This is a genomic window from Candidatus Zixiibacteriota bacterium (assembly GCA_034439475.1).
Taxonomy (GTDB): domain Bacteria; phylum Zixibacteria; class MSB-5A5; order GN15; family FEB-12; genus JAWXAN01.
The window spans coordinates 1-42,679 of record JAWXAN010000050.1 but is presented as its reverse complement, the minus strand read 5'-3'; the positions used below and the strand labels follow the sequence as shown (position 1 = coordinate 42,679).

Below are 42,679 nucleotides of genomic sequence, written 5' to 3'. Positions count from 1 at the left end.
CACTGCTTGCGGTGTGATCTTTATCTTGGCGAATATCGGACGTCAGTCCGCCGCGGCGGGACTGACCTACAAATATCGTTAGTGTGGTGTCGGGCGCCCATGCTGGGGATGCTATCCCTCGCCCGACACTATGGTTGAACAGTCAGGCGGGGGCGCCTGACTGCACTTCTATTTACCCTGGATTCCCGCGTTTGGGACTGTTGCAAAAGTTCTTGATTTTATTTGGTAAATGATTTGTTTATAGTCATGCAAACAAAACGAAAACAGATACAACAACGGATGATTATTCTTCCTCCTTTGGAAGCATTTGTCCCTGTAGATCATCGCCTGCGTCGCTTACATGGCGTATTGGATGTCAGCTTCGTTCATGAAACGGTACGCTCCTCCTACTGCCAGGATAACGGTCGGCCATCGGTTGATCCCGAGGTGATCATTCGCCTGTTCGTGATTCAAGCCGTAGAGGGGATCAGCCATGTTCGTGAGCTCATGCGTCAGGTTCAGGTGAACCTGGCCTACCGCTGGTTTATCGGCTATGAACTTGACGAGGAGCTGCCGGATCATTCGACAGTGTCCCGAGCCTTTGACCGCATGGGCGACGAGGTTTTCAATAATGTATTCTCTTGCAGTATTGCCCAATGTCAGACAAGCGGGTTGATCGAGGGGAAAGTCCTGCATGTAGATGCGACGACAGTGCGGGCCGATTTAGACAAGCAGAAAGTAAACAAAGTCGACAGTCCCGATGGGGATGCCCGTTTTGGTCGATTTGGAGATGGTACGAAGCAGCCGGGCTACAAGCAGCATACGGTGGTCGATGATACCTCGCGGGTGGTGGTGGCTGTCACGGTGACGGCAGCGAATCACAGTGAGGAAGAGAGTATGCTGGGCGTCGTTGACCAGGCACGGGATCGTCTGGCTCGGACACCAGAGGTTCTGTGCGCGGATTCGGCTTATGCCAGTGCGTCCAATCAAGCTGGCTGTGAAGCGCGCGGGATACGTCTGGTTCGTCCTCCGCGGAAGCCCAAGAGCGCTATGAGCGAACAGTATTTTGGCATTGAGCAGTTTAGCTATGATGAAGAGGTCAATGAATTTATCTGTCCGGCCGGTCAACGTTTACGCTGTGTCGGTTCCTTTAGCGGTCGTCGAGAGCGACGGAAGTATCGAGCGTCGAGACATGCCTGCCGTCCCTGTGACCTGAAAGCTCAGTGTACCGTGGCGCCTCAGCGCTGTCTCAATGCCGGTGTTCATCATGGGGCTTTGGTTCGTTTATGGGCCGATAGCCTGAGCGAGAGCTTTCGCAGTTTGTATCGACGTCGTGCTCCGGTAATAGAAGGAATCTTTGCTGAGGCTAAAGAGCGACATGGATTGCGGCGTGCCTGGCGGCGTGGTCTGTCCAAGATGCGTCTGCAGTGTCTGCTGATTGCTGCGGTTATGAACTTCAAACGGGTAATTGCCCATGGTCAGTGTCCCTATGCGGCTTTGTACGCAATTCAGAGGATAATAAATGCTCTGAGACAGAATCTGGGCTCAAGACAAACGTTCCCAGGAACGGTATCGATAGATCAACAGTCCAAACGAACGATACATCCCTCACTCGCCTAAACAGGGCTTTTGCAACAGTCCCGCACGCTGGGGTGACAGAGTCGAGTGCTGAGGTGACAATGCACATCCCCCCCTGTTCAAAATCTGCACAGCTCCCTATATATCCGTAAATCCTCCGCGTACACCCTTAAGTCTGCCGCAAAACAAACGATAATCACAGGAAAGGCCCGTAAACGACAACGTACATTGCGAAGGAACCTCTATGAGAAGATTGCCGTGCCTGCCCACCTGTGGAGGATCATTCAAATTGCTTATGGTTTTTGCCACTCTGCTTGCACTCCCGGCAACGACCAATGCCATTGACAAGTCATCGCCTCGTATTCGTAAAGTTGAAAATCCACTGATAACAGACATCCGTCTCAGCCCGTCGCTTGCCACAGCCGACACCTGTTCTGTGTCTCCCAACAGCGAGATCATATACCTCATCGAAGGCTGGCTTGCGGGGGCCGAACTCTACAAATCATATATGGACCCTTCAGCGACCTGTCCAAATCCATATCCCTTTACCGTTACCGAAATTAATCTCCCCATGTCATTTGATGCCGCAACTCAGCTTGTGGTATCCGTCGATGTGGAGCTTGTCGATGATACATCCTATCCCGGGTGTCCAATTCCTGGCGTGCCTATCGCTATTTCAAAAGACTGGAGTCTCAATATCCCCGCCGGAGGCGGAATATTCAACATCTGGATTCCTCTCGACAGCCCAGTGGTAGTCAATGGCCCATTCTTTGCCGGCTTTTTTATTTCCAACACCATCAGCGCCACTGTTAATGCCGCCCTCCTTGCCGACAGCACACCCGCCGAATGCACCTCGTTCAACATCTGGGACGAAAATATTGGCTGGATAGATTTGGTCAACAACGAGTACTACAACTTTCCCGGCAACCTTGCAATGGAAGCCGCAGGCGTGCCGGGCGGTAACGGCGGAGGCGGAACAGTCCAGCCCAATCCGCAGGCTATCCTCTTGTCCCCTTCAACCAGCGCCCTTGTTCTCGGCGAAACTGAACTCTGGGCCGCAGACAGCTCCGGCTCGACAATCATCGATTACATTTCATTTTCTTATTCGTTCAATGGCCTTCCCCATGTCGAGATCGGACGCGATTACGATGGCTCATCGCCGCTACGAAGTGGGACCGCGTCGGCTGTCTCCGGAAACGGATTCAGCGTAATTTGGAACACCTCAAGTCTCGCCGAAGGTTCGTATACCCTCCGCGCGACATCGAATGACACCCTCGGACGAAGTTCTTTCTCCACCGCCGTTATCACCCTCGATCCGACTCCGCCCACACCGAGGATAACATCGCCCGACAACGCCGAAGACTTTTGCTCCCCCTTAAATATTCTGATGAACTGCAACGATGAGAACATGTCATTCATCGAACTCTATCGCAAACCCGCCGCGAATACCTATCATGCCGGTCTGACCCTCATGAATCAGTTCAGCGCCGGGGACAACAACGGCAATCCCAACGATGGCAATTTCGTTTCCAATGGCGAATTCGGCGACTTTTACAGCGGCCCGGCATCAGCCGCTATGGCCCTCAAACTTTGGGCGGGGCGAGGCTACACCGCCGTTGCCACTCAAGGCGCAACACCAATGACAATGACCGCTCTGGCTGAAGCGTTGGCTGTATCCTTCGCCACACGCGCCAAACGCGGCACCTACGACGAAAAATTTTATGCCGGCTTGGGTTCATATCTCTTCTCCAAAGGGAACCAGCTCAAAGTCGACTACAAACGCGCGCCTGGCTATTTTGACATTCGAACCTGGGTCGAAGAAGAAGAGCGCGCTGTGATAATCGGTCTGAGCGGCAATAAAGGTTTCTGGCTGGCGGTCGATGGTTTTAACGGATGGAAACAGCCCGACGGAAGCTATAAAGTGTATATTGCATCGCCGCTCACTGGCGCAATCGAGGAATTGCCTGTCAGAAATTCCGGCTCATTCAGCGAAATATATTTCAACAGCAACTGGCATAGAATCGACATCATGATATCAGTCCATGCCCCGAACTGGAGCATCACTCGTACCTTCACCAAGGCCGACCTAACTGGAAGCGATGGTTGGTCGGTGAGTTATGAACCAACTGGTCTGACCGAAAACGGACTTTACTTTTTCAGAGCCTCAGGAAAAGATTTAAGTAATTATCGCGGAACACACACTCTTTTGCTTCGCTATACCTGCGTTGGCGCATTCGCCAAAGGAGACCTCGATAATGATGGCACGGCCGATATCGGCGATCTGCTATTACTGATGAGCTATCTGACTTCGGGCGGCGCCGCGCCAGTGGGCGGGGCTTTGAGAGCCGATTGCAATTGCGATGGAATAGTTAATCTGAGCGACGCTGTCTATTATATGAATTATCTCTTTGGCAGCGCCTCAGCCCCGTGCTATTGAGATTGATTTTTATAAAAAAGCCGTCCTACCCAAAAAAGCAGAACGGCTTTTTTAAAAGTCTATTTCTGCACAACTCCTTACCGCCTTGCAACCGATGCATTGATCGCCCGTTTAGCAACCTGCGGATCTATACCGCAAATCGACGCCAGAGTCGCGATTGCCTCATCGAGCTTGCTCAGCCATTCTTTCTCGGGATATTTTGCGCGAAGGTCAGCGATGACCTCATCGGCGATAACGGTAATAGACTCCGCGAATTTCTGCCGTCTTCCGATTTTGAGAAACGGTATGACATGCTTGTTGACAAGATACGTAGCCAAAGCAAGTCCGACTGATCCAAGCAGTCCAAAAAGTGAACTCCTGTCAAAAATCGATGCGTTCATAAAATCTCCTTACTTTACTTTGTTTATTATTTCAATTCTTGTTGTTTGCCCGTGCTGTGGTGTCGGTCCGCGGACGCCCGACACTCTTAGCATACAGGGTACCCCACCGCAAGCGGTGTGGTACAAGATGATGTGCACATAATTGGAGTGCAGGTAGTGGACAGCGAAGCATTCACTTTAGAGCTGACGCAGGTTGACAGATCAGTGGCAGTTCCGGGAATTTGGCCGAAGCAGTGGTCAACGTCTGCCAACTTGGGCGACACAATAGGCATGGAAGTAGCCGTCGTCGATAAAACCGGCCAAAACTCCTTGACGATAAATACTGCAACCCTCTCAGTCTTAGCAGACTCGCAGGGAGATACACTGCCTCCCACCTCTTTGACGCTGACTGTCGACAGCTCGGCGTCTGCCGGTGAGGCAGCAGTGATACGCATGGAAGGCATCTTGGGTGTGTCTTCGCACGTGGGCATCTACTTGGGCAATCTAATCATCTCTCTGCCCCAAGCAATTTTAACCTGTCCAATTTCTGTCAACGTGAAGAATCTAAGCTGTTGCATTGCAAGCGCTGGCAACGTCAACTGCGATCCCGGCGACGGGGTCGATATTGCCGATCTTACTGCGTTGATTGATAATCTTTTCATATCCTTCGCTCCACTTTGCTGCGAGCAGGAAGCCAACTGCGACAATATTGGCGGCGTCGACATCGGCGACCTGACAGCATTGATTGATCACCTGTTTATCAGCTTAGCTCGGACTGCGACGTGTCAGTAGACTCTCATTCTTTTCAACGACCGTGGGCCATTCCTCATCCGGAGCGGCCTTCCCTTTTATCTGAGCCTATACAAGAGATGAGTGATCAAGAAAAAGAGCCAATTCACATAGAAAGCGAATTGGCTCGATAAGGAGCGGAATTTAGTTTGGACTGGTCAGCAATCTACCTGCTCGTAATTCCAGATTAACCCGGACATCTACGTGGGCATATTGCCTGGCCTGTGCGGTAAAGCCCTGTAACATGCCCCATAACGTGGTCACGTTTTCACCCTCTTGAATGCCGGTCGTCCAGGCGTGACCTACACTCTTAACTAACTGTCCACGAAATCGTGGGAAGGTCAGCGAGAGTCTCTCCAATCGGTGTGCTCATGGCCCTTGCAACGGTGTCCGTGATTCGGTCATTATTGCCCCGACTTTCTACGAATCTGTTGAGCATTGGCATGGCCTGCTCGGAAAAGCGCTCAGGAGCCCATTTCCGATGGACAATCCGCAGCTCCTCAACTTGTTCTGCGCCCCACACGATATGGTTGCCGCGGATGGACATCCTCCGCGCGTACTGTTTCCGACGGATTGACGATTGTATTGATGCGTGAGATGAGTGCCTTAGGCATCTGTTCATTCGGCTCGGCAAGTTGGGCAATCAGCTTTCCAATACCTGTTTTCATTTTTTCCTCTCTTGCAGGTGAGTTATGTCGCATGGAAAGGATTTCCGTTTCTGAATCACTGGTGATTTACTAGTAAAATTGCGCAATGGGTTGCTGTCTGTTTCTACTTGTATGAGCGGTTGCAATTGTCGATTTTGACTCTGTAATCGGCTCATTGATAGAAGGATATCTGCGCGGGAAAAAATTTGGCATAACCTTTGCTTTACGATGTATCGAGCACAAAGTGCATTGATAATGACTGAAAGGAAGATCTAAATGGTCACGTACAAACGTCAGAATAGGATTCAAATTTATTGGCTGGTAGCCCTCGTTGTTTTTGTCCTGACTATGACTAGCACATGGGATGATGTATACGGTGTCGGCAACCCGAGTAATGTTGTGGACACGACGAAGACCTCAAACGGAAGTGAAAGCCTTCCTAAGGGCAGCACAAATCCGCCTTATGAAACGCCCGGAGAACCGGTTTCAGGGGTACCCGAGCCGGCTACCTTGATTTTATTGGGAAGTGGATTGAGCGCGATTTATCTGTATGGCCGCAATCGGAATAGATTGAAAAATTAGCGATTCCCAACCCCTTCTCTCTGGCGCTTCTTGAGTGATATTTGTCTCAGGGGAGCGTTTTTTTTGGCGGAGCGGGAGAACACTTAGTCTTTGCCGGAATTAAAGCGGATCAACTGATTCCAGTTTATAACTCCGCCGTCGCAAAAACGATTCACAAAGTCGGCGGTCAATGTATTGAGGTTTTCAATATAAAGTCGCTTCGCCTCTTCATTGCGTTCTAATGCTAAGTGACCCAAGGGCTCAATAATGTCCCGGTACAACTCCTCATTGCCTCCGAAGATCAACTCCCAAAATCTCTGACCACATAATCTCTCATGAGTGCCTTTTCTGGAGCGTTTGGGCAGCAATTCGTATTTACCATTGTTTTACCTCGGAAATTGTAAATCAGAGGGGGGGTAAAGTAAGCACACCATTGAATGTGGTGCAGACCGGGGATGGCCAGCACGTTTATTGACCCTGGATTCTCCGCCATTGGCGGACTGGAATGACATTATCGGGTATGCCATTATAAAAAAGACCCCTACACGACGTTCTTCCAAAAAGTGCTTAATAATGGCTGGTTTGCCGGTATTGATTTACCTTGAATTAGAATCAACATCCCCTTATATTCTTGGCTGATTATAGATTATGATGCCCCGACCGATAATACGAAGAATGACCAGCCGCCGAATCGCCCGACTTATATTTCCACTGATAATTGCCGCTCTCGCACTTACATCGTGCGCCGACAATTATGCAGTCCGTCTTCGCTATGCCGCAGAGAAGGAACTGTTTGATATTGAGAAAGATGTCAATAAGACAAGTATCAAACCAGAGCTCAATGATCCGGCATTTTTTAAGGAGATTCGCACGCGTTACGGCAGCCTCCTCGATTACTGCTATTCCGCGCTTGATTCGATAGACCCGCAGAAATATCCCGAAGAAACAAGCAATCTGTACCAACTGACCTACAGCGCGGCGACCCGACTGTCGCAGTTCTATTATGCCGCTGAGCAGTTTGATACATGCGCCGTCATTATAGACCGGCTCATGCGCGAGATTCGCATTAACGAATCGGGACAAATGAACAACTACTACAATCTTGGCCGAGCCCTCCAGGCCTCGGGCAAATGGGACAGCGCGCTGGTTGTCTATACGGCCGCTATCGAGAAGTTCAATCCGCCCATCGATGCTGACGGCGAGATCATGTTCAGGCTCTTTAATATTCCAATGAATATTTACGAGGTCGCCCAGACCAGCCGCGATGTCGAGCAGAACGCATCGGCCTTTACTCAGGCGGAATACTACTATCAGGATATTATCAGCCGCTATCCCGGGGAGAAGATCGCATTTGCATCCTATGCAAACCTTGCCAAATTATATAACGACTCAAAGATGTGGCGTGAGGCGGTCTATTCCCTGAGCCATCTTACTGACACAGCTGGATTTGTGTTCGTGAACGCGCAGATGCAAATCGCTGATATTTATGCCATGCAGTTGAAAGTCTTCGATACCGCGCTCATGAAGTATGACGAAATTGACGCCAAACTAACGGGAAATGACACCCTCTACCGTCCGACAATTTTTTACAAGAGGGCGGTGGTTGCTCTTAATCAGAAACGGTTTGCCGACGCCCGGGCCATGCTGGTTCAACTTGAGCATCGCTACCCGGGCTATTTTGCCGGAAATCCTTCGGCACAGCAGGCGAAGGCGCGAACTTTTGAATTAGAAGACAACTGGGAGCGGGCAGAAGGGGAGTATCGATTTCTTATCGAAAAATACCCCGACGCGCCTGAAGCAATGTCCACGTTGCTTTTTCTCGCGCAACACTATGCCGACAAAGGGCTCAATCTTGAGTCTGATAAATGGTACAATCGGGCCGAAAAGCATTTTGATGAAATTGCCGCCATTCATTCCGGAACAGCCAAAGAGGCAACCGCGCTTGTGTTTAAAGCCGAGTTATTCCGGCAGAAGCGTAACTGGCTTCAGGCCGCAGAAACCTTCAAGCGTATCTTCACGAGCTTTCCAAGGACTGAGCCCGGCAGACAGGCTATTGTAACGGCCGCGCAAATCTATCGCGACAAACTCAACGATCCTGTTACGGCTGAGGCACTTATGGAGGAGTTAAAACGGAGTTTAATGACTGTCGATGAAAACTCGGATATTTAGGATCTAAGTCGTTCGAATTAGGTAAAAGACGTAGCCGATGCACTCCACTATTAAAAAGAAGAGAGCCGGCAAAGAGGACATTTTTGGAGGTTACATGAATCGGTTTATTGTTACACTTTTCGGGATTGTTGCGTTTGTGGTTGCGCCAAGCATTATCAGCGCGCAAATTGATCCGTTTGGCAAAACGGACACGGTCTTTGCGGATCTTGCCAAAATCGATGACCGCAACTGGTCGATCACGATTTCATATACGAATGACGAGCCGATTGTCGGTATGTCCGTCCCATTCAAAATGACTGCTGGCCTTAATCGCATTACGGCCGACTCGGCGATTTGGACAGGTGGACGAGTGTCGCATTTTGAGATGAAAGCATTTAGAGCCGATACCGCGATCCAGTGTGTCACGCTTGGATTGATAGCGACTTTGGGTTCAACGAAAGCGAGACTTGCGGCGGGCTCAGGTCGGCTTGTGACTATATACGTATCGTCCATTGAGGACAAACCGATCACGAGTCTGAGTATTGATACCGTGACCACCAATCCAGATAATTCTCTGCTGGTAATAGCCGAGGCCGTGCAGGGAATCGCTCCGGATACGGTGAAGGTCGAGATGAAGGATCGGCAGATTGTCCCGGCCTGGGTGGTAAGAAAATCGCAGTAGGCTAATGTACTAAGATTTGTGTGTGACCGCCGTAGAGATACGGCGGTTTTTTTTGCTTGGGGGGGGAGTAGTTGCAAGACGAATAAGCTAGTGCACGAGGGACGCACACCAGCACATTGAATCAACTACATGGAGGGCAGGCACAGGGGCCTGCCCCTACGGAATAATATGCATTGTTTAGTTGGGATTGGTTCTGCTGTAGGGGCAACCCCCAGTGGTTGCCCATTTCATCCCTTCATTGCGGGCCGCCACGGCGAGGTACCCATCTCAGGAAATAAGGCGGACTACTTAAAACAAATAGCGGTGCAGGGACTCGAACCCCGGACACGCGGATTATGATTCCGCTGCTCTAACCAGCTGAGCTACACCGCCATATTTAAGACATTTGCAGAGTATCGAATCTAAGAAAATTAGGGGGCAAGTCAAGCAGTTGTTTGGAGCGGTTCAGTCAGGGCGCCCTCATTTGGCGGACGACCGCGAACTGGTAGGGCTGGGGGCCATCTTCTCTTAGTTCTTGTACCACACTCCCGACATTCGTCGGGACAATGTGATCTTGATCTTCGTGCAGGCCAGAGACGGCCTGCACGAAGATCAAGATGGTTTCCAGCTTTCCCGCCACATCGGGCAGGGGCAGGAAAGACAAGAAAAGGGCAACCGCGGTGGACCGACACCTAGCCGAAATCCAAGATTTCTGAATTAGTCGTGGTGCATAACGACTTCAAGCCCGCACGTGCTGGAATGGACATCCGCCACTTACTAGCTATTTCCGCTTTCTGTTTATTTTGTAGCCTATTAGTTTAGATCCATCAGCCATTCTCTCGAAAAGCTCTGTATTCCTGCCGGGATTGCCTATTCTATGCTTTGGAAGAAATACACTGTATGTATTTTCAGCATACCCGGGACAGGCGTCACGGACATCATTCGGCATGAACGGTTCTAACAATTTTTCTTCTTTTACAGCCCTGAAAATCTCATTGAAGAAAGCTCCTGTGGCCATCTGCTTACCCTCCTTTGCGATATTACATTACCACAGTGATTTGGTTTTTTATTTGCAGGCAAAAAAGTCTGTCCGCAAAATTGTCTTGTCACACTATACTTTTCAAACGGCTGAAATGTTCAACAGAATCTAAAAAAATAAAATTTATTTTGAAGAATAACAAGAAAAAGGAGTTCCCCCTCACAAGGAACTCCTTCATCTCCACCTCTTAAATACTCTGAACCGCCATTCAACGTATACTTAAGAGTAACTAACGCAGACCAATTACAATCAATATGCATGCCAACTCACAAAGCAAAGCCCGCAAATACCTGAAAGGCAAAACAGGCCAAAGACTTATAGGAAATACTGACAGCTCATGTATTTAGACCTTTAGATAATGACGCACAGTCTGCGTCGACACACACACAGTAAGGATGTCGTCAAAAACAGTTATATTATTGTTGCAAAATAACTTATACAGAATAAGGAGACTCGCAGAAAATGCGACTCGCTCTAAGTAGTTATTGTAAGTACGCGCTTTATGCGCCAAATTTGAATTATATCTTCTTTTTAGCCAAATGCACCGACATCCCATGCAGATCATGCGCCGCTTCCATTATCGCTTCGGATATAACCGGATGCCCGAATATCATATTTCCAAGCTGGGTCACGGTCAAACCTTGCCGCACTGCCAATGCCGCAACATGGATTACCTCGGCGGCATGAACGCCTATAATGTGGACGCCGAGAATCTTGTCGGTTTTTTTGTCCCCCACAATTTTGACCTCTCCGGCAATCTCGTTTTCGGCATGGGCCTTCCCAAGAGCGCGAAGCGGGAACTTGCCGACCGTAACATCGTGCTTTTCAGCCGCCTTGGCTTCGGTCAATCCGACCGAGGCGACTTCAGGATGGGTAAAAATGACCGACGGCCAGCCCAAATAATTGGCCGACGCCTTTTCACCTAAACAGTTGTCCACAGCAACCATGCCGTCATGGACAGCGGTGTAGGCCAGCAGGATCTCGCCCCGGACATCGCCAATGGCATAAATATTCTTCACATTTGTCTGCATATCGGCGCCAGTCTTAATTGAGCCATTTTTATTTCTCTCGACACCAATCTCATCGAGGCCGAGATCTTCGGTATTAAAAGCGCGGCCAACAGAGACCAGAGCCTGATTGGTTTCGATCGACTCACCGCTTGAGAGTTTGGCGATAATTCCCTGCGGCCCGGGTTTAATGGATTCTACTTTGGTTTTGGTGAAGATTTTGACATTCTGTTTTTTCATCTCACGTTCAAGAATCTGGGAGCTGTTGACCTCTTCGGTCGGGAGGCAGTTATCCAGCATTTCGACGACGGTAACTTCGACATCGAGAAGCGAGAGCATACAGGCCCATTCGCAGCCAATCACGCCGCCGCCGATAATCAAAATAGATTTGGGCAAATTCTGTAATTCAAGGAGATGGTCTGAGTTGAGGATGCGTTTACCATCGAAGGGAAAGGCCGGAAGGGTCATCGCGCGCGATCCGGTTCCGATGATAATATTGTCGGCTTTGATTTTGGTTTCGGTCCCGTTGTCGGCAAAAACGGTGACTTCAGATTTGCCGCTGATTTTCCCATAGCCGTTATAATGAGTGACACCGTGGGATTTAAATAATGAGCCGATACCGCCTACCATGGTGCTGACGACTTTGTCTTTCCGTTTTCTCATTTCGAGCCAGTCGTAAACCGGCGGCGCGGAAAGTCTGATGCCGAAGCTATCGGCATGTTTCATCTTATCATACTGAGCGGCTGAGGCAATAAGGGCTTTGGATGGGATGCAGCCGCGATTGAGACAGACTCCGCCCAACTCGCGTCCTTCGATGACTGCGACTTTGGCCCCTTTCATTGCGGCACGAATACCCGCCGTGTAACCGCCCGGCCCGGCGCCTATGATAACTATATTGAACTGATCGATGACAGACACTCCTTCGGAAAAAACATTCTCAATAATCAAGGACTAATGTAGTCGATTTCGGTGCGTGGTCAAGTTGCAATCGGGGATAAAAATAGCGTGGCACGTTGAAACGGAGTTTCGCTGTTGCGTCAGGGCATTCACCTATATCATTGCGTGCGCAAGGATATAGGTGAATGCCCTGACGCAACAGGCGAATCCATACAAGAAATATCACCCCGACGCTATCCGAACACCAGTTTCGTCAAGATCGAAGAGTTCGACTTTACGGCATAACAGAGCCAACTAAAAGCCAAATGAGGAAGGTATTACAACCATCGTTCGTGGATGTTCCACACAGCTCTTGTATAACATTGCCAGCTTACTCTCGGCTGTCGGATGCCTAAGTTCTTCGTCCATCAAGAGATACTTTAAGGTATGCATGTCGACGGTGCTTGAATCGAAAACTTGAACATCTAATATGACATTTTGATGGATAAAATTTGTGCCGAGTATGGAATCGACTTCTAAAAACTGCATGCGGTATACTTTTTTATTATCAGCGATCATGTCCAATGTTACACGTTTACTTTTATCAGGCAGTCTAATTGAGATGATTTCGGCGTCGTGTAAAATGCCCAAAGTATCATCGTCAACAGGTAAAAGTTTTGGCTCTGGCATATTTTGCTCCCCGTCTATCTCCCCTTCAACACTGCCCGCATCTTATCATGCAAATGGCCGTTTGAAGCAAGCAGGTCATCTTTATAAATGGAATACGTTTCTGAATTGATCCGGCTGAGTTTCCCTCCGGCTTCGGTGACAATTAGAGTTGCGGCCGCCGTGTCCCACGGGTGCAGTTTCAATTCCCAAAAACCATCGACCCGTCCAGCCGCAAGCCAACACAGGTCAAGCGCCGCCGACCCGGGACGGCGGACTCCCTGAGCCTTTTTTGCCATCCGCCCAAAATAGCCGAGGTTGTTTTTTTTAGACGTTGAAATATCGTAAGCGAAGCCCGTGGCAATGAGCGCCCGTTCGAGGTTTTTCTCTTTTGAAACGGCAAGTCTGCTCGAATTCACGAACGCGCCTTCGCCCAATGTCGCGCGAAACAGTTCTTTCCGCTCCGAATCATAGACTGCCCCGACAATAATTTCGTCGTCAAATTCGAGTCCTATCGAGACACAGTAAATAGGAAAGCCATGCGCGAAATTAACAGTTCCGTCGAGCGGGTCAATTATCCATCTGAAAACATCATTCATCGGTCGCGCGCTTCCTTCTTCAGTCAGCACCCCGTGATCGGGGAATTTTTTGGCAATGCGGGATACAATAAATTTCTCAGACATCAGGTCAAACTGGGTGACCGGGTCAATTCTGCTTTTGTACGATATGTTTTTGCGTTGGCTGAATCCCTGAGCGAGAATTTTCCCTGCGCCGATTGCCGTTTTATTGGCAAATGCGGCGAGTGATTTCAGCAGTTTTCCAGATACTTCAGACATAGAAAGTAAAATACAGCATAAGAGGAGTCATTAACAGAGTAATCATCCTCGGACTTCATCAAGCGGTGTTGATGGGACTCCCCTGGCGGCAATTGCGTTCTTTTTGTACTGCATCTGATAGAGCTTATAGTACAGCCCCCTCTGCGCCAATAATTCATCATGTCGTCCCATTTCGCGAAGCTGACCATGGTGGAGGACGATAATTTTGTCGGCTTTCTCAATAGTCGAAAGTCTATGCGCGATAATAATACTCGTTCGCCCTTTAAGAAGTTCTTCGAGGGCTCGTTGAATCAACTGCTCAGTTTCGGTATCGACCGAGGATGTAGCTTCATCGAGAATCAGAATCGGCGGGTCGAAAGCCAGCGCACGGGCAAAAGACAACAACTGTTTTTGGCCGGTAGAAAGAGTCGCGCCACGCTCCTTGATTTTTGTAGCCAGCCCATCCGGCAATTCATCCATGAACCGGCCATAGCCAACCCGCTCAAGAGCCGTCTGAATCTGCTCATCGGTTATCTCTTCGTTACGAAGGCGCACATTACCGGCGTAGTCACGGCTGAACAGAAAAACATCCTGCAAAACCAACCCAAGGCGCGAGCGCAGTTTATCGACTGGCAGTTTGTTGATTTCTATGCCATCGAGTGAAATCGAGCCTTTTTGGTAATCATAGAAACGATAGAGCAATGAAATGAGTGAACTCTTCCCGGCTCCAGTTGCGCCGACAATTGCCACCTTCTCGCCCGGTTCAACGGTAAAGCTGACATCACGGAGCACCCAATCGGTATCGTTGTAGGCAAACCAGAGATTTTTGACTTCGAGCTTCCCCTGCAATTTTTTGTCAGCATGGCTTTCTGTCGTGGTTGTTGACGGCTCGGCTATGGCTGGAGCCGTGTCCAGCAATTGAAAGATTCGTTCCGATGAGGCCATTGATGACTGCAGAATATTATATTTATCCGACAAATCCTGTATGGGACGATAGAACATTTCAACGAGGCGAATGAAGGCAGCAAGTTCGCCCCATGTCAGCAGACCTTGATTGATATTCATACCCCCTTTGTATAGCAGCAGGACAACCGACAGAGTACCGATAAAACCAACCGTTGGATAGAAGATGGCATAATATGTCACCGAGCGGAAATGTTGGGTCTGTAGATCACGATTGATCGAATCAAACTTCTCAAATGTCCTTTTTTCACGGGTAAAGAGCTGGACAATCTTAATCCCGGTGATATGCTCCTGAGTGAAGGAATTGAGACGGGCAAGTTTTAGGCGCACTTGACGGTAGGTCTCGCGGACTTTTTTGCGGAAGATGGTTGTGGCAATAAGCAGTAGCGGCAGGGCCAGAAAGGTCCACAGCGCAAGTTTCCAGTCATAATAGAGCAGGGCGCCGATAATCAGCACGAGCATGAAAATGTCGCCTATAATAGTAACTACCCCAGACGAGAACATTTCATTGAGCACATTGACATCGTTAGTGACACGAGTCAACAGCCTTCCCACCGGATTTTTGTCGTAGTAGCCGAGATGCAGTTTTTGCAGGTGACTGAAAACCTGACGGCGAATATCGTGCTGGACTTTTTGCCCCAGCCACATTGTAAGCAGAGTTTCCGAGTATGATGCGATGAAAGTCATGAGCATGACGCCAAAAAAGAGAAGGGTAATCCCTCCAAGCCCCTCGAGGTCCTTTGGTACAATAAACCGATCGATTGCCTGTTGAATCAAAATAGTCTGGTATAATTGCAGAGCTGTTCCGGCCAAAAGCAGAACAATCGCAACTCCGACGGTGAGTTTGTATGGCCGGAGATAGCCCAGCAGTCGGCGCATCAAGCGGCTGTCGTAGGCACGCCCAAGCGCTTCTTCGTCGTGGTGGTCGCTGCTCATTCCAATGTCTCCAGTTCCTTGGCCATCAATTGCGAACGGTAGAGCGCAGCATAGTAACCATCGACGGCTATCAATTCATGATGGCCTCCGCGCTCGGCGATTTTACCGTCTTTGAGGTAAATTATCTGGTCGGCTTCTTTGACCGATGAAACGCGGTGCGAGATAATGATCGTCGTGCATTTTTCATCGCGGATATGGATCCGGCTGTTTATTTGGTCTTCGGTCTCGGTGTCGACCGACGATGTGGCGTCGTCCAAAACAAGCACCGCCGGGTCAATTAACAAAGCCCTCGCGATTGCTGTGCGCTGTTTTTGACCGCCAGAAAGGGTAATGCCGCGCTCGCCGATAATAGTGTCGTATCCGCGTGGAAAGGTCTTAATGTCTTTTGACAGAGCCGCCATTTCCGCCATTTCGGTAACTTTTGAAAGGTCGGAATCATCGCGCCCAAAGCGGATATTATCAGTGAGGCTGTCTGAGAATAAAAATGACTCCTGTGTGGCAAAACCCACTCCACTTCGCAGGGCATGCAGACTCCAGTCGTTGATATCGACCCCATCGATAAATATCTGTCCGCGATGAACCGGATAGAGCCGCCCGAGAAGGGATACGAGCGTTGTCTTGCCCGACCCAGTCATGCCGACAATTCCGATTGTTTCGCCGGCTTTAATTGTCAGGCTGATATCATTGAGGATTATTCGATCGTCATAGCTGAATGTAAGATGACGAATTTCGATATCTCCGCGCATTGGCCCTTTATGGCCATTGTCAAGGGCCGGAATATCGGGCTCGGTGTGGAGTATCTCATTGATACGGTCAAGCGAAGCTATTCCGCGCTGATACAGGCTAATCACCCACCCGACCGCAATAATCGGCCAGAGAAGCATGTTCAAGTAGACAAAAAAGGCGACCAGCGAACCGAGTGACATCTCGTTGTTGATAACTCCCTTGCCGCCGAAATAAAGCACAGTCAAAACCAACCCAGCCCCGACAAAAGCAATCATGGGATAGAAGGTCGCCATGAGTTTGCCCATATCCATATTGAGGTCGAAATATTTCAGTGACATTCCGGCAAAATAATTGAATTCTTTGTTCTCCTGACGATACGCCTTGACTACTCGCACACCGGCAAGGTTTTCCTGCGCCGCGGCGGTCAAATCGGCAAAATGTTCCTGGATTTTGATATATCGCTTATGCGAGAGTGTCCCCAAACGGTTGACTACAATCGGCAAAACCGCGGCCGGAATGAGCGCATAGAGGGTCAGTTTCGGCGAAAGGGCAATCATGAAGGCGAGCGCGACTATAACAGTGATAATCGTATTGGACATCTGCATAATACCCGGGCCGACCATCATACGCACGGCTTCGAGGTCATTTGTCAACCTTGCCATAATATCGCCAGTACGGTTGTTGTCATAATACGACGGCGACAGTTTCAACAGGTGATTGACCATTTCGCCTCGAAGTTCGTATTCCAATTTGCGGGACATCCAGATAATTGTCCGCCTCATCAGATACCTAAAAAAACCGGACGAGGCCGCAAGGGCAATCATGAGCAACAGATAGGGAACAACTGTGCTGATAGCCTGATTCTGCTCGAGCATGTCATAGATAATTTTAATAATATAGGGGGTTGTAAGCCCGAGGACGTTCGAGAGAATAACGGCAACTGCGCCAAAAAGGAGATAGCCCCGGTATTGCCTGAGATATTTAAATATTACTGTAAATCGTCCCGCTTTCGAGCGGGTATCAGACGAAGATGACATATCCTGCTTTTCCAACTGGTTTCTCTATTATCAGGCTATTATAACAAAAAGAAATCTCAGTAGTTCAGAATATTGGACAATAAGTGAATGGCTTCGATATTGAGTTGGGAGATCATCTCCAGCAGAGGAAGTCCGCAATAAATTACCTGTCCATTCCCTAACCGTGAGACCGCAAGCAGTGCGGCACCCGATTCAGTGGCGTAGATGACTTCGGCCGGTGATAGTCGTGCCGCAGACATAAGTGTCTTGCCCGAGAAACCAGAATAGAGAATCTTATCAACAATCATATTTGGTTTTGTCAGAAGAGCAGCTTCGGGAAGTCTGTTCCTTATATTAGCCGATGAGGGCCTTTCGGGCGATGGAGCAAATGAAAACGGCAAAAGTCCACGCGGGAGTTCTTCGGATTGGCCGAAAATCAGAAGCGTACCACCGGCATGAACAAAATCTGTAATTCGATCCGAGACCAATTCAAGCGATGGATAGTCCCTAATGGCTCCTGAGCCTATAGCGATGACCGAGTAGGCATCAAGGTCGGCAGTTAGTAACCCGCGGTCGGTCAAGGGCTGAAATCCGGCATCAGTCATGCGGAGGATGTCTTCGAGAAGTCCGAGTGAATCAGGCAGGAAAGCAATTTTGCGGGTTGGATTTATAGCGCATTCGGCAATTCGTATCAGCCCGGTGTCGGTCGAGACATTTCGGTTATCTGCTGTTAGTGTGATAACGCCTTGCTGAATTCCCAGGGCAAAAAGGTTTGAAACGCTGAACGGAATATCAATGCTCTCATATACTGAACCCTTCTCGAGCATTATATCCTGTTTGTAGGCTCCGGCGAAGAGCCCCGTCGGCGTTTCGAGGGTCAATTTCACCCGGCCGGAAAACTTCGGCGGTTTTGTCAGCATGACCCGCCAGTGGAGCGGGCTGACAACTTTGTCGACATTGATCCGCGCCACCGGATCTACAAATGAAAAGCTTGGAACGAACTGAATCGAAAGCTCCGGTGTGACAAATAATGGGCGAGTCGAAAAAACCGTCAACGGAATCTGCAAATAAACAAGTTCTGCGCTAAATTTCAGCGATTCCGGCATCGATGACTGCAATCGCGACGGGTCAATGTCCACCAGATACTCACGCACAAAGGTCTGGTGTGGAGTAACAGTCCGAGGAACGGAATCAAGAACAACAATGGAGCTGTCCCAATAGGGATGGAAGCGGATTGTGGATAACTCAACCTCGGTTGGCCCGGTTACAGATAACGCGGAAATTAATTTGACAACCGGACCATCGGGTGAATCTCTCAGAACTATTTCGCCAGAATATGATAACCCGACTTCTGCCTGAACTGCCCGCTCCGCTTTTGCAACAAGTGATGACAAATAACCGATGAATTCCTGATGTTTCGAGATTTTTGCATCGGTAAGAATCTGCTCCTGAAGCGCGAGCAACTCTTTGTAGCCCTTAACAGACGATGTCACGCGTGTCAGACCGGCCGCCTTGTCGGCGTGGCTCATGAGCGATATATAATTTCTGGCTTGTCGGATGGCTACTTCTTTGACCCCGTCATCTTTTAGAAGCGTATCAAGGAGTGAAACAAGCCGAAATGTACTCATCCCGGACAGGAAATCCGGACCAGAGGGGAGAATTTGATTACCCGATTCCATAAATTGGTATCGCGATGTTCGCCGGTTTTCAACGCCTGCGGCATCGTCCGCAAGCTTCAGTTGGGGAATCTCTGAAATCATACGCTCGCGGTATCTCAGCTCAAATTCTGCAAGATTAATGACAATTCCGGCGGGCTTTATCGAGTCCGAAACATCCAACTGCTCATATATTTTGCTGGTAGAGAAAATAGTATTTACCCGCTCAGTCTTTGTCCTAATAGCTTGAATGATTGGAGCGTTAGTATTCACACTAAATAAGACTATGTCGGGTGGGCGGGGCCGAAATATACTGCTTAGCAGGCTGTCGTATGAAGCCGCAGCCGATACGTTCTCATTGATAGTATATGTGTGATGGAAAATCTCCTTATCAGGAATTTTCGACGTACTGACGCCACTATTTTGACCTGAGCCTACCCTCACCAGATATATTGTCGCGCCGTATTCCTCGTTCAGATAATAGAGAACCGGCCAGTCGATATCAGCAGGCTGGTCATAAACATAGAGCACACGAATATCACTAAGGGCGTATCTGATGGCATCGGCATAAGCATTTTGTGTAAATAAGACAGCCGCCAAAACGAGGCTTGTGAAGAATAAGGGCAAAGAACCGATTCGGCGCCAGAGTCGGGAAAAGAGCAAATACATATCGGGAATATATTGTGTTTATAGTGACTATGTCAAAATTGAAACTGGCCCGACCCAGTAAGTTCTTGGGCCAACCGACTATTTATTCGAGGATTATCTCATCGTTGGCATTCCAAGCCGGGTCAACAATACAGAGGAAGGTTAGTTTATCGCTCCCGATATTTTTAATCCATTGAGACGACCCGGGCGGAATATGAATGCAGTCACCGGCTGTGACAACGGCCGTTTCTTCATTAATATGCATCTCCCCTGTGCCTGACAGGATATAGTAGACTTCGTCGGTCTTCATCCGGTGTTTGCGGGATTTAGTCCCGTGAGTCAACGAGGCGTGGGCCAGCGAGTACCCGCCATGAAAGCCCGATGTTCGCTTTGGATGAAGGAGTTCGCGGAGATTGGTGCTATCCCCGGCGACAATGAGTTTGCAGTCAGAAAGTTTGCGAATTCGCATTGATAGTGTGTCGAAAATTAGAGAATCAGGAGGTCGACGACGTCTAAATTACCTGATTCTCCCTCAGCTTATTGAAAAGCTTGTCGGCTATTTCCTCAGGCGAAGCCCCTTCGATCATCTCTCCTTTAGAACGAGGCGCCGGCGGGGAAACTTTGAGCGTTTTGGTCTGTGAATTAGCTCCGATGCCGTCTTTGGTCAAGCCAAGGTCAGCGGCCGACCATTTAACAATCTCTTTTTTCTTGGCGGCCATCTTCCCTTTCAACGAAGGCAAACGCGGCTCATTGATTTCTTTTACCACAGAAACTACTGCCGGCAGGGGAAGCTCAACAATATCATAGCCGTCTTCGGTCGTTCGATAGACCGTTACTTTGTCCGCGGCTGCCGATTCAAATTTTTTGACAAACATCGCCTGCGGCAAATCCAGCGCGGCGGCGACCGCTGAAGGAACCTGCGAGGAATCAGCATCGACAGATTGTTTGCCGGCCAGCACAAGGTCAAAGTTTCCAAGTTTCTTAAGTCCTGCGGCAAGTATTTTCCCAACAGCTTGTGGATCGGAGCCAAGGAATAGCTCATCGTTCAATAAATAGGCGTCGTCCGCGCCGAGGGCAAGACAATCACGAAGGGCCGATTCGGCTCGTTCGCTTCCGAGCGACATCACGATGCATTTACCATTGGTCTTCTCCCGAAGTCGAAGTCCCTCCTCGACGGCGTATTCATCGAAGGGATTGACCACACCCGGCCCCTGGGGCAGCAGAACTTGGTTGGCTGATTCATCGACTTTGATTAAGGCTATTTCAGGAACTTGTTTGACTAAGACGACGATATTCATTCGGTAATAACTCCGGATTTCAGTTCAGATCTTTTTATAACGAACACGCTTCATTTATTGAGCTCGAATATGGGCTATGAGAGGGGAAAAGTCAAGAAAACCGCGAGGTGATAATGGCCGCCTCAGAGGGTTTCAGGCATAAAAAAACTGACCCGCGTGAAGCGGGCCAGTGTTCGATTGTGTTAACAACCGATGTAACTCTTTTGAAAAAACCGCTGAACGGTTTTTGCAGCGGTAGTTACTTTCTCTTCTTGGTCGCCTTTTTGGCAGTCGACTTCTTAGCAGTCGACTTCTTAGCGGTTGACTTCTTAGCGGTTGACTTCTTGGCGGCTTTCTTTGCAGCTGGCATTGATCGTGCTCCTTTAGCAAAGCGTTTTCGTTGTTAGTCAAGTTCCGCGCATCGTCATCTTGCGATGATGACTTGCATCACCTGACCTATTACACATTCATCAGTTAATAACGATAATTATATTTAAATGTCAATAAAAAAAGTTGACATCATCAAATATTTTCTTGCAGTCAATCTACACCAACTGAACAATCAGAAGAGCGATCAGTATTACATCGCGCATTATTACACATCGATGATGAACATCTCATTTGTTCATCACGCATGCAATCACTCATGTCTACAAAGAAAAAAATCACGACATGATAATGCGCCCACCGATGATTGCTCCTATGAGAAAATAGAAATATGGAAGAGTAAATCAACAGTCATGTATCGTTGATCGCCTTATTGCGAAGGCTGAATCGGTGATGAAAATATATTGAAGGAGATTGAAAGTGAATCAGCTGCTGAGCGAGGTATATCGTTGAAGGGCCGCCGAGGCGGCTTTTTGTTCGGCTTCTTTTTTTGAAAGACCAGAGCCTTCCCCTATCTGTTCTCCGGCAATAGTCACGGCGACATAGAAGATTTTCTCATGATCGGGTCCTTCTTCGGAGACAACATCGTATCTCGGCGCGCCCTCTCCGCGTGACTGGGACATCTCGAGCAGTTCCCCTTTATAATTTCTCTGGGAGGAATCACTGATAATGTTTTCCTTGTTGGCATAAATAAGGCGGTCGATAACCACTGATGCCGCCTGGTGTCCGCCATCGAGGTAGACCGCGCCGATAACAGCCTCGAATGAATCAGATATAATCGATGCCCGTTCCCTTCCGCCAGTACGATCTTCTTCGGGCGAAAGCCTGATGAATTGATTTAAACCGGACGCTTTGGCCATTCCTGCCAGTGTAGCTTCGTTAACAAGCATGGCTTTGAATTTTGTGAGCTGACCTTCGGCCATTTCGGGGTAATCGCGATAGAGCATCTCGGCGATAACCATGCCGAGCACTGAATCCCCCAAAAATTCCAGTCGTTCGTTTGAAACTTCCTCTGTTTCGGTGACTCGCACGACCGAACGGTGGGTAAGTCCAAGCATAAGCAGGCGGGGATCGGAAAAATGATATCCGAGGATTGATTCAGCGGGCCGAAGACTTTTGAGGCCATCGGTTGGTTTGGTTCTTAGTAGTTTTCTTAAAAAGCGGCGAAGACCCATCTATCTCTAACGGGCTCCATTGACCCGACCCAATATAAGGGAAACGTTGTGACCGCCGAAACCGAAAGAGTTTGACATGCCAATATTGACCGGCCATTCGCGTTTCTTGTTCGGCACATAGTCAAGATCGCACTCGGGATCGGGATTTTCGAGGTTAATAGTCGGATGAACCATGTTCGTTTCAATACTTTTGAGAACTACAATCGCTTCGACTGCTCCAGCCGCGCCGAGCAGATGGCCAGTCATCGATTTCGTCGAATTAACCGGAATGGTGCGGGCATGATCGCCGAGCACGGCCTTGATGGCTTTGGTTTCAGCGATATCCCCAAGTCCTGTCGAGGTGCCGTGAGTATTTATGTAATCGATGTTATTACCTTGAAGCCCTGCATTCTTGATTGCATTCTCCATCGCCTTGCGCGCCCCTATTCCTTCCGGGTGCGGCGCGGTCATATGATAGGCATCGGCCGTCATACCTGCCCCGAGTATTTCGCCGTATATTCTGGCTCCCCGTTTTTTGGCATACTCATATTCTTCAAGAATCAGAATGGCTGAACCTTCGCCCATAACAAAGCCATCGCGTTCGGTATCAAAAGGCCTCGATGCCCGGGCGGGGTCATCGTTGCGCGTTGACATTGCTTTGGCCTGGCAAAATCCTGCCATTGAGGTCGGCGTGATTGTCGCCTCGGCTCCGCCAGTTACCATAACATCGGCTTCACCCCGTTGAATGATACGATAGGCATCAGCGATGGCATGGGCCGATGAAGCACAGGCCGAGACAGTTGCATAGTTTGGTCCGCGGAAGCCAAAACGCATGGAAACAAGCCCCGCGCTCATATCAATAATCATCATGGGAATAAAGAAAGGGGACACCCGGTCGGGTCCGGACGCCATAAGACGGGAATGCTGGTCCTCAAAAGTGGAGATACCGCCTATACCCGATCCAATAACAACGCCGCACCTGTCCAAATCAAGAGATGAAACATTCAGACCGGAATCTGCGATTGCCTGAACGCTTGTGGCGACGGCATACTGGGCCGAAAGGTCCATTCGGCGGGACTCTTTTTTGTCCATCGTCTCGCCAGCATCGAAGCCTTTTATTTCGCCAGCGATACGCGTCGGGTAGGCTGAAACGTCGAACCGCGTAACTGGAGCAATACCGGATTCGCCCGCAAGAAGACTGTTCCAAAAACTGTCAACAGTATTCCCGTTGGGAGTGAGAACACCTATTCCTGTTACTACTGCTCTACGATTCATATGTCCTTACAGACTTCGTTTTGCATCTGTTGCGCTCAGGCCGCAAACCCGTGACGAATGGTCGTACACCCTTTATGGGTGAAAAAAAACCGCGACGGAGAAGTTACTTGTCGCCGTTCTTGGTGATATAGTCAATAGCATCGCCGACAGAGACAATCTTTTCTGCGTCTTCGTCAGGGATTTCAAGGGAAAACTCTTCCTCAAGAGCCATGACCAGCTCGACTGTATCAAGCGAGTCAGCGCCAAGGTCATCAACAAATCTGGCTTTCTCGGTTACCTGACCGGCTTCGACACCGAGTTGTTCAATAATTATTTCTTTGACTCTTTCTTCAACCGACATCTTAATTCTCCTTAGTGTTCAACAATGATTTCAACTTTTTCATTTACATCGTCAAGCCGCCGTCGACTGCAAGCACTTGTCCGGTGACATAGCCCGCATCGTCGGAGGCGAAAAACATTACGGCTGAGGCGACTTCCATCGGAGTTCCTGTCCGACTGATTGCGACGCGTCCCATCAAGTATTCCTTTGCGGCTTCCGGCATGGCCGCGGTCATATCGGTCTCGATGAATCCCGGAGCGACTACATTTACCGTAATTCCCCGTGATGCCAGTTCTCGCGCGCTGGACTTGCTCAGGCCGATCAGACCAGCTTTAGATGCGCTATAATTGCACTGGCCAGCATTTCCCATCAAGCCTATAACAGAGCTTATATTGATTATTCGTCCATATCGTTGCTTTATCATAACCTTGGCGGCCGCTTTAGTGACAAGGAACGCACCTTTGAGATTGATGTCAAGCACAGCATCCCAATCATTTTCGTCCATTCGGAGCATGAGTCCGTCGCGGGTTATGCCGGCATTATTGACAACAATGTCCACCCGTCCAAATTTCGCCATCGTCTTCTCCATCAGAGAGGCAATCTCTTTCGCGTCAGTAACATTCACTCCGACACCAAGTGTCGCTCCGCCTATTTCCGAAGCTGTTTTGTCTGCGGCTTCTTGATTGGTGCCGCATATTACGACATTGTTGCCTGCCGAAACAAATTTTTCAGCGATAGCCCGTCCAATTCCGCGGGTCGAGCCAGTTACGATAACAGTTTTGCCGGTGGTGGTCATAAGTCTGTCGGAAGTGTACGGTTAGACCGCAAGTGGAGCAAATGATTTTATATCCGCCAGCGTATCAAGATTGATTAGCTGTTCGACTTGCATTTCTCGTTTGGCAAGTCCACTCAACACTTTTCCGGGGCCGATTTCAAAAACCTTGGTGACGTTGTTTCGTTTAAGATATGCCATCGTCTGCGACCATCTCACAGGAGCCGTGACCTGCTGAATCAGCAAATTGCGAATTTCGGTTGGATCCGTTGCTGCTTCGCCGGTGACATTGGCAATGATGGGTACGCGAGGAGAATGAATCTCAATGGTCTGCAGATACCGCTCAAGTCCCTTTCGGGCCGGCTCCATCAAAGGCGAATGAAATGCGCCGCCGACCTCAAGAATCATCGCGCGTTTTGCTCCAGCCTCTTTTGCCAACTCAATAAAACGATCTATTCCTTCAAGAGAGCCGGACACCACGATCTGAGCCGGTGAGTTAAAATTGGCTTCGACAATAATACTGGCTTCGGCTGCACGACCGCAAATCCGGTGAATATCCTCGGCACTCAGCCCCATCGCGACAGCCATTGTGCCGGGGTTCTGGCGGCAAGCATCGTCCATAAGCTTCGCTCGCTCAACAACAGATTTTATCGCACTCTCCGGACTCAGCGCTCCAACTGCCACAAGCGCGCCGTATTCTCCAAGCGAGTGTCCTGCCGCAAAATCGAACGACGGGCATTCTTCCCCGAGAATATTGAGCACAGAGAGCGAGTGCAAAAGAATCGCAGGCTGGGTAAATCTTGTCTCTTTGAGCCGTTCGGCAGGACCATTGAAAGAAAGTTCGGCGATATTCTCTCCAATGCAATCCGATGTCAACTCGTAGAGGCGACGGACTTCGGCTGAAGATTCAAACAGGTCTTTCCCCATGCCAACATACTGGGAGGCCTGCCCCGGGAAAAGTAATGCTGTTTTACTCATCGTAGAATAGCCCTCTCACTATTACCATTTTACAACGGCCGCGCCCCAAATAAGCCCGCCGCCGAATGCAACCATGACAACATTATCGCCCGGTTTGAGACGACCGGCTCGATTGGCTTCGTCGAGGGCGAGGGGGATCGATGCCGCTGAGGTGTTGCCATACCGTTCGATATTGACATATACTTTGTCGCTGTCAAGACCAAGGCGTTTGGTGATGGCATCGATAATGCGAATATTGGCCTGGTGAGGAACGAAAAGAGCGATATCATCCGAGGTCAAACCGGCATCGGCTATTACTTTTTCTGCGGCTTTGCCCATTTCGCGCACGGCGACTTTGAAAATTTCCGCGCCATTCATAAAGATCTTGTCGCTGCCGTCAAAGGCAAAGTCCGGTGTGTAGGGATTTTTTGAGCCGCCGTATTCCGTCCAGAGGAGTTTGCGATAGCTTCCATCAGATTTTAGGAAGGTCGACAGCACACCCCGGCCATTGTCTGAGGCCTCAAGTACCGCGGCGCCTGCGGCATCGCCAAAAAGTACACAGGTATTGCGGTCTTTATAGTTGGTAAACGATGATAATTTTTCGGCGCCAATTACCAGCACTTTTTTATATTTGCCCGATGCAATATAGGATTCTGCTATTGAAAGCCCGCTGATAAATCCGGTACAGGCCGCGACGACATCAAAGGCTACAGCATTGGGCAGACCTATTTTTTCCTGTACGATGCAGGCATTCGAGGGAAGTTTATAATCGGGAGTGACCGTGCCAGTGATGAGGAGTTCAATTTCTTCCGGATCGCACTCGGCCATCTCCATGGCACGTTTGGCCGCCTCGACTGACATATCCGATGTACCGATTGATTCATCGGCAATACGCCGTTCGCGGATGCCAGTACGAGAGACAATCCACTCATCGGACGTTTCGACTATTTTTTCAAAATCAGCGTTGGTCATTCGCTTCGGAGGAGTATACGACCCCGTCCCGGCGATCTTTGCTCTTATTTTGTGACTCATTCGAGCTTCCGAAGTGATTGGTTATAAGTTCATCGCGAATTCGCTCATTTAGCCTTTTGGCCGCCATTTCGTAGGCAACAAGGACGGCGTTGGTAATGGCTCTCGCGTTACTTGAGCCGTGGCAGATAATGACATTGCCATTAATGCCCAAGAGCGGCGCGCCGCCGGATTCGGCCTAATCGAACGTTTTTTTCATACGGCGAAGGAATGGCCCCAGCAATATCGCGCCAAAACGTGAGAAAACATTGGTTTCAACTTGCCGCTTGATGGCCTTAACAAGAAAAGGCTGAATCGATTCAGCAAATTTGAGAATAATGTTTCCCGTGAAACCATCGGTCACCACAACCTCCACAGCGCCGGAGAGAATATCACGTCCTTCGACGTTACCGACAAAATTAATCTTTGAATTATTAAGCAGTTCCCGCGCGCCAAAAATCAACTCATTCCCTTTGCTTCGCTCTTCGCCAATCGACAGCAGACCAACTTTGGGCGAGGCGTGATTAAACACAAGCGAGGAATAGACCGACCCCATGACGGCAAACTGCGAAAGATGCTGCGGTTTGCAATCGGCGTTGGCGCCGACATCCAGAACAACCGTCGGACAACCAGTACTGGTTGGAAAGACTGAAGTTATAGCCGGTCGGCTCACACCTTCGATTCTACCGAGTGTAACCAGCGCATTAGCCATGACGGCTCCGGTATTTCCGGGCGAAACGAAACCCGATGCCTTGCCTTCTTTGACCAGACGAATTCCGACTGATATTGAACTGTCTTTGACACGAAGGCTTTCTTTTGGCGCGACATGCATGGTTATTTCACTTGCGGCATGGTGAAGAGAAAGATTGGCAGGGGGATGGGAAATACGCGCGAGGGCCGGTTTGAGTTTGTTCTCATCACCAACGACAATTACATGCAAAGACTCACCCATACGCCGCGCGGCTTCGACGCCGCCGGCGAGAATCTCTGCCGGTCCTCGATCGGCTCCCATAGCATCGAGTACGACAGTATGCATTGTCTTTTCGGTCATACCGAAAACACTCCCCATGCTGTGTTCAGCTGTTACGCCGATTTGACTGCAATGACGCTACGACCACGGTAAAAACCGCAGTGTGGGCAGATATGATGAGGCAATTTTGCTTGGCTGCAGTTTGGACAACTGCTGACATTCACCGTCTCAAGCTTCCAGTGGGTGCGACGCTTGCGACCTCGTGTTCGTGAATGTCTTCGTTTGGGAAGAGGCATCGTGAAATTCCTTACTTCGTATCAGATTGTTGATCGGTCAAACCCAGTAGTCCGCGCCAGCGTTCATCTATCTGCTCGCGTTTGCAACCACAGGTTCGTTCATTTAAATTCGTGCCGCAACTGGGACAGAGACCTTTGCAGTCCTCCGAACAGAGCGGTTTCAGGTCTAATGACAGAATGAGCGCTTGACGCACCGGTTCGGTAACATCAACCCGCAAATCACTCCCCACAAAATAAACATAATCCTCATCATCCGCTACTGGATCTTCGATTACATCAAGTTTACTTGAGCCTTTGATGATAAAATCCAAATCCTGGGTCTGAGTGCCATCATATTCAGTCAAGCAGCGCGCGCACTCTAAACGGACTTCGGCCTCAACAGTTCCTTGGCAAAAATATTCCTCGCCGGATTTTTGGACATTAACAGTCAAAGTCACGCTTTTGACGCTGAGGACAGTCGGATCAAAAGGCGCAAACTCGCCATCGCCGGATTTGGCTATGGCTTCGACTGGAAAGTCATCAAATGGTCGTAAATCCAATATCATAACTTACGATGGTATAGCATTTGGAGCACAAAGTCAAGCAGAAAAGCTGCGGTCAATTCATTGATGGAGAAGATGTTATGAGGGAACGGGCGGGGACAATCGCGAGGGGTTCATCAGAGACGGACGATAATGGAATACTGCGTTATAGCCGCTCAGATAGGCTTAAGTTCAAATTGAAAATTTATTACTCGAAAAGATCGCCGTTCTTAATCCGATTTGCCTCGGGTATTAGACTCTCGGTGTCTTGACCCGACTCTTCGAGCAATAGGACAACAAGCTTGTTGATTTTATTAAGCTCGCCAGCAAATAGCTTTCGAACATCGAGTCTTTTTTGCCCGAGCCGTCCAGCAAACTGAGGTAACAATGATTCAAGCTCCTCTTTACATTTCCCGCCAAGTTCAGCAAGTTGAATATGAACCGGATTCTTAAGGTCAAATTTGGGAATAGCGCAAACCTCAAATGGACGACGGTGAATGTCTCTCTCTCCGTAAAGTCCCTGTGGTTGATATTGTTTGATCGCCAAATTTACAATGTCAGAATTTAGACATGCAACTAAGTAATGACCTTCTTGTTCGGTCATGACATAATAGTAATATGTCTTTGCATCCGCAAAGAATCCATTTGTCAGCAATCCAGTGTTTTTCGAAACGGTACTTCGTTGAAAGAGCGCCGAGGCAAGGTTTGTACCCGATGTATTATATATGACCACATGTTCCGCCGTTATGTCTTGCCTTATAAGCGTTTGGTTGTAATTCAATCGTTGTAGCAAGGAACGGTCATTTGTCTGTCGATGCGTTTCCCACAGTTTTTCAGTTCCAGCCAGCCAGAGTGCAGCATTTTCGAACCCCTTCTCTGTCAAGACTACCGAATCAGCCAGCGAGTAAGATTTTTTCTTTCGGATAATCGGAAGGAAAATTGATTCAGTCCGTGTAATACCGAATGGTAACAAGCCTTTAGCAAGTATCGTTTCAAAAATTAATTCTTTCTCTATCCGACCTTGGATTTTTATTTTCCATGGATTCTTGGCTTCATCCAAAGCCTCATCGGATGTTTCCAAGTGCGGTATTTTTTCATGTTTGGCGGCATTTTTGTCCTGTTGAACAAACCAAAATGACCGAGGCACGATTGTAGCTCCCTGTTGGAAAAGATGAAAATACGGGGATAGTTGCTGGTTGGAATCCAGGAAATCAGTGTTTTTTTCTTCGGTGGAAAGAAACTTCTTGGCCGTTTCCCATTTCAAATTTTTGGATGATAGTCTGCCCCGATAGAGCGTAGTCGGTATTTTAGTGCGCACTTTTGTCTTCGGGTTTGAAATCAGTAGAACAGAACGCACGTTGAATAAAGGACTGACACCGGAAAAATCATGAATTTGTGAGAAGCCCAGTTCTTGAAACTTAGCATGTTGTTTCGCGGGGAGAATCGTGGTCTTAGGAAGTACAAATCCAATGGTTCCGCCCTCTTTGAGAAAGTATTTTTGGCAGTATACAAAAAATAGTGTGCTAGTGTCCAATTGAGTGAAGAGCTTGACCTGAGTTCTATCAAGTAATCCATTATGTAGAGTCAAATCCTTTACCACTGCTTTATAGGCTTTATCCTTGATATATCTATAAGCCAGCCACGGTGGATTACCGAGAATGTAATCAACCTTTTGACGTCTCAAGTACGCTGGCCGGCAGGCATTTTTAAGGATGAATGCCCAAACAGTGTCCTTATTCTGTTTGATAAGCTTTACATACAGCTTGAAGTTTTGCTTCCAGAGAAATTTTTCATGATCATCGGATGCCTTGAGATAGCGAGATTCAAACGCCGACCATACTGTTGCCATGGTTTTGGAATCTTTAACGGCGATCTGCGAAACTGAAGCTAACTTATCAATTAGTCGGTCAATGTCATCGCCGCGTTCGGCGGCCTCAGATGGTATGTGAAACGACTCCTCAGCGCTGGCCTGAATTGCAATCGAGCGCTTCTTCTTGTCTTCCGCAACCAACAGGGTATCTGCCATGTAGACAGGCAAATAAACTTCATGAACTGCTTCTTTTATTTCTTTCGCCAAGCTAAGTAAGAGATTTGCCTTGGTCATTATGACTGCCAAAGGATGCACATCGATTCCTGAAACGGTTGTCATTGCTTTATTCAATAGCTTGCTTCCGGCAAGTCCTTGCTTCCTAAGTCGGCGAATTGTGGCTAAGAGAAAAGAACCAGAGCCGCATGCGGGATCCAGTACCGTTCCCGATTTATACTTTATCGATTCCAAGGCAAGATCCGCAATCCAATCTGGGGTGTAGTACTCACCTAACGAATGACGACTTGTAGTATCAACCAGTTCTTGATAAATTTCCTTCAGAATATCTTCATCTATATCGTCAAATTTATATGGTCTTAGGTAGGTATCCAGTCTCGAAAGAAACCCTATGAAATCGTCTTCAGCGGTAGTACCGAGTGCCCAACTAAAAAAGTCCGGTTCAGCCAGATTGGGCAGGTTATGTTTTGCAAAAAACTGTCCGGTTAGTAAACCACGGTATAGAGTCTTGGACATCGTGATTTTAGGGAATAATGCATTCAGTACGAGTAATCTTGACAGCATCGTCAAATATGTGTGGCGTACAAAAAGAATCTGGTCGCCGATAGGTTCTCCGTATACACGCGAAAGTAGTGAATTCCATTCGCTGAACTTCACCTTCACACTGGGCACTGTTTTAACGCTTCCGAGAAGTTCGGTTAAGATATTATTACATTTTCTAAAAACTGCGCTGTCTGGCCCGTAGCGGGTAGTGATATCAATCGAACGGGGTGTAGTTTTTTTGGCAGAGAAAAGAATATTATCAAGATATCTGAAGGAGCCAAGAACATCATTCTCATCTATTGTAAATTTGGATATCTGTTCTATAGACGCGCCTTCGAGTTGATATAGTTCGAATCTTAAGCCATCAGTCACCAACCCAAGGTACTCCGAAGGAGTTTTTTGAGCAGCGAAGTATTTTCTGAGTTCGGTCATTGCGGCTGGCCGCTCACTGTCGATATCGGTCTTGACTTCAAATATTATATACTTGTACAGGGCATCAATGAATCCCTTTACGTTGGCCACCTTAATCTTTTGTTCTATTTCAATTTCATTGACTTCAACTCCATAAGCGAGTCGCAAGTAGTTTAAGAGAAATTCTCTCCTTTGATCGTGGTGCTTCCCTTGGCGAATCGCCTGTTTGATCTCTGCCACATATTCGGAAAGGACATCGGGATAATTTGCTTTGTAAGGTAATATTCTTGAACTTGATGACATACTATATTAGGATAATTGTTTTAAAAGTCTTTGTCCAGTCTACAAAAATCCCCACTACACGACCCCCCTCCACTTCTTGGTACACTTCTTGCAATATGTCTCTACCAAAGACAGAGAGTTTGTACTTACCTCTCTGGCTTCAATGAGATATGACAGTTTGTGATATGATGTAGCCGAATCCGCAGGAGGATAAACAATGCAAAAAGACTGCGAAATCAACGGTGATTCCCTGTCCGCATGCATGTATACAGGAGATATCAAAGCTGGGCTTTGTCATTCTGTTCAAAAATATGTCAGTTATGAAATAGACAATTTGTCATCGATTCTCCCTCCACATCAGGAGAACTGCTCGTAATGATGAAAGGATTTATAAACATGAAGAGACTCATTATTCGAGTGATCGGCACTCTCGCTATTCTGGCGGGGATTGCATCGGCGCAGGAAGTGGTCATCAAAGATTTTCCGCTGGGTGTCGGCGGAAGTATCGACTCTGACCACTTTCAGGCATACTTCCCCGGTATGAAAGCAGTAGCCGATACGCTCAAAAAGTATCCGCTCGCCAGAGCTGTCATTACGGGCGGCGCTGATGGCGGGCAGTATCAAAGTGATCACGATGCAAAAAATCCCGGCCTCGCCTTGGGGCGCGCGCATATTCTCCGCGCACTGCTTATCAGTGAATTCAAAGTCGATTCTATTCAGATTATCGTCCAGTCCGATGACAGCAAACGCAGAGGCTCCGAATATCGCTATGCCAGTATTCGTATATCGCGCGAGTTGTCAGATATCGAAGCCCGCCTCCAGGCTGTTGAGCAAAGAGCGCCAGTCGAAAAACATTTCACCGAAGTCCAGACTTCGTCCGGCACGCCTATCGAAAATTTTGGCCTCCAGTTTGGCGCAGGGCTAACAACCTCCCCCTTTGGCGGCATTCCGTTGGTAAACGCGGCTTTGACTTGGGAGCGCGTTATTTTTGTCGAAGCCTTCGCCGGTCACACATTCTGGAACAGCACGTTCAATTTTGACGGTTCTGATTTGAATACCAAACGACGACTCATAGGCGGCCAGGTGATTGTTTTTCCTATATCCCACATACCAGTCGGGATCGTCGGAGGCTGGATTCGAATTGAAGAGATATCCCAATCCTATTACAAATATGTAAATCTCTCCGAAGGACCGCTTCTTGGATTGCGCGTCACGCCAATCAAATATCTCTCGGCGACCGGAGTATTCGATCCGGCCAAGCGGCGAATCGTGGGCGAAGAGTTATCAAAAATGAACCGAGACCAATTTCTCCTGAGTATCACTGCACATATCGGATTTGGAGGCGCAAAGTGAACAGACGCATTGTATTTACCTTTGGAATACTCATATTTCTTGTTGCAACTCTGGTGATGAACTGTGCCGACCCGCTCGAAGGAGAAAGTGACAACCCTATCCTTGGACCCGTCAATACAGTTGATACTATCTACATTAACGGCGACACGATACTTGTCACAGACACTGTTTTTGTCGGAGGCGATACAATAGTGGTGACCGACACGATAATAGTAGACACGTTGAATAATACCGACACCACGATAATTAGAGACACGGTAATTGTGATTGATACGGTGATAGTTGTGGATACCTTAATTGTCATCGTTCCAGATTCTACCGGCCCGACTACTGCCTGCGCGCAGTTAGGTTCAAATCAGCAGGAAATTGTCTGGATGCTTCGCTATCCCTCAGGAATGTACCGGATGGAGTTTGATGCCTATACAGAGCAGAATCAGCCAAACCAGTCTGTGACTGTAAATATCGACGGTCAGGAATTTCAGTGGCCGGTCGGACAGGATCCTTCGTTTGTGACCGAGCGTACGCTGAATGATCTGAGCGTTATTCGCATAACGGTAAACAAACCGCCCGCCCGCGGCCATTATATCAGCATCTGTCTGAAATTGACCGCTCTTTAGGCTATCTGAGATTTATCTCTGGTAGTTCGAGGTCTAAAGTAACTTGACCTGCTTTGTCTATGCTCAATAGCATATCATTGCTTGATTCTCAGCTTTTTACCCGATAGCTTTTACAGAGCTAGTATAGCGAAAGTAGAGGAACAAACATGAAGCCGCTGTCTATGAAATGCGCCGTCTGCAAGGGTGAGACCAATTCCCACGAACTCAAGCCGCTCTCGTTAATCAGTCATCCAATTGACGACCTCATACGAGACGCCAATTCTCAAATTGATCGTGATGCTCCAGTATGCCAACGCTGTCGAGCAAAATATCGCCGTCAGTATGTCGAAACCACTCTTCTCCAGGGACAGGGAGAGATCACATCTCTCGAAAGTGCGGTTTTGCAGAGTCTTTCAAAGGAAGCGATTATTGCTCGAAATGTTGAAGCCATGTACGCAGGACAGATTACGTTTGGCCAGCGACTAGCCGACCGGATCGCATCGTTCGGAGGGAGCTGGGCGTTCATACTTATCTTCTTCTCTATCCTTCTAGTCTGGATTACAATTAACTCGATAATACTTTTGTCGCCGCCTTTTGATCCTTTTCCATTCATTTTGTTAAACCTCGTTCTCTCTTGCCTGGCCGCAATGCAAGCGCCGGTTATAATGATGAGTCAAAATCGCCAGGAATCGAAGGACAGAATTCGAGCCGAACATGATTATCAGGTCAATCTAAAGGCAGAAATTGAGATACGGCATCTAAATATGAAGATAGATCAACTGTTACAACACCAATGGCAGCGCCTTCTTGACATTCAGAAATTACAACTTGAAGTACTCGAAGAGTTGGAAGAAAACCATTCTAAAGGAGTGGAAGTGTCAAAGGATAAGACGCTATCAAGCAAAACTTCAACGGAAGGAACAGAGGATCATCCCGATGAAACAAACTAACCTGTTCAGCGTAGCCCGCTCAATGAGTCGGTTTTGATATGATTGATGGGAGCAGTAGTCGGTGGCGGAGACGAGATGGAGCAAGGATACTATGCCCGGTCTTGATATATCCTGATTCTATTCGCGGCCCGTTCTATTGCGGCACGGGTCGATGGCAAATCTAATTCAGTCTCGCCGCTTCCGGCAGTGAGCAGACGCGCTTTCGATATTTCATAGGCTCTTCGCGCCCGTTCAATATCGATCTCACTTGCATTCTCTATCGAGTCGGCGAGAATAGTCGCGACATTATTTGAGACCTCAAGAAATCCGCCGGAGACGGCCAGAACATGGGCTATATCGGTCGCGTCAAGAAATTCAATCTTGCCAGGTTTGAGCGCGGAAATAATCGGGGCATGGTGCGAGAGTATTCCGAGATACCCCTCTGTGCCGGGCACAGTCAATGACTTAATCTCGGCATCATAAAATGTTTTTTCAGGTGTGACTATCGATAGACGAAACATAATAGAATATCCCGATCTTAACTCTTGGACTTTTCGTAATTGGCGAGCACTTCTTCGAGATTGCCGACCATATAGAAAAACTGTTCCGGGATATGGTCGAGTTTGCCAGAGATAAGCTCATCGAAGTCTTTAATCGTGTCGGCAACTTTTACATACTTGCCGGCTTTTCCGGTGAAGGCTTCGGCAACAAAGAACGGCTGTGACAGGAAACGCTGAATCTTGCGGGCGCGCTGAACAATCTGTTTGTCTTCCTCAGAAAGTTCATCTATACCCAAAATAGCGATAATATCCTGAAGGTCCTTATATCTCTGTAAAATAACCTGCACTGCGCGAGCCACACGGTAGTGGTCTTTACCAACAATGTTCGGGTCCAATATTCTCGATGTCGAGTCAAGCGGGTCAACAGCCGGATAAATACCAAGTTCCGCAATCTGACGCGAGAGCACTGTTGTCGCATCAAGATGCGAGAAGGCAGTCGCGGGAGCCGGATCGGTCAAGTCATCGGCCGGGACATAAATCGCCTGCACCGATGTAATCGAACCCGAACGGGTCGATGTAATGCGCTCCTGAAGCGCGCCCATCTCGGTGCTGAGTGTCGGCTGATAGCCCACAGCGGAAGGCATACGTCCCAAAAGCGCGGACACTTCGGAACCGGCCTGGGTGAAACGGAAGATATTATCGATAAATAAAAGTACGTCCTGATTTTCTTCGTCGCGGAAATACTCCGCCATGGTGAGACCGGAGAGGCCGACACGAAGTCTCGCTCCGGGCGGCTCATTCATCTGGCCGAACATGAGCGCGGTCTTGCTGAGCACACCAGATTCGCTCATTTCAAGATAAAGATCGTTTCCCTCGCGGGTGCGTTCGCCTACACCGCAGAAAATCGAATATCCGCCATGCTCAGTTGCGATATTATGAATCAATTCCTGAATGATAACCGTCTTGCCTACACCAGCGCCGCCGAAGAGTCCGACCTTGCCGCCTTTTGAATACGGTTCGAGCAAATCAATAACTTTAATTCCCGTCTCGAACATTTCAACTTTGGTGACCTGATCTTCGAACGAGGGGGCCGCACGGTGAATCGGCAGACGTTTGGTTCCTTTTGGAACAGGCCCTTTGTTATCAATCGGCTCGCCGAGCAGATTGAAAATTCGTCCAAGCGAGGCCACGCCCACCGGAACTGTTATCGGACCGCCGCTATCGACAGCCTTCATTCCACGCACGAGACCGTCGGTCGAGGCAAGCGCGACACATCGGACAACATTGTCGCCGATATGCAAAGCCACTTCCACAGTAAGATTGAGTCCGCGCGCATCATCGCGAATTGAAATCGCGTTCAGGATATTCGGCAGGGACTCCGAGGGAAACTCGCAGTCGACTGTCGGTCCGATCACCTGTACAATTTTGCCGATATTCTCAGCCATCTCATCAACTCCTCTATCGTTATTCTCTCATACTCATACGTGTCATCGAACTGGTGGTTGTTTCATTTGCCGGTCGATTTTATTTCAAGGCATCCGCGCCGGAAATAACTTCCAATATTTCTTTCGTAATTTGCGCCTGACGAGCCTTGTTGTATTCCAATGTCAAACTCTGAATCATGTCGCCGGCATTTGTGGTGGCATTTCCCATCGCCTGCATACGCGAGCCATGCTCTGAAGCGAATGATTCTGCCAAAGCCGTCACCAGCTTTGTGGTCGCATACCCGGGCATCAGCGCAGCGTAAATCTCTTCCGATGACGGCTCAAAAATATATTCGCGGGCGGTCTTACTATCGCCATGTTCGCTTGCCGGTTTTGCGACGGGCAGGTATTTTTCATTGGTAATGCGGTAGCGAACCATCGAGAGAAAGCGCGTAAAGAGAAGCACAATCTCATCGGTCTGTCCGGTGACAAATCGATTTGTCAACAGGGCAACAATCTCTCGCGCACGGTCGTAATTGAGAACCCCGCCCCAATCGCCATAGAAATTGACAATTGGCCATTTGCGCCTTTTATAATAATCATTGCCGCGTTTGCCGATAGTTACAAGCTCGATTTCGACATTGCTATTTTCCGCAAGCCACAGATCGGCGCGACGGATGACATTTGAATTGAATGACCCGCACAGTCCGCGATCAGATGTGATGACAACCAGCGTCTTTTTGCGTGCGGGACGTTCTTCGAAGTACGGATGAACTATTTCTCCCTGCGAGCCTTGAGCCAAATGCGACAGCATTTCGTCGAGTTTCAGGGCATACGGTTTGGCCTGCTCGACGCGCTGTTGGGCTTTGCGCAATTTAGCCGCCGCCACCATTTTCATGGCTTTGGTGATACGCCGGGTCGACACGACCGATTTGATTCTCTTTTTTACCGCGCGAAGATTTGCCATATGTAAGTACTAAAGCGACTCTACTCCTTGAACCCTGCTTTGAATTGTTCAACAGCCTGTTTCAGTTTAGCCTCAGTCGCATCAGAGATTTTCAATTCCTGATTCATAGTGTGTTCAATATCCGGAAAATTCTTATCACAGAATTCAAATAACTCGCGCTCAAATTTCGAGATCGCCGCAGTCGGAATCGAATCAAGATGACCGCGTGTCGCCACCCAGATCATTATTACCTCTTTGGTGACCGGCATCGGCACATACTGCCCCTGTTTGAGCAGTTCGACCATCTTCTCTCCGCGATTCAACTGCCGTCTGGTGCCTTCATCGAGATCGGAACCAAATTGAGTGAATGCAGCCAACTCGCGGTACTGCGCCAAATCGAGTTTAAGCGACCCCGCAACTTGTTTCATCATTTTTGTCTGGGCGTTACCCCCCACACGAGAGACCGAGACGCCGACATTGATTGCGGGACGCACACCCGAGAAGAAAAGTTCGGCTTCCAAAAATATCTGCCCGTCGGTAATTGAAATCACATTGGTCGGAATATAGGCCGAGACATCGCCCGCCTGTGTTTCGATAATCGGAAGCGCGGTCAGCGAACCGCCACCGAGTTCATTTGAGAGTTTTGCGGCGCGTTCAAGCAAACGCGAGTGGGCGTAGAAAATATCGCCGGGGTAGGCCTCGCGTCCCGGAGGACGGCGAAGGAGCAACGAAAGCTGGCGGTAAGCCGCGGCCTGTTTTGATAAATCATCGTACACGCAAAGCACATGTTTGCCGTTGTACATGAACTCTTCGCCCATGGCGCATCCGGCATACGGCGCGATATATTGCAGCGGGGCCGGGTCGGTCGCTGTCGCCGAGACAACGATTGTGTATTCCATTGCGCCTTGCTGGCGCAGAATCTCAACAACCTGTGCGACAGTCGAGGACTTTTGTCCGATCGCGACATAGACACAGATCACGCCAGTATTTTTCTGATTGATAATGGCGTCGATTGCGATTGCTGTTTTTCCGGTCTGACGGTCACCGATAATCAATTCGCGCTGTCCGCGTCCGATTGGAATCATGGCGTCGATGGATTTGAGTCCGGTCTGCATCGGTTCTTTTACCGGCTGACGTTCTACAACCGACGGCGCGCGACCTTCGAGCACGCGGAATTTGTCGGTGACAATCGGCCCCTTGCCATCGAGCGGCTTGCCGAGCGGATCGACGACACGTCCGATGAGCGCAGTGCCGACCGGAACCTGGGCGACTTTGCCGGTGCGACGAACGGTATCCCCTTCTCTGATGCCGGTCACTGAGCCAAAAATGGCCGCGCCGACATTGTCTTCTTCAAGGTTCAAAACGATACCTAAGATATCTCCGGGAAACAAAATAAGCTCGGACATCTGGACATCTTCAAGTCCCCAAATGCGCGCAATACCATCGCCAACTTGGAGGACGGTTCCAACCGATTCCATCTCAAGTTTGGTGTCGTACTTTTCGAGCTCTTTACGTATGACCGATGATACTTCTTCGGGATTGAGAGCCATTACCGAACTCCTTTATGTTCAAACATTTATTTCTTTCTTCCCCTAAGGGGTTACAAATCCGCCGGCGGAGCAGCAGGCCATCCGAGAACAATTCCGATATTCGTAGGTCGATACCTTCTTAGGTCTCGACATCTTTACTTCTTTCCCTCTCCCCCGAGAGGGCAGGGTGAGGGCCTATTCAGAGAATATGAGATTGCCATGCCTGCCCGCCGTGGAGGGTCGCGTCCGGGAAGCCGCTCCTCGCAATGACATGCCAGTGACAATTGGCGTGGTTGGTGTACGTCCCTCCGCGCCTGCCCGCTGTGGTGGGGCGGACTTGAAAGCCTCGTGTACCAACGCTTCCCGGTGAAAAGCTCAGGCGACCTTCACTTTCTCCAACTGTTCTTCTAACATATTCAAACCGTGCCGCACCGAGCCATCGATTATTTCACCGCGCATAAAAAGTATCATTCCGCCGACAATGGCCGGGTCGATTTTTTTGGTAAGGTCAATCTTAAGCTTGGTCATACCAACCAGCCGCTCGGTGAGGCTTTGTTCTTCGGACGATTTCAATGGGATGGCGGTGACCACAGTAACTTTGAGAATCCCTTTTTGCTCTTTGACCAGCCGGTCGAACTCATCGAGAATTTCCGGAAGAAAATTGACGCGATGTTTTTCCACCAGCACGACGATAAACTCGACAAAAAGCCGCTCGATTCTCGGAGCGAATACTGTTCGCACAAGGTTAAGCTTCTTGTCATCCGGCACTTGCGGAGCAGCCAAAAAATCCAGAAGCGTTCGGTCAGTGGCGAGCATCTGACGAAGACTCGTCAGTTGGTCCTGCGCTGCATCAATCAGACCGCGGGAATTGGCGGATAAAAAAAGCGCCTGACCGTATTTTTTTGCGACCTCGTGAACTAACATAGCGACTTAATCAGACCTTTTGCAAATCGTCGATGAAGCGGCCAATCAGATCGCGCTGTTTGGTTTCATCGAGCTTTTCCTTGATAACCTTCTCGGTGGCGCGCATCGTTATGGCAACCATGTCATTCTTAAGCTGGACTTTCGCTTTTGCGACTTCTCGCTCAAGCTCTGCCTTCGCTTTTGAGCCTATCTCTTTGGCCTCTGTTTGCGCCGTGGCCTTCATATCAGCCGCGACACGTTTGCCTTCATCGACGGCTTCGACAAGTTTCGCGCGACGCTCATTCTCAATTTCTTTGAGACGCGAATCGTACTCGACTTGCTGAAGAGCGACTTTTGCCTTTTCATCGTCGATCGATTTGAACTCATCGACAATCTTATTGCGCCGTTCTTCCATGAGCGCCAAAAGCGGCCCCCACGCGAATTTCTTGAGAATCCAGAGCGTAATCAAGAACCCGACTAAGTGAGTCAGAAATTGTTGTATATCAAATGTCATTGTCTCTCCACGTTAGGGAGTAAGTATCCTTGGAAGCGCACTGTCGCCGACTTCACACGGACACCCGCTCTCTTCTTAGGCTCCAATCTTGCCATAGAGCAAGAAGAAGACGACAAGCGCATAAATGGTCAACGCTTCAATCAGCGCCGCGCCGATAATCATCGCAGTCAGAATTTTTCCTGAGGCTTCGGGCTGACGGCCGATAGCTTCCATCGCTTTGCCGACTGCGGGTCCCAGACCCAAACCTGAACCGACTGCGGCCAGCCCGACACCCATCGGTAACGCCCATGCTAACATTGATTGATAATCCATTGTTTCTCTCCTTATCCGATACGATTAAAAGGGTTTGATTGTAATTCCATTGTTCACTGCCTAATGCGCTTCCTCATGGGGTAGCATCATCAGAATGTAAATTGTCGAAAGTAGTGTAAAGACTAATGCCTGAATTGTCGACAAAAGCAACCCAAGAAGAATAAAAGGGACATTGAACGGCAAACCGATGGGCGAATGTGCAAACGAGAGCGCGGTGATCCCAAGACCCACAAAAGCCGCCACAAGTATGTCTTCTCCGGTTATATTTCCAAAGAGTCGAAGCGCCAGCGAGGCCGGTTTGGCGATTTCTCCTACAAGATGGATTATCAAAAATATCGGGGTCAGGCACCACATCATTATTCCCTTTGGGCTTCCCATCAGGTGATGCAGGTACGTCTTGATGCCAAGTTTCTTTATTCCGGTGTAATGCGTGACACAAAAAACGATAAGCGCAAGCGAGGCAGTCACATTGATACTTGTTGACGGCGAATGCCCGAGCGGTATAATACCCCATAGATTATTCACTAAGATGTAGAAGAAAAGCGTTCCGAGCAGTGGAATGTATGCCTTGGTGTGTTTCCCGAGCATTGTGTGCACAAAATTGTACATCCCTTCGACGAGCATTTCTATACTATTTTGAAACGGGCCGGGAATCATCTGCCTGTTGGCATGCACTCGCGTGGCGATAAACGCAAACAAGACCGATGTTGCGAGCGCAAAAATTATGTTTACCCAATGCTCGACCCACTCATATTCCGGCCCCAGATATTTTAGGATAAAGTGCGCTATGCTCGGAAGCGCAACCGGATCAGCCGCATGCGCACCGCCTTCGGTTGCCGTGGCAATCATGATCCATTGTCCGATTGGGGCTGGAATAAGGCCGATAATATTTGTGAGTATTGCCGCTATCATATCGCCTTCTGGACCTGTTCTTTTTCAGGTGCGGCAACGTCAATCTTTAAGAAACTGCGCCCAAGTACTTTAAGAACCATGACGGCTAAAATTAGCGATGATCCAGCAAGTAGAACCCAGGGATCGAACTGAGTTACTTTAAGGAGAAAGTAGCCTGTTATATATAATAGAGGGAATTTGATCAGACTTAAGCCGATTGCCTTTTGGGTGTTGACTCCCTCGGGGCGGATTGTCGAGCGAACTAATGCCGAGAGAAACATGAGGTTTATCATTCCCCACACACCGCCTGAAAAGAAGGCCAAAGTCGGGAATAATCCGTAATAGTAGAGTCCAAAGGGGAAAGCGATGAGAAGAACGATTCCAGTGGTTCGAAGTGTGCGTGTGATAAATTCAAATCCCATCATTCAACTCGTATATTTCGATAACTGCATATCCTGCAAGTTCTTATTTCTTCAGAGAGTCACTTCTCTCACGTTCTTCCCGATCCGAAATCGCCTGCGATTTTTTAACCAAAATATAAATCTGCTGTCCGGCGGCCACAAATCCGAGAATTATCCCAACTATGACTAACCATGGCTCTGTCGAAAACTTCTTGTCGAGCCATTGTCCGCCAAAGAATCCGATAAGCGGCCCGGCGATAAGAATCCCCGGAACAGCCGCCAACATACTTATCTGAGCTAAGTTGCTGCGGTCCTTGTTCTTTGACTTGTTTCCAAAAAGGGACATAGTAACCCTTTCTTTCGCTAAACAGGGGGCAAATAACAGAGTGAGCGTATCAGTGTCAAGCGATTTCGCAAAGTTTGTGAAAAAAATATCAAGAGGGTGGGGGGCGATGGAGTGTGCTGACGCGGCAATGACCAAAGGGAATGGTGCGACCGAAGGGAGTGGTGGAACCGTAACCATCTCAGTTCATCTACGTCTTGTCATTCCCGCGGACGCGGGAATCCAGGGTAAATAGACGTGCAGGCCGTCCTCCATTGGCGGATTCGAAAATCTCTGGCCTGCACAAACATTAAGATCACACCGCAAGCAGTGTGGT

General features: G+C 48.8%; 40 protein-coding genes, 1 tRNA gene and 1 pseudogene. 10 read left to right on the top strand and 32 right to left on the bottom strand.

Annotation, left to right across the window (positions count from 1 at the left end):
* The first annotated feature begins 246 nt into the window (after positions 1–246).
* Both SGI97_07755 and SGI97_07750 read left to right on the top strand, forming a co-directional pair.
* Complete coding sequence (locus tag SGI97_07755; GenBank protein ID MDZ4723781.1) at positions 247–1,599, top strand: IS1182 family transposase; 1,353 nt, start codon at positions 247–249, stop codon at positions 1,597–1,599.
* 202 nt (positions 1,600–1,801) lie between these two features.
* Positions 1,802–3,994, top strand: coding sequence for a dockerin type I repeat-containing protein (locus tag SGI97_07750; protein ID MDZ4723780.1), 2,193 nt, complete (start codon positions 1,802–1,804; stop codon positions 3,992–3,994).
* Between the two features lie 77 nt (positions 3,995–4,071).
* On the opposite strand, the gene SGI97_07745 is transcribed toward SGI97_07750, so the two are convergent.
* Positions 4,072–4,374 carry a hypothetical protein gene (locus SGI97_07745; GenBank protein MDZ4723779.1) on the bottom strand — a complete coding sequence of 101 codons (303 nt, stop codon included), beginning with the start codon at positions 4,372–4,374 and terminating at the stop codon, positions 4,072–4,074.
* Between the two features lie 156 nt (positions 4,375–4,530).
* Here SGI97_07745 and SGI97_07740 point away from each other — a divergent pair, with 156 nt between their 5' ends.
* Complete coding sequence (locus SGI97_07740; protein ID MDZ4723778.1) at positions 4,531–5,145, top strand: hypothetical protein; 615 nt, start codon at positions 4,531–4,533, stop codon at positions 5,143–5,145.
* Positions 5,146–5,642: 497 nt separating this feature from the next.
* Here the strand turns inward: SGI97_07740 and SGI97_07735 are convergent, their stop codons facing one another.
* The gene (locus tag SGI97_07735; GenBank protein ID MDZ4723777.1) at positions 5,643–5,810 is read right to left on the bottom strand and encodes a hypothetical protein; all 168 of its coding nucleotides are present in this window, start codon (positions 5,808–5,810) and stop codon (positions 5,643–5,645) included.
* A gap of 255 nt (positions 5,811–6,065) precedes the next feature.
* On the opposite strand from SGI97_07735, the gene SGI97_07730 reads away from it, so the two are divergent.
* The 3 genes from SGI97_07730 to SGI97_07720 all read left to right on the top strand — a co-directional run bounded on the left by SGI97_07730 (position 6,066) and on the right by SGI97_07720 (position 9,180).
* The gene (locus tag SGI97_07730; protein MDZ4723776.1) at positions 6,066–6,371 is read left to right on the top strand and encodes a PEP-CTERM sorting domain-containing protein; all 306 of its coding nucleotides are present in this window, start codon (positions 6,066–6,068) and stop codon (positions 6,369–6,371) included.
* 654 nt (positions 6,372–7,025) lie between these two features.
* The gene (locus tag SGI97_07725; protein MDZ4723775.1) at positions 7,026–8,519 is read left to right on the top strand and encodes a hypothetical protein; all 1,494 of its coding nucleotides are present in this window, start codon (positions 7,026–7,028) and stop codon (positions 8,517–8,519) included.
* A gap of 94 nt (positions 8,520–8,613) precedes the next feature.
* Complete coding sequence (locus SGI97_07720; protein ID MDZ4723774.1) at positions 8,614–9,180, top strand: hypothetical protein; 567 nt, start codon at positions 8,614–8,616, stop codon at positions 9,178–9,180.
* 298 nt (positions 9,181–9,478) lie between these two features.
* Here SGI97_07720 and SGI97_07715 read toward each other — a convergent pair.
* The 10 genes from SGI97_07715 to SGI97_07670 form a co-directional block, all read right to left on the bottom strand.
* Positions 9,479–9,552: transfer RNA gene (locus SGI97_07715), tRNA-Met, on the bottom strand.
* Positions 9,553–9,940: 388 nt separating this feature from the next.
* On the bottom strand, positions 9,941–10,177 hold the full coding sequence (locus SGI97_07710; protein ID MDZ4723773.1) for a hypothetical protein: 237 nt from the start codon (positions 10,175–10,177) through the stop codon (positions 9,941–9,943).
* Positions 10,178–10,716: 539 nt separating this feature from the next.
* Positions 10,717–12,153 carry a dihydrolipoyl dehydrogenase gene (gene lpdA, locus SGI97_07705; protein MDZ4723772.1) on the bottom strand — a complete coding sequence of 479 codons (1,437 nt, stop codon included), beginning with the start codon at positions 12,151–12,153 and terminating at the stop codon, positions 10,717–10,719.
* A gap of 243 nt (positions 12,154–12,396) precedes the next feature.
* Positions 12,397–12,771, bottom strand: coding sequence for a hypothetical protein (locus tag SGI97_07700; protein MDZ4723771.1), 375 nt, complete (start codon positions 12,769–12,771; stop codon positions 12,397–12,399).
* A 14-nt stretch (positions 12,772–12,785) separates the two neighbouring features.
* A complete protein-coding gene (locus SGI97_07695; protein MDZ4723770.1) occupies positions 12,786–13,583 on the bottom strand; it encodes an inositol monophosphatase family protein in 798 nt (265 codons plus the stop codon).
* A gap of 42 nt (positions 13,584–13,625) precedes the next feature.
* Positions 13,626–15,461 carry an ABC transporter ATP-binding protein gene (locus tag SGI97_07690; GenBank protein ID MDZ4723769.1) on the bottom strand — a complete coding sequence of 612 codons (1,836 nt, stop codon included), beginning with the start codon at positions 15,459–15,461 and terminating at the stop codon, positions 13,626–13,628.
* On the bottom strand, positions 15,458–17,224 hold the full coding sequence (locus SGI97_07685; protein MDZ4723768.1) for an ABC transporter ATP-binding protein: 1,767 nt from the start codon (positions 17,222–17,224) through the stop codon (positions 15,458–15,460). Before SGI97_07685 ends, SGI97_07690 begins: the two co-directional genes overlap by 4 nt.
* 56 nt (positions 17,225–17,280) lie before the next feature.
* Positions 17,281–19,458: a hypothetical protein gene (locus SGI97_07680; GenBank protein ID MDZ4723767.1), complete on the bottom strand. Its 2,178-nt coding sequence runs from the start codon at positions 19,456–19,458 to the stop codon at positions 17,281–17,283.
* A 151-nt stretch (positions 19,459–19,609) separates the two neighbouring features.
* The gene (locus SGI97_07675) at positions 19,610–19,975 is read right to left on the bottom strand and encodes a cupin domain-containing protein (GenBank protein ID MDZ4723766.1); all 366 of its coding nucleotides are present in this window, start codon (positions 19,973–19,975) and stop codon (positions 19,610–19,612) included.
* Between the two features lie 43 nt (positions 19,976–20,018).
* Positions 20,019–20,804, bottom strand: a complete 786-nt coding sequence (locus tag SGI97_07670) for an electron transfer flavoprotein subunit beta/FixA family protein (GenBank protein ID MDZ4723765.1) — start codon at positions 20,802–20,804, stop codon at positions 20,019–20,021.
* A 113-nt stretch (positions 20,805–20,917) separates the two neighbouring features.
* Here SGI97_07670 and SGI97_07665 point away from each other — a divergent pair, with 113 nt between their 5' ends.
* Positions 20,918–21,190, top strand: coding sequence for a hypothetical protein (locus tag SGI97_07665; protein ID MDZ4723764.1), 273 nt, complete (start codon positions 20,918–20,920; stop codon positions 21,188–21,190).
* A 405-nt stretch (positions 21,191–21,595) separates the two neighbouring features.
* Here SGI97_07665 and rnc read toward each other — a convergent pair whose 3' ends face one another.
* From rnc to SGI97_07615, 10 genes and pseudogenes are all read right to left on the bottom strand, one after another.
* A complete protein-coding gene (rnc, locus tag SGI97_07660) occupies positions 21,596–22,345 on the bottom strand; it encodes a ribonuclease III (GenBank protein ID MDZ4723763.1) in 750 nt (249 codons plus the stop codon).
* A 6-nt stretch (positions 22,346–22,351) separates the two neighbouring features.
* Entirely contained in the window at positions 22,352–23,599 is a 1,248-nt protein-coding gene (gene fabF / locus SGI97_07655) for a beta-ketoacyl-ACP synthase II (GenBank protein ID MDZ4723762.1), read from the bottom strand.
* Between the two features lie 103 nt (positions 23,600–23,702).
* Positions 23,703–23,939 carry an acyl carrier protein gene (acpP, locus tag SGI97_07650; GenBank protein MDZ4723761.1) on the bottom strand — a complete coding sequence of 79 codons (237 nt, stop codon included), beginning with the start codon at positions 23,937–23,939 and terminating at the stop codon, positions 23,703–23,705.
* A 43-nt stretch (positions 23,940–23,982) separates the two neighbouring features.
* Positions 23,983–24,714, bottom strand: coding sequence for a 3-oxoacyl-[acyl-carrier-protein] reductase (gene fabG, locus SGI97_07645; protein MDZ4723760.1), 732 nt, complete (start codon positions 24,712–24,714; stop codon positions 23,983–23,985).
* Between the two features lie 21 nt (positions 24,715–24,735).
* Positions 24,736–25,668: an ACP S-malonyltransferase gene (gene fabD, locus SGI97_07640; GenBank protein MDZ4723759.1), complete on the bottom strand. Its 933-nt coding sequence runs from the start codon at positions 25,666–25,668 to the stop codon at positions 24,736–24,738.
* 21 nt (positions 25,669–25,689) lie between these two features.
* A complete protein-coding gene (locus SGI97_07635; protein ID MDZ4723758.1) occupies positions 25,690–26,679 on the bottom strand; it encodes a beta-ketoacyl-ACP synthase III in 990 nt (329 codons plus the stop codon).
* A pseudogene (gene plsX / locus SGI97_07630) lies at positions 26,606–27,691 on the bottom strand (phosphate acyltransferase PlsX). Before plsX ends, SGI97_07635 begins: the two are co-directional and overlap by 74 nt.
* A 47-nt stretch (positions 27,692–27,738) precedes the next feature.
* A complete protein-coding gene (gene rpmF, locus SGI97_07625; protein MDZ4723757.1) occupies positions 27,739–27,921 on the bottom strand; it encodes a 50S ribosomal protein L32 in 183 nt (60 codons plus the stop codon).
* A gap of 11 nt (positions 27,922–27,932) precedes the next feature.
* On the bottom strand, positions 27,933–28,460 hold the full coding sequence (locus tag SGI97_07620) for a DUF177 domain-containing protein (protein ID MDZ4723756.1): 528 nt from the start codon (positions 28,458–28,460) through the stop codon (positions 27,933–27,935).
* Between the two features lie 190 nt (positions 28,461–28,650).
* Entirely contained in the window at positions 28,651–31,743 is a 3,093-nt protein-coding gene (locus SGI97_07615; protein ID MDZ4723755.1) for an N-6 DNA methylase, read from the bottom strand.
* A gap of 375 nt (positions 31,744–32,118) precedes the next feature.
* Here SGI97_07615 and SGI97_07610 point away from each other — a divergent pair, with 375 nt between their 5' ends.
* From SGI97_07610 to SGI97_07600, 3 genes are all read left to right on the top strand, one after another.
* A complete protein-coding gene (locus tag SGI97_07610; protein ID MDZ4723754.1) occupies positions 32,119–33,075 on the top strand; it encodes a hypothetical protein in 957 nt (318 codons plus the stop codon).
* Positions 33,072–33,692, top strand: a complete 621-nt coding sequence (locus SGI97_07605) for a hypothetical protein (GenBank protein ID MDZ4723753.1) — start codon at positions 33,072–33,074, stop codon at positions 33,690–33,692. The genes SGI97_07610 and SGI97_07605 overlap by 4 nt, the downstream gene beginning before the upstream one ends.
* A 146-nt stretch (positions 33,693–33,838) precedes the next feature.
* Entirely contained in the window at positions 33,839–34,621 is a 783-nt protein-coding gene (locus SGI97_07600; GenBank protein MDZ4723752.1) for a DUF1003 domain-containing protein, read from the top strand.
* 89 nt (positions 34,622–34,710) lie between these two features.
* On the opposite strand, the gene atpC is transcribed toward SGI97_07600, so the two are convergent.
* The 10 genes from atpC to SGI97_07550 all read right to left on the bottom strand — a co-directional run bounded on the left by atpC (position 34,711) and on the right by SGI97_07550 (position 42,366).
* Entirely contained in the window at positions 34,711–35,121 is a 411-nt protein-coding gene (gene atpC, locus SGI97_07595) for an ATP synthase F1 subunit epsilon (GenBank protein ID MDZ4723751.1), read from the bottom strand.
* 17 nt (positions 35,122–35,138) lie between these two features.
* Positions 35,139–36,545 (bottom strand): F0F1 ATP synthase subunit beta, encoded by a 1,407-nt coding sequence (gene atpD / locus SGI97_07590; protein MDZ4723750.1) that lies wholly within the window; start codon positions 36,543–36,545, stop codon positions 35,139–35,141.
* 79 nt (positions 36,546–36,624) lie between these two features.
* On the bottom strand, positions 36,625–37,491 hold the full coding sequence (gene atpG, locus SGI97_07585; GenBank protein ID MDZ4723749.1) for an ATP synthase F1 subunit gamma: 867 nt from the start codon (positions 37,489–37,491) through the stop codon (positions 36,625–36,627).
* A gap of 20 nt (positions 37,492–37,511) precedes the next feature.
* Positions 37,512–39,020, bottom strand: a complete 1,509-nt coding sequence (atpA, locus tag SGI97_07580; protein MDZ4723748.1) for a F0F1 ATP synthase subunit alpha — start codon at positions 39,018–39,020, stop codon at positions 37,512–37,514.
* A 354-nt stretch (positions 39,021–39,374) separates the two neighbouring features.
* Positions 39,375–39,923: an ATP synthase F1 subunit delta gene (gene atpH, locus SGI97_07575; protein ID MDZ4723747.1), complete on the bottom strand. Its 549-nt coding sequence runs from the start codon at positions 39,921–39,923 to the stop codon at positions 39,375–39,377.
* A 10-nt stretch (positions 39,924–39,933) separates the two neighbouring features.
* Entirely contained in the window at positions 39,934–40,416 is a 483-nt protein-coding gene (gene atpF, locus SGI97_07570) for a F0F1 ATP synthase subunit B (GenBank protein ID MDZ4723746.1), read from the bottom strand.
* 75 nt (positions 40,417–40,491) lie between these two features.
* Positions 40,492–40,728: an ATP synthase F0 subunit C gene (gene atpE, locus SGI97_07565; protein ID MDZ4723745.1), complete on the bottom strand. Its 237-nt coding sequence runs from the start codon at positions 40,726–40,728 to the stop codon at positions 40,492–40,494.
* Between the two features lie 60 nt (positions 40,729–40,788).
* Positions 40,789–41,640 (bottom strand): F0F1 ATP synthase subunit A, encoded by an 852-nt coding sequence (gene atpB, locus SGI97_07560; GenBank protein ID MDZ4723744.1) that lies wholly within the window; start codon positions 41,638–41,640, stop codon positions 40,789–40,791.
* Entirely contained in the window at positions 41,637–42,044 is a 408-nt protein-coding gene (locus SGI97_07555) for a hypothetical protein (protein MDZ4723743.1), read from the bottom strand. Before SGI97_07555 ends, atpB begins: the two co-directional genes overlap by 4 nt.
* A 40-nt stretch (positions 42,045–42,084) precedes the next feature.
* Positions 42,085–42,366, bottom strand: coding sequence for an AtpZ/AtpI family protein (locus tag SGI97_07550; protein MDZ4723742.1), 282 nt, complete (start codon positions 42,364–42,366; stop codon positions 42,085–42,087).
* Between the last annotated feature and the right edge of the window lie 313 nt (positions 42,367–42,679).

Excerpts from the sequence above, each read along its gene's own strand:
- SGI97_07755 (MDZ4723781.1), top strand. The coding sequence starts at position 247 with ATGCAAACAAAACGAAAACAGATACAACAACGGATGATTATTCTTCCT.
- SGI97_07750 (MDZ4723780.1), top strand. The coding sequence starts at position 1,802 with ATGAGAAGATTGCCGTGCCTGCCCACCTGTGGAGGATCATTCAAATTG.
- SGI97_07745 (MDZ4723779.1), bottom strand. The coding sequence starts at position 4,374 with ATGAACGCATCGATTTTTGACAGGAGTTCACTTTTTGGACTGCTTGGA.
- SGI97_07735 (MDZ4723777.1), bottom strand. The coding sequence starts at position 5,810 with ATGAAAACAGGTATTGGAAAGCTGATTGCCCAACTTGCCGAGCCGAAT.
- SGI97_07730 (MDZ4723776.1), top strand. The coding sequence starts at position 6,066 with ATGGTCACGTACAAACGTCAGAATAGGATTCAAATTTATTGGCTGGTA.
- SGI97_07725 (MDZ4723775.1), top strand. The coding sequence starts at position 7,026 with ATGACCAGCCGCCGAATCGCCCGACTTATATTTCCACTGATAATTGCC.
- SGI97_07720 (MDZ4723774.1), top strand. The coding sequence starts at position 8,614 with ATGAATCGGTTTATTGTTACACTTTTCGGGATTGTTGCGTTTGTGGTT.
- SGI97_07710 (MDZ4723773.1), bottom strand. The coding sequence starts at position 10,177 with ATGGCCACAGGAGCTTTCTTCAATGAGATTTTCAGGGCTGTAAAAGAA.
- SGI97_07700 (MDZ4723771.1), bottom strand. The coding sequence starts at position 12,771 with ATGCCAGAGCCAAAACTTTTACCTGTTGACGATGATACTTTGGGCATT.
- SGI97_07695 (MDZ4723770.1), bottom strand. The coding sequence starts at position 13,583 with ATGTCTGAAGTATCTGGAAAACTGCTGAAATCACTCGCCGCATTTGCC.
- SGI97_07690 (MDZ4723769.1), bottom strand. The coding sequence starts at position 15,461 with ATGAGCAGCGACCACCACGACGAAGAAGCGCTTGGGCGTGCCTACGAC.
- SGI97_07685 (MDZ4723768.1), bottom strand. The coding sequence starts at position 17,224 with ATGTCATCTTCGTCTGATACCCGCTCGAAAGCGGGACGATTTACAGTA.
- SGI97_07675 (MDZ4723766.1), bottom strand. The coding sequence starts at position 19,975 with ATGCGAATTCGCAAACTTTCTGACTGCAAACTCATTGTCGCCGGGGAT.
- SGI97_07670 (MDZ4723765.1), bottom strand. The coding sequence starts at position 20,804 with ATGAATATCGTCGTCTTAGTCAAACAAGTTCCTGAAATAGCCTTAATC.
- SGI97_07665 (MDZ4723764.1), top strand. The coding sequence starts at position 20,918 with ATGGCCGCCTCAGAGGGTTTCAGGCATAAAAAAACTGACCCGCGTGAA.
- rnc (MDZ4723763.1), bottom strand. The coding sequence starts at position 22,345 with ATGGGTCTTCGCCGCTTTTTAAGAAAACTACTAAGAACCAAACCAACC.
- fabF (MDZ4723762.1), bottom strand. The coding sequence starts at position 23,599 with ATGAATCGTAGAGCAGTAGTAACAGGAATAGGTGTTCTCACTCCCAAC.
- acpP (MDZ4723761.1), bottom strand. The coding sequence starts at position 23,939 with ATGTCGGTTGAAGAAAGAGTCAAAGAAATAATTATTGAACAACTCGGT.
- fabG (MDZ4723760.1), bottom strand. The coding sequence starts at position 24,714 with ATGACCACCACCGGCAAAACTGTTATCGTAACTGGCTCGACCCGCGGA.
- fabD (MDZ4723759.1), bottom strand. The coding sequence starts at position 25,668 with ATGAGTAAAACAGCATTACTTTTCCCGGGGCAGGCCTCCCAGTATGTT.
- SGI97_07635 (MDZ4723758.1), bottom strand. The coding sequence starts at position 26,679 with ATGAGTCACAAAATAAGAGCAAAGATCGCCGGGACGGGGTCGTATACT.
- rpmF (MDZ4723757.1), bottom strand. The coding sequence starts at position 27,921 with ATGCCTCTTCCCAAACGAAGACATTCACGAACACGAGGTCGCAAGCGT.
- SGI97_07615 (MDZ4723755.1), bottom strand. The coding sequence starts at position 31,743 with ATGTCATCAAGTTCAAGAATATTACCTTACAAAGCAAATTATCCCGAT.
- SGI97_07610 (MDZ4723754.1), top strand. The coding sequence starts at position 32,119 with ATGAAGAGACTCATTATTCGAGTGATCGGCACTCTCGCTATTCTGGCG.
- SGI97_07600 (MDZ4723752.1), top strand. The coding sequence starts at position 33,839 with ATGAAGCCGCTGTCTATGAAATGCGCCGTCTGCAAGGGTGAGACCAAT.
- atpC (MDZ4723751.1), bottom strand. The coding sequence starts at position 35,121 with ATGTTTCGTCTATCGATAGTCACACCTGAAAAAACATTTTATGATGCC.
- atpD (MDZ4723750.1), bottom strand. The coding sequence starts at position 36,545 with ATGGCTGAGAATATCGGCAAAATTGTACAGGTGATCGGACCGACAGTC.
- atpG (MDZ4723749.1), bottom strand. The coding sequence starts at position 37,491 with ATGGCAAATCTTCGCGCGGTAAAAAAGAGAATCAAATCGGTCGTGTCG.
- atpA (MDZ4723748.1), bottom strand. The coding sequence starts at position 39,020 with ATGGCTCTCAATCCCGAAGAAGTATCATCGGTCATACGTAAAGAGCTC.
- atpH (MDZ4723747.1), bottom strand. The coding sequence starts at position 39,923 with ATGTTAGTTCACGAGGTCGCAAAAAAATACGGTCAGGCGCTTTTTTTA.
- atpF (MDZ4723746.1), bottom strand. The coding sequence starts at position 40,416 with ATGACATTTGATATACAACAATTTCTGACTCACTTAGTCGGGTTCTTG.
- atpE (MDZ4723745.1), bottom strand. The coding sequence starts at position 40,728 with ATGGATTATCAATCAATGTTAGCATGGGCGTTACCGATGGGTGTCGGG.
- atpB (MDZ4723744.1), bottom strand. The coding sequence starts at position 41,640 with ATGATAGCGGCAATACTCACAAATATTATCGGCCTTATTCCAGCCCCA.
- SGI97_07555 (MDZ4723743.1), bottom strand. The coding sequence starts at position 42,044 with ATGATGGGATTTGAATTTATCACACGCACACTTCGAACCACTGGAATC.
- SGI97_07550 (MDZ4723742.1), bottom strand. The coding sequence starts at position 42,366 with ATGTCCCTTTTTGGAAACAAGTCAAAGAACAAGGACCGCAGCAACTTA.